The organism is Streptomyces sp. NPDC050549, from assembly GCF_040655035.1.
Taxonomy (GTDB): domain Bacteria; phylum Actinomycetota; class Actinomycetes; order Streptomycetales; family Streptomycetaceae; genus Streptomyces.
Genome location: NZ_JBFAJD010000003.1, coordinates 341,332 through 382,295, shown reverse-complemented (window position 1 = coordinate 382,295; position 40,964 = coordinate 341,332). Strand labels below are relative to the sequence as shown.

Genomic DNA, 40,964 nt, shown 5'->3' with positions numbered 1-40,964 from the left:
CGGCTCCTGCAAACGGTGGTGGCGGTCGCGGCCGAGAAGAACTCCACGCTCGTGCTCCCGTTCCCGGTGGAGCTGCTGCGCTTCCTGGAACGGGCCGCCCCGGCCGCGCCCGTGGCACCCGTCGCCCCTGTGGCACCGCAACCGGTGCAGGAGCAACTCCTGCCCGCCGAGTCCCACTCGGATCAGGAACCCGACGGGTCGATTTCCGGACAGGACTAGTCCTCGCCGGTTGAAGGACGTTGCTCGCACGCGGTGTTTGCAGTGCGAACGGCCTGGGATGACCGTGAACATTCAAAACGAGGGGGCGTGTGACCGCGTTGCCTGCGCGACCTGAAGTCGACCTTGTGCGCTCCCTGTGAGATTCGGAAGAGTAGGCGCTCGTCAACCTACCTTTCGGCCTGTCGGGTGCTCATGACCCGCCGGGCCGACCCCCCCACAGGAGGACACGAGTTGAAGCACCGACGCATACCCCGGCGACGGGCGGTCGTGGCGGGCGCGGGCACAGCCGCGCTGGTCGTCGCGGGAGTCACCTTGCAGAGTGCGAACGCCAGCGAGACATCGAAGCCGGCCGCACTCCGCACCCTCTCGGCCCCGGCGGCCGGAAAGCTCGCCTCGACGCTCGGCAAAGACCTCGGCGCCGACGCGGCCGGCACGTTCTACGACGCGAAGACCAAGAGTCTCGTGGTCAACGTGCTCGACCAGGCAGCCGCCGACACCGTCGAGGCGGCCGGCGCCAAGGCGAGAATCGTCGAGCACTCCCTCGCCGAACTGACGAGCGCCCGTACGACCCTCAAGCAGGACGCCACCATCCCCGGCACCTCATGGGCGACCGACCCCACCACCAACAAGGTCGTCGTCACCGCCGACCGCACGGTCTCCGACACCGAGTGGGCCAAGCTCACCAAGGTCGTCGACGGACTCGGCAGCAAGGCCGAACTCCAGCGCACCAAGGGGGAGTTCAAACCGTTCATCGCGGGCGGCGACGCCATCTCCGGCTCAGGCGGCCGCTGTTCCCTCGGCTTCAACGTGGTCAAGGGCGGCGCGCCCTACTTCATCACCGCCGGGCACTGCACCGAGGCGATCTCCACCTGGTCCGACTCCAGCGGCAACGTGATCGGCCAGAACGAGCAGTCCAGCTTCCCGGACAACGACTTCGGTCTGGTCAAGTACACCTCCGGCGTCGCCCACCCGAGCGCGGTCGACCTCTACAACGGCTCCTCGCGGGCCGTCACCCACGCCGCCGACGCAACCGTCGGCGAGAAGGTGACCCGCAGCGGCTCGACGACCCAGGTGCACACCGGCACGGTCACCGGCCTGGACGCCACCGTGAACTACGGCAACGGCGACATCGTCAACGGCCTCATCCAGACCGACGTCTGCGCCGAGCCCGGCGACAGCGGTGGCTCTCTCTTCGACGGCGACGCGGCGATCGGCCTCACCTCGGGCGGCAGCGGCGACTGCACCTCGGGCGGCGAGACCTTCTTCCAGCCGGTCACCGAGGCCCTGTCGACCTTCGGCGCACAGATCGGCTGACCTGCACGTACGGCGCTGTGAAGTCCCGTCCCCGCGCGCGAGGGGGCGGGACTTCGGTCCGTACGGCCGGCTCAGCGCTGGGGCCAGTACCACAGTGGTTCGTCCAGCGGGCCCTCACGGCCCGCCACCGTCGTCTGCCCGAACTCCTTCACCAGCTCTATGGAGTTGACGTCGAGGCGGTGACGTATCGCGCCCTTCTGGAGGGCGTCCGCGAGCGGTCTGGCGTGGGTGACCACGACGATCTGGGTGTCCTTGGTGGCGGTGAGGATCAGATCGGCGAGCGGCGGGATCAGGTCCGGGTGGAGGCTCGTCTCCGGCTCGTTCAGCACGAGCAGCGACGGGGGCCGGGGCGTCAACAACGCCGCCGCCCACAGGAGGTAGCGCAGGGTGCCGTCCGACAGTTCGGCGGCGGTGAGCGGGCGCAGCAGTCCGTGCTGGCGCAGGGCGAGCCGGAAGCGTCCGCCGAGATCGGCGATGTGGACCTGGCTGCCGGGGAAGGCCGCGTCCACGGCCGCGTCCAGCGCCGCGCCGTCACCGACCTCGCGGATCGTCTGCAGGGCGGCGGCCAGATCGGAGCCGTCACCGCTGAGCACGGGTGTCCGGGTGCCGATGCGGTCGGCCCGGGCCGGCGCGTGCGCGTCGGTGCGGACATGGTCGTAGAACCGCCAGGACCTGATGAACTCCCGCACCGCCAGCCCATCGGGGGCGTGCTGCGGGTCGGCCAGCTCGCCGAGCATGCTGTCGTACGGGCGCAGGGTGCCGTGGGCCCGGGACCAGCCGCCGCCCGCGCCGCGCAGTCTGACGGCGGCTCCCGCGCGGTCGGAGAGGACCGAGGCCGGGCGCAGCACGGGGCCGCTCCAGATGCACTCGCGCTTGATCTCCGGGTCGAGGTTGAACATCGAGGGGCCGCTGCCCGCACCGGGAGCGGGGCTCGGATGCCCGAAGTCGACCGCGTACCCGAACTCGTCGCCCGCGAAGCCCAGTTGCAGACTGACCGGGCCCGAGCGGACCGTGCCCTGCACGGGATGCCGTCCCTCGCGCACCGCGCGGCTGATCTTCTCCGGCCCCGCCCACAGCACCGACGGCAGTCCGCCCTCCTGCGCGAGCGCGGCGACGGCGCCGCCGCGCGCGGACTCGGCGAGCAGGCACAGCGCGCGGTAGAGGCTCGACTTGCCCGTGCCGTTCGCCCCCGTGATCACGTTCAGCGTGGTCAGCGGGACGATCAGACGGCGCAGGGAGCGGTAGTTCTCGACGGCGAGTGTGCTGATCATTCGTCCAGGGTTGCAGACGGGTCTGACAACGCCGGTCGGCCCAGCAGCCGCTCGTGCTTGTGCCGCAGCGTCGCCGCCAGCAGGGTGATCACGATCCCGGCGAGCGCCCACGCCGACAGCACCAGCAGCGGGCCGGTCACGGCGTTGCCCTTGAAGTAGGCGATCGAGCGCGCCACCCAGGTCCCGGCGCCCGGCGGCAGCGCGGGCCCGATCGCGTTCCAGAACGGCGGCAGCAGCGGCAGCGGGAAGGCGCCGCCCGCGCTCGGGTTGCCGGCGATCACCACCAGCAGGATCGCCAGACCGATGCCCACGACCCCGAAGACCCCCTGCAGGGCGAGGGTCGCCGCCCCGACGGCGAAGGTGATCAGCGCGCCGAGCCCCCAGAGCGCCGGCACACTCCCCGGCAGTGCGCCCAGGACCGGCCCGACGATCACCGCGCCGCCGAGCCCGCCGACGATCGCGACCAGCGCCATCACGATCAGCCGGATCGCCGCGCGGCGCGGGTTGGCGGGCCGGGCGCCGGTGCTGATCGCCAGGATCGAGGCGCACAGATAGCCGCCGACACACCAGCCGACGACCAGGTAGAAGGACGACAGCCCGTCGAAGTCCTGGGACGAGGCCGGGGCCACGTCCACCACTCTGACCGTGCGCTGCTCGGCCTTCTCCAGGGTGGTGGTGATCGTCTCCAGGGTGGTGGCGAGGACCGTACCGCCGCCGGTCGCGACCAGGAGCGTGTCCTTGATGCCGCGTGAGTCGATGACGAGAGCGCCGTCGATGTCCCGGTCCAGGATCTGCCTCCGCGCGGTCGCCGCGTCGGACACCACGCGCGGGTCCAGCGGCGAGCCGGGCAGCTGCTTCAGCCGGGTCACCGTCTGCTCGGCCGTGACCCCGGGCGCGACAACCCCGAAAGCCACATCCCTGGGCTTCGGGTTGTGGAGCGCGCCCACATAGGAGGCGATGAAGAGCAGCTGAAGGGCGACCACACCGATGACGAGGAGGGCGGCCCGCAGGCTGACCGCGTCCTTCACCTCACCGAGGAAGGACGTACGGGACGTACCGGCACCGGGGGGCTCTGTCATGTCCCCACGGTCTCGGTGGCCGGGTACTCACGCAGGCGGGGAGGGGCCGAATGGATGTCGTACGGATGTTCGGAAGTGATTTTCCCCAACTGCCCGGCCCGGGTGGGGAGCTGACGGAGCGATGTCTGTTTCGGACACCGTGGACCCCGTCGCAGGTCTCCTCAAAGAATCGTTTGCATGTTCGAATGTGGTCGCTGACCGGGGCTGATGGGGTTAAGGTAATCGAACGGACGTACGATGAATATATCGGACGGATGGCCGAAAAGGGGTGGAGTGATGGAGGTGCGGCATGGCGGGCTTCGCCCATCTGCACGTCGCGTCCGGTTACTCCGCCCGCTACGGCGCCGCCCATCCCGAGCAGCTCGCCGGCCGGGCGGCCGAGCGGGGCGCGACGGCGCTCGCGCTCACCGACCGGGACACGGTCACTGGTGCCGTCCGCTTCGCGCGGGCGTGCGCGAAGGAGGGGGTCCGGCCGGTCTTCGGTGTCGACCTTGCGGTGGAGGCGCTGGCGCCCCCGCCGCCCGCGCAGCGCCCGCGCACCCCCGCCCGTGGCGGCGCGCATGTGATCGAGCCGCCGCTGCGGTTCGTGCTGCTCGCCCAGGACCGGGCGGGATGGGCCCGGCTGTGCCGCATCACCTCGGCCGCCCACGCCGGCACCGCGTCCGGCGCGGCGCCGGTGGTGGTGCCGTGGGAGGCGCTGCGCGAGTACGGCGGCCCAGGGCTGACCGTGCTGCTCGGGCCGCTCTCGGAGCCGGTGCGGGCGCTGTCGGTGGGCCGGGAGGACGTCGCGATGAAGCTGCTGGCGCCCTGGTGGGAGATCTTCGGGAGGGGAGTGCGGTTGGAGGCCGTAGCGCAGAAACGTTTCGGCACAGGTCCGGGCTCCCTCCGCCTGGCCGCCCGCACCCTGGCGCTGGCCGACCGTACCCGCACCACCGCCGTGCTCTCCAACGCCGTCCGCTACGCCGACCCCGGCCAGCACCGCCTTGCCGATGTCCTGGATGCCGCACGGCTCCTGCGACCGATCGACCGGCGGCACCTGGACAGCGGGCAGCGCTGGCTCAAGGATGAAGGGCGGATGGCGGGCATCGCGCAGATGACCGCCGAATGCGCTGGAGCGGACGCCGGTCGGGCACGCCGCCTGCTGGCGGACACCGCTGCCACGGCAGCCGCGTGCACTGTCGATCCCGTGGCGGATCTCGGCCTGGGTACGCCGCACCTTCCCGAACCGGAAGTCCTCGGCGCCGAGCCAGGGGCGAGCGGTGCGGCCCGGCTGCTGCGCACACGATGCGAGGACGGCATGGCCCGACGCGGCCTGGACCGCGACCGGGTTGCGCAGGATCGACTTGACGAAGAGCTCGCTGTGATCTCTGAGTTGGCCTACGACTCTTATTTTCTCGCCGTGGGACAGGTTGTGGCCGACATTCGCGAGAAGGGAGTCCGGGTCGCAGCGCGAGGCTCGGGCGCGGGATCCATGGTCTGTCACGCGCTGGGTATCGCCACGGCCAATCCGCTCGACCATCGTCTGCTGTTCGAGCGCTTCCTGAGCGTGCGCCGGGCCTCGCTGCCCGACATCGACATCGATGTGGAGTCCGCCCGCCGGCTGGAGTGCTACGACGCGATCTTCGAGCGGTTCGGCAAGGAACGGGTCGCGGTCACCGCGATGCCCGAGACCTACCGGGCGCGCAGGGCGCTGCGGGACACCGGTCTTGCGCTGGGGATCGCTCCGGCCGAGGTCGACCGGATCGCCAAGAGCTTCCCGCACCTGCGGGCCTCGGACATCACTGGCGCGCTCGCCGAGCTGCCCGAACTGCGGCAGCTGGCAGGCGAGATGGACCGGTACGGACCGCTGTGGGAGCTGGCCGAAGGGCTCGACTCGCTGGTCCACGGCATGGCCATGCATCCCTGTGGCGTGGTCATCAGCGACGCGGCCCTCCTCGACCGGCTACCAGTGCAACCCACCCCGCAGGGCGACTACCCCATGGCGATGGCGGCGAAGGAGGAGATCGAGGCGCTGGGCAACATCAAACTCGACGTCCTGGGCGTGCGGATGCAGTCCGCGATGGCCCACGCCATCACCGAAATCGAACGCACCACGGGTCGCCGTATCGAGCTGGACGATCCACGACAGGTGCCGCTCGACGACGTCTTCGCGTTCAAGCTCATCCAGGAGAGCCGGACCCTGGGCCTGTTCCAGCTGGAGTCACCCGGCCAGCAGGACCTCCTGTCCCGGCTCCAGCCCCGCGACCCGCAGGACGTCATCGCCGACATCAGCCTCTTCCGCCCCGGACCGGTCGCCGGCGGCATGCCCGAGCGGTACATCGCCGCACGCAACGGCGGCACACCGTCGTACGCCCACCCGGACCTGGAACCGGTCCTCGCCGACACCTACGGCGTGACCATCTGGCACGAGCAGATCATCGAGACCCTGTCGGTGATGACCGGCTGCGACTACGCGATGGCGGAGATCGCCCGGCGGGCACTGGGCGACAAGAACCGGCTGCCGAAGATCAGGGACTGGTTCCACGGCCTGGCACGCGCGCGTGGCTACAGCCAGGCCGTACGGGACGAGGTCTGGAAGACCATCGAGGCCTTCGGCGCGTACGGCTTCTGCCGCGCCCATGCGGTCGCCTTCGCCGTACCGGCCCTGCAGAGCGCCTGGCTCAAGGCGCACTATCCGGCGTTCCTGCTGGCCGGCCTGCTCGAACACGACCCTGGTATGTGGCCCAAGCGGGTTCTGGTCGCCGACGCTCGCCGGGGCGGCGTACCGGTCCTGCCCGTCGACATCAACCGCTCCCAGGTGAAGCACACCGTGGAGAAGACCGACGGAGAGCAGTGGGGCGTACGGCTCGCGCTGTCCGAAGTCCGTGGCATCAGCGAGGAGGAGTGCGCCCGGATCGAGGAGGGGCAGCCGTACGGATCCCTCTCCGACTTCTGGCAGCGGGCCCGTCCCAGCAGACCGGTCGCCGAACGCCTCGCCGAGATCGGCGCCCTGGGTTGCCTGCACGACGGCCGTCTCACGCGCCGCGACCTGCTGCTCCAGATCACCGAACTCCACCGGGCCTCCCGCACCCGGACCGCGCACGAGGGTCAACTGCCCATCGACACGGGCGCAGTTGGAGGAGTGGAGCCGAGCGGGCTGCCGGAGATGACCGGCCGTGAAGCACTCAGCGCCGAGCTGAGCACCCTTGGCATCGACGTCTCCAGGCATCTGATGGAGCACCACCACCGTCTGCTGCGCGAGATCGGCGCGACCGACGCGGCCCATCTGGCCGGACTGCGTGCCGGACAGCAGGTGTTGGTCGCCGGGGTCCGCGCTTCCACCCAGACCCCGCCGATCGCCAGCGGCAAGCGGATCATCTTCGTCACCCTGGAGGACGGCTCCGGCCTGGTCGACCTGGCCTTCTTCGAGGACTCCCACCCGGCCTGTGCGCACACCGTCTTCCACAGCGGGCTGCTGCTGGTGCGCGGCACGGTCCAGGTGCGCGGCACCCGTCGTACCGTCGTCGGCTCCATGGCCTGGGACCTGGACGAGATCGCCGCCGCCCGCCGCGACCACGGTCCCGAAGCCGCACTCGCCCTCCTCGGCGAGAGCCGCCCGCACCCGACCCCCGCCCAGCCGCGGCGGACTCTGGCCAACGGCACCACCGGCGCCCGCCTGCACCCCTACGCCGACCTCCAGCCAGCTGGCACCCGCTCCGCCGACCTGAAGAAGTTCGGCCACCGAAGCCCGGGGAGTGCGGGATGACCGCGCGGCAGCGGCACATCGCCCACCTTCACCTGCACGCCTCGCTGACCCAGACTCAGTACGACGATGTAATCGAACTGCTGTCCGGAATCACGCCTCACGTCCAGTCCATCCCGCCCAACGCCCTTCAGGTGGACCTGACTTCGGCGCTCCGGTACTTCGACATGTCCGCCTACGACGCGGTCCAGACGGTGAAGATGAGGCTGAAGGCCCACTACGGCATCGACAGCAGTGCCGGGCTCGCGGGCAACCGCATGCTGGCGGCCATGGCGGCCGACGCGTCCGCGCCCGGAGACACCACCTGGATTCGCGACGGGCAGGCCGCCACCTGGCTGTACCCCCGCCCGGTCACCGCCCTGCCGGGGATCGGGCGCGCAACAGCGGAAACGCTCAACAAGTACGGGCTGCACACCATCGGTCAGATCGCCGACATACCTGCGGCAACCCTGCAACGTCTCCTCGGAGTCGGTTCGGCCCGGCTGCTGGCCGAGCGCGCCCGTGGTCAGGATCCTCGCCCGGTGAGCCCTTCGGAACCGGCAGCGCACCTGGTCGCCGATCTCATGCTGGAGCGGGACTGCCTCGATCCGGCACAGCATCACCGAGCGGTCCTGGGACTTGCCGACCGGATCGGTCAACACCTGCGTGGTGAAAGCCAGGTCGCCGGCCGACTCACGCTCACCCTGCGGTATGCCGACCACGGCTCCACCACACGTACGCGCGCGCTGCCGGAACCCACCGACCACTCACCAGTTCTTGCCGCGACTTCCCTGGGCCTGCTGGCCTCCCTGGGGCTGCAGCGGGCACGAGTCCGGGCCTTCGCCATCCGCGCCGACCGCTTGACGCCGGCCCAAAGCGCCTGTCGTCAGCTCTCTCTGGATTCTGGTGATACCCGTGCCCGCGCAGCCGAAGTCGCTGCGGATCGCGCCCGCCGACGCTTTGGGCCGGAGGCTGTACGTCCGGCAGCTCTGGCGGACTGACCGGCTTGGACGGCACTGCACACCGCCGACGCCGACTCGGCCACCGCCGCACGCCGCTACGACGGACAACTGCCGTCACGTCCTTCCTCGGCGACAGCGAAGCCCCGTCCGTCGGGGCCACGTTGACATCTTGATCATCGGGCGTGTGCCCCGGTGCGGGAGGGCACGTGCTACGCGCTGTGCTCGTTGTCGCTGACGGCGGTGTTGTCCTTGTCCAGCGTGGCGGCCCAGCTGGCCAGCAGCCGGAGGCTGTCGTGGGTCGGGGTGCCGGGTTCGGCGTTGAGGGCGGTGAGGGTGAGGCCGGGTTCGGTGGGGATGGGCATCGCCTCGAAGGGGAGGGCGAGTTCACCGACCGCCGGGTGGCGGAAGTACTTGACGCCGGTCTGGTGCAGCCGGACGTCGTGGGCGGCCCACAGGGTGCGGAACTTCTCGCTGCGGGTGGAGAGTTCGCCGACGAGGTCGGTCAAGTCCCGGTTGTACGGGTCGCGTCCGGCCTCGGTGCGCAGGAGAGCCACCGCGCCGGCGGCCTGGAGTTCCAGTTGGGGGAGGAAGCCGGCGGCGCCGGGATTGAGGAACTCGTAGCGGGCGAGGTTCACGGGCCGGGCGGGGTCGGCGAAGACCGGGTCGTAGAGGGCGCGGCCGAGGCGGTTGGTGGCGAGGATGTCGAGGCGGCCGTTGCGGATGAAGGCTGGGGCCTCGGTCATCGCGTCGAGCAGGTGCTGGAGGCTCGGGCGGATGGGCTGCGGGGCGCGGCGGCGGGCTGGCCGGCTGGTGTTCGCCGTACGGGCGAGGTCGTCCAGGTGGGCGTGCTCGGCTTCGTCGAGCTGGAGGGCACGGGCGAGTGAGTCGATGACGGTTTCGGAGACGCCGGAGAGGTTGCCGCGCTCAAGGCGGGCGTAGTACTTGGCGCTGACGCCGGCGAGCAGTGCGACTTCCTCCCTGCGCAGCCCCTTGACGCGCCGGTTGCCGGTGTAGGCGGGCAGCCCCGCCTGCTGGGGTGTGATCTTGGCACGGCGGCTGGTCAGGAACTCGCGTACCTCGCTCCGGTTGTCCATGGTTTCGAGGCTACGTCGGCTGTTCCTGCCGTGTCTCCGGCCGAAGGGTGTACTGGCAGTACACGTATCAACGAGTCCTTCCACGCGTGTGTGACCTGCAGTTTCATCGGTGGTGGCGCAGGATGCACCGCGCGGGAAAGGACATGGACGATGACGGAGAAGAAGGCCCAGCCGGGTCCGCGCGAGCTGTTCGGGCAGGAGTGGAAGAGCCCGGAGCTGTCCCCGAGGGACCGCAGCCTGGTGACCGTGGCCAGCCTGATCACCAGCGGCAGCAGCGAGCAGCTCACTTTCCACATCCCGCTGGCCAGGCAGAACGGCGTCACCGAAGAGGAAACCATCGGGACGATCACCCACATGGCGTTCTACGCCGGCTGGCCCAGGGCGATGTCCGCCCTGAACGTGACCCGGGAACTGTTCCGCAAGGCCTGATCCCACTCTCATTCGCACGTCCCCCCGCCGAATACGTCGACGCAAGGAGCACGTACCACCATGGAGATCCTCAAGCAGCCCGCGACCATGAAGCTGCCCCCGCACATGTTCGCCGGTGACGTCTGGGCGGACGTGATCCACCGGGGCGAGCGGCCCTCCCGGGCCCGCGCCAACATGGTCCGCTTCGCGCCCGGTGCCCGCACCGCCTGGCACAGCCACGGTCTGGGCCAGAGTCTGCACGTCGTGTCCGGGGTCGCCCTCGTCGGCACCCGGGACGGCGTGATCGTCGAGGCCCACCCGGGCGACACCGTCGGCTGCCCGCCCGGCGAGGAGCATTGGCACGGTGCCACCCCGGACCAGTTCATGGAGCACATCGCCCTGTGGGAGGGCGACGAGGTCGACTGGCTGGAGCACGTCACCGACGCGGAGTACGGCGGCCCGCGCACCAGCACCCGTACCTCGCACTGACCAACTCCCCCCACAGATACAGGAGATACTCGTGCGCGCAACCGTGCTCCACGCCCCGGTGACATCCGGGTGGAGAACCTCCCCGAGCCGAAGATCCTCGCCCCACGGACGCGGTCATCCGCACCGTCGCCGCCTGCGTGTGCGGCTCCGACCTGTGGGACTACCGTGGCATCAACCCGGTCACCCAGCCCACCCCGATCGGGCACGAGTACGTCGGCGTGGTCGAGGAGACCGGCGCAGAAGTGCTGGACATCAAGCCGGGGCAGTTCGTCATCGGCTCCTTCTTCGCCTCCGACAACACCTGCCCGATCTGCCGCGCCGGCTATCAAACCTCCTGTCCGCACCGGGAGTTCGTGGGCGGCTGTCAGGCCGAGCACATCCGTATCGTGCTCGCCGACGGCACCTTCGTCGCCCTCGACGCGCAGCCCGACGAGAAGTTCGTGCCGAGCCTGCTCACCCTCTCCGACGTGACGGGCACCGGCTGGTACGCGGCCGTCGCCGCCGAGGTGAAGCCCGGCTCCATGGTGGTCGTGGTCGGCGACGGCGCGGTCGGCCTGTCCGGCGTCCTCGCCGCCCGGGAACTCGGCGCCGAGCGGATCATCGCGATGAGCCGCCACGCCTCCCGGCAGCAGCTCGCGACCGAGTTCGGCGCCACCGACATCGTCGCCGAGCGCGGCGAGGCGGGTGTCGGCCGTATCAAGGAGCTCACCGGCGGCATCGGCGCCGACTCCGTCCTGGAGTGCGTCGGCACCCAGGAATCGATGCGGCAGGCCGTCCAGTCCACCCGCCCCGGCGGCAACGGCGGCTTCGTCGGCGTCCCGCACGACGCGGCCATCGACGGCGAGGAGCTGTTCTACTCCCACGTCGCCCTGCGCGGCGGCCCCGCCCCGGTACGCCGCTTCCTGCCCGATCTGATCGACCGCGTCCTCGACGGCCGTATCGAGCCCGGCAAGGTCTTCGACCTGACCCTGCCGCTGGGCGAGGCCGCCGAGGGCTACCGGGCCATGGACGAGCGCCGCGCCGTCAAGACGCTGCTGCGCCCCTGATCTCGCCGACCCATGATTGGAACCACCTCTCATGCCCCCCACCTACGACTTCCATGACCAGGTGGCCCTCGTCACCGGCGCGGCCTCCGGCATGGGCCTCGCCACCATCCGCGCCTTCGCCGAGGCGGGTGCCGCCGTCGTCCTGGCCGACATCGACGAGAAGGCCGTAGAACACGCCGCCGAGGAACTGACGGCGGCCCGTCACCGGGCGATCGGCGTCGTCTGCGACGTCACGGACGAGGCGCAGGCCGCCGCGATGGTCGAGCGGGCGGTTGAGACGTACGGCCGCCTCGACATGGCGTTCAACAACGCCGGCATCCAGGTCCCGCCCAGCGACGCTGCCGACGAGACGGCCGAGGACTTCGACCGCGTCAACGCCGTTGATCTGCGCGGTGTTTGGGCCGCCCAGAAGCACGAACTGCGTCAGATGCGGCAGCAGGACAGCGGCGGCGCCATCGTCAACTGCTCCTCGCTGGGCGGCCTCGTGGGCCTGCCGGAGCGTGCCGCCTACCACACGTCCAAGCACGGCGTGATCGGCCTGACCAGGAGTGCCGCGGTCGAGTACGCGCCCAAGGGCATCCGCATCAACGCGGTGTGCCCCGGTGTGATCGACACCCCGATGGTCGCCGACATGCTCGAAGGCCAGGCCGAGGCCATGGCCGAGATCATGAAGCAGCAACCGATCGGACGGCTGAGCCGGGCCGACGAGATCGCCGCGGCCGTCCTGTGGCTGTGCAGCCCCGCCGCGAGCTTCGTCGTGGGCGTCGCCCTGCCCGTCGACGGCGGATACACCACCGGCTGACCGGTAGCCGTTCCGTGCGGCCGAGGCCACGACGGCACGGACACAGCGTTCTCCCGTCCGCCGTGTGGGCTTCGGAGCCCTCCTCACGAGCCGCACGGCCCCCTTGCCCGGTCTCCGCGCGAGCCTGCTCATCGCTGCCGTGATCGTCATGGCCACTGCGACCGCGAACGCTCTCGCCGAACGGCGCGGTGCCACCGACCGCTGCCACATCACCTCCTACCGCACACGGAAAGCCCATGACGAGCACCTGGGACCAGGCGCAACTGCGTGCCCTCGCAGCCGCCGACGACCTGCACATCTCGCCGTATCGCGAGGACGGCCGCACCCCCGGCACACCGACCTGGATCTGGTCCGTCGTCGCGGGCGGCGACCTCTATGTTCGCCCCTACAACGGCCCCAACTCCCGCTGGTACCAGGCGGTGTTGTCCCAGAAGGCCGGCCGTATCCGCATCGCGGGCACCGAACACGAGGTCGCCTTCGCGCCGGCTGTCGACACCGTCCTCGACGCGGTCGACGACGCCTACCGCACCAAGTACGCCGCCAGCCCCTACCTGGAGCCGATGCTGCGCAGCGGCCCCCGCTCGTCCACCGTCCGCATCACCCCTGCCGCACAGGCGTAAGGAGCGTCACCATGGAGTACACCCGTCTCGGCACCACCGGCCTGAAGGTGAGCCGCCTCGCTCTCGGCTGCATGAGCTACGGCGACCCGACCGTGCCCCGAGCCCATCCCTGGGCGCTGACCGAGGACAGGGCCGCGCCGTTCTTCCGGCAGGCCGTCGAGCTGGGCATCACCTTCTGGGACACCGCGAACGTCTACCAGGCGGGCACCTCCGAGGAGTTCGTCGGCCGGGTGATCCGCGAGTACTCCCGGCGTGAGGACATCGTCCTGGCCACGAAGGTCCGGGGCCCGATGCACGACGGTCCGGGCGGTGAAGGCCTCTCCCGCAAGGCGATCCTGGAACAGGTCGACGCCTCCCTGACCCGGCTGGGCACGGACTACATCGACCTTTACCAGATCCACCGCTTCGACGACGACGTCCCGGTCGAGGAGACGATGGAGGCCCTGCACGACGTCGTCGAGGCGGGCAAGGTCCGCTACCTCGGTGCCTCGTCGATGTACGGCCGGCAGTTCGCCAAGCTCCAGCACGCGGCCGACCTTGGCGGCTGGATCCGCTTCGTGTCCATACAGAACCAGTACAACCTCCTGCGCCGCCAGGACGAGCCCGAACTCATGGCCATGTGCGGGGACATGGGCGTGGGCCTGGTCCCGTACCCCGAACGGCAAGGGTCGCCTCGCCCGCCCCGTCGGCGAACAGAGCACCCGCTCCACCACCGACCACGTCGTCCAGGCCTTCGACAGCGAGTACGACGAGCCCGTCATCAACGCCGTGCAGCAACTCGCCGAAACCCGGGGCGTCCCCATGGCGCAGATCGCCCTCGCCTGGGTGCTGCGCAACCCGCTCGTCTCCGCGCCCATCGTCGGCGCCACCAAGCCCCACCACCTCCAACAGGCCGCAGAAGCAATTGAATTGAAGTTCTCGGACGAGGAAGCGGCAGCGCTCCAGGCGCCGTACACGAACGCCGGGCCTTCCTGGTTCTGACCACGGACACCCGCTGCGGAACGGCTCAGAGAGCCATGCAGTACCGCACCCTCGGCAACTCCGGCCTGGCCGTCTCCAAGCTGGCGCTCGGCACGATGAACTTCGGCACCGAGAACACCTAGGAGGAGTCCTTCGCACTGCTCGACGCCTTCATCGAGGCCGACGGCAACATGATCGACACCTCCGACGTCTACGGCGGCGGCCTCTCCGAGCAGATCATCGGCCGCCGGCTCGCCGCCCGCCCCCGCGAGATGACCGACCGCGTCGTGCTCACGACCAAGGGCCGCTTCACCACCGGTCCCGACGTCAACGACCCCGGCCTGTCCCGACGCCACCTCCGCCGTGCGCTGAACGCCTCCCTGGGCCGCCTCGGCGTGGAGACCGTGGACCTTTACCAGATGCACGGCTGGGACGCCCACACCCCGGTCGAGGAAACCCTCTCCTTCCTCGACGACGCCGTCCGCGCCGGAAAGATCCAGTACTCGGGGCTGTCCAACTTCACCGGCCGACAGCTCCAGTTGACCGTCTCGACGGCCAAGGCGATGGGCGTCCATGTCCCGCTCACGCTCCAGCAGCAGTACAGCCTGCTGTCCCGGGAGAGCGAGTTCGAGATGGTGCCCGCCGCCCTGCACAACGGCATCGGGTTGCTGCCCTGGTCGCCGCTGGCCGGCGGCTTCCTCACCGGGAAGTACCCGCGCGGTGCCACCCCGGCCCCGGACACCCGCGCCGGTTCCGCGAACGAGCTCTACCAGTGGGTTTCCGCCGAGTACGCGGCCAGCGACCGCAACTGGGCCGTCATCGACGAGCTCGTCCGCATCGCGCGGGAGAGCGGAGCAACTCCCGCTCATGCAGCACTGAGTTGGATCGCCGACCGCCCCGGCGTGGTCGCCCCGATCTTCGGCGCCCAAACCCTGAAGCAGCTCCACGACGGCCTCGGCGCGGTCGCCCTCACCCTCGACGACGAGGCCACCGCAGCCCTCGACAAGGTCAGCACCCCCACCCCGGGCGGCTACCCCTACGGCGACTTCGGCACCAGCCGGCGCGATCGCCGGCTCCAGGGCGGGGCGCAGGCCCTCGGCGCCCTGATCGGCAACGGCTCCGAGCACCCCACCGGACGGCTGTGGATCAGAGGGCCGCACCCCGAGGGACACGACCGGCCGCCCGGCTCCGAGAGAGCCGGGCGGCGTTTCACGTACCCGGGTGGCCTCGCTGAAGTCATTACGGCCCGGCGGCACCGTCGTGATCGCCGGAGTACGAGCGGCACCAACCCGCCCGCCGACCTCGGCCGCATCTTCCACCAGCAGGGCATCCTCGGCTCCACAAGGGCTTCCAGCTCTCCGAGGAACTCGGCACCCGGTTGCACGCCCTGGGGCAAGGTCTGCGGCGGGCTGACCCTCGCCGTCCGCCGCGTTGACCAGGGGGCGTTGGCGGCGTAACTCTCCTTGTTCCATTGGTCAGTTGGCCCACGGCGGAACGATGTGCGTCCCGTCGGCCAGCTCCGCCTCCAGTCCGATGGACGTGGTGACCCAGGTGATCACGGCGCGGTCGGTGGGGTTCTCGGCGCCGAAGGTCGCGCCGGGGTTGATGATCAGCGTGTCGCCCGCGCCGACCCGCTCGGTGCGGCCGTCGAGCGTGACGACCATTTCGCCTTCGAGGATGTGCAGGATCTCCTCGCGGTTGACGGTGTGCAGGGGCGCCTTGGTGCCGGCCGGGATCTCGCCGCGCCACGCGCACAACTCCTTGCTGCCGGTGCGGGGATGGGCGTACGAGACGAAGCGGGCGCCGTGGATCTCGTGGGTGACGGCTTCGGTCGAGCGGATGACGGGCATGGTGGCCCTCTCTCAAGATGGTCAAGCTGCTTGACTATATGGCTCCATGGTCAAGCTGCTTGACCGGTTCGTCAAGGGTGTTTCAATGCCTCCGTGCAGAACTCCGAGGCCATCGCCCTGTCCGCCGCCGTGCTCGCCGTCGCCGGGGAGCTCACGCAGCGCATCCACGAGGGCGTCGTCGCCCGCGGTTTCGAGGGGGTGCGGCCCGCGCACGGGTTCGCCTTCGTCCGTCTCGCTCCGGACGGCGCGACGGTCACCGATCTCGCCGCTCATCTCGGAGTGACCAAGCAGGCGGCGAGTCAGCTCGTCGACGAGCTGGTGCGCAGGGGGTACGTCGAGCGGCGCCCGCATCCCGCCGACGCGCGCGCCCGGCTGATCGTGCTCACCGAGCTGGGCTGGGCCTGTACGCGTGCGGCGGAGGAGGCCGCCGCCGACGCCGTGCGGCCGTGGGTCGAACTGCTGGGGGAGAGTGAAGTGCGCGTGTTGTGTGACCGTTTGCTGCGTATTGCACCCTACGGTCCCATCAGGCCCACCTGGTGACTGGTTATCACTGAGAGTTTTTACTGACGCGTAACTTCACACTTCACCTACTCGCTCGTAACTTGACGAGTGAACAGCATTCTTGTGATCCGGATCACAGGGCGTAAGGCCGTCGCAACTCCCTTGAGCCGCAAGGAGATCACACGATGCTGCCCTGGAAACGAGTGCTCAGACCCCTGACCGCGCTGCTCCTGACCGCCGCGGTCGCCGCCCTCCCCACCGCCGCCCACGCGTCGAGCACTCCGAGCACCGGCTGGAACGACTACACGTGTAAGCCCTCCGCCGCCCACCCCGACCCGGTCGTCCTCGTACACGGCACCTTCGCCAACAGCACCGACAACTGGCTGGTTCTGGCGCCGTACCTGGAGGCCCGCGGCTACTGCGTCTTCTCCCTCGACTACGGCCAGCTCTCCGGCGTCCCGCTCATCCACGGCCTCGGCCCCATCGACAAGTCGGCAGAACAACTCCAGGCCTACGTCGACAAGGTGCTCGCCGCGACCGGCGCCGCCAAGGCCGACCTCGTCGGTCACTCCCAGGGCGGCATGATGCCCCGCTACTACCTCAAGTTCCTCGGCGGAGCCGCCAAGGTGGACACCTTCGTCGGCATCGCGCCCGACAACCACGGCACCACCCTGGACGGCCTCACCAAACTCCTGCCGTACTTCCCCGGCGCCGAGGACGTGATCTCCGCGACCACCCCCGCCCTCGCCGACCAGATCGCCGGCTCGGCCTTCCTCGCCAAGCTGAACGCGGGCGGCGACACCGTCCCCGGTGTCCACTACACGGTCATCGCCACCCGGTACGACGAGGTGGTCACGCCGTACAGCAGCCAGTTCCTGAGCGGATCCGACGTGCACAACGTGCTGATCCAGAACCTGTGTTCAGTCGATCTCTCCGAGCACGCCCTGCTCGGGCTGTCGGACCGGATCGCCTTCCACGAGGTCGCCAACGCCCTCGATCCGGCGCATGCCACCACCACCAACTGCCTGTCGGCACTGAGCTGATCGCACATCGCGGGGTCTGCCCGACCTGAGCCGCCGGACAGACCCCGCCCCCTGTACGGCCGTACTAACGGCCGCGCCGTCCACCGCCGTTGGCCGCGCGGCGGCGGACCGAGGCGAACAGGACCGCGGCGCCGAGCGCCAGGGAGGCCGCACCACCGATGACGAGATACGGCGAGCTGTCGTTGCTGCCGGTCGCCGCGAGTTTCTGCGAACTGCCCGCGGGCTGGGGCTCGTTGACCTGGGTCGTGGCGGCGGCCGGCTCCGCCGAGGTGCTCGCGTCCGCGTCCCCGTGACCGTGGTGCTCGACGGTCGACCTGTCGGCACCTGCCGCGATCTGCTCGTCGGACGGGGCGGAGGCGGACGGCGCGGGAGTGGCCCGGGCGGGAGCGGCCGGGGTGGGCGTCGGTGTCGAACTGCTCGCCGCACCACCGCTGTCGGCCCCCGCACCGCTCCCGCCGAAGCTGACGTCCGAGCAGGAGTAGAACGCCTCCGGGCTGTCCGAGCGCTGCCAGATCGCGTACAGGAGCTGTCTGCCGGAGCGCTGCGGGAGAGTGCCGGAGAAGGTGTAGAAACCGCCCGAGGCGACCGGGTCGGTGGCCGTCGCGACCGGGTGCTCCAGGTCCAGGTCCGCCCAGGCCGGCGGCTGCGAAGGGTCGTAGCCGGACTTGGTGAGGTACACCTTGAAGGTGCCCTTGTGCGGTGCGGTCACGCGGTACTTGAAGGTGTACGAGCCGCTGCTCACGCTCGTCGCCGGCCAGTCCGCGCGGGCCAGGTCGAGGCCCTTGAACTCCTCGTTGTTCGCGCTGCACAGCTTGCCGTCCGGGATCAGTGCCTGGTGCCGCCCGTTCGCGTCGCCGATGCGGATGCCGTTCCAGTCGTAGAGCGCCTGGGTGCCACCGGCCGCGACCGCCGCCCTGCACGCGGCCGACTTCGGGTTCTCCGGGCCCTCCGCGTAGCACTGCGCGACCCGGCTGACCGGATCCCCCATCGAACCGTGGGCCGCCGCGGGCGCCGCGGCGAGCGCGGTCAGTACGAGGGGAGCCACGCCGAGGACGGCGACAGCGGCGGCCTTGCGGCGTGCGAGCATGGCGGAACTCCAACTCCTCGAACGGTTCGCGGCGCGGGGGACGGATCCCGTGGGGTGATCAGAAGCTAGCCCCTGGAAACCGCTGAATCGCCTGCTGCAGACGGGGGAGGGAGATCCTTATGGTCGTGTTAAGGCAGGGCTAACCGAGGGCTCAGGGAGGGGTGGGTGTCGTGAGGGTGGAGATGTGTCGCAGATGAGCAGACCGCAGTCCGAGTTCCATCGCCCCGAGACACCCTGGCGGCGGCGGGCCGGGGCGCCCGCCGGAGTGTGGCAGCAGGAGCTGGCCGTGGATCCGGTCTCCGGGGACTCCACCGTGCTCCAGCGGTACGAGCCGGGGACCGACACCAGCGCCCAGGGTGCCGTCCGGCACGACTACTTCGAGGAGGTGTACATCCTCGAGGGCGACCTCACCGACCTGCGCCTCGGCGAGACCTTCACCGCGGGCATGTACGCGTACCGCCATCCGGACATGGAGCACGGGCCGTGGACGAGCGCGGAGGGTGTCCGGATGCTCGTGATCAGTACGCACACGGTCGGGCCCCGCCCATGAGCACCGGCGTTCGCGCGGCCGTCCCCGTCGACGTACCGGCCGTGAAGGCCGTGACCGACATGGCGTACCACCGCTACATCGCGCGCATCGGTGTGGTGCCGCAGCCCATGGAGGCGGACCACATGGCGAATGTGGTCGCCGGGCGCGTCTTCGTGACGGGGAACCCCGTGATCGGGCTGGTGGTGATCGAGGAGCGCGCCGATCACCTGTTCCTCGACAGCATCGCCGTCCACCCCGACGCGCACGGCACGGGAGTGGGACGGCGGCTGCTGGAGTTCGTGGACGCACGCGCGCGTGCCCTGGGTCTGCCCGAGGTCAGGCTCTACACGAACGCGCTGATGTGGGAGAACCAGGAGATCTACCCCAGGTTCGGCTACGAGGTCGTCGAGCGGCGCACGGACGGGCCCTACGACCGCATCCACTACCGCAAGCCGCTGGACTGACCGGGCTCAGCCGTCCGGCCACCAGGTGCGGGCGATGTCCTTTCGGACCTCGGGGCGCTCGACAGGGCGCTCGTCGGCCTCCTCCCGCACCCGACGGGCGTCCGACTTCTTCAGGGGCTTCTGCACGGTTACGCGGCGCATGGCTGCCTCCTTGTGTCCACCCGGGTTCGTGTTCTCACGAGGTGGACCGTTCCCGGGAGGGTGACTCATCGACGCGGGTCTGTCTGTGGTGGCTGTCACGATGGGACTGTCAGTGGCGGGTGTCACTCTTGGCCCATGAGCGAACTTGAAGCGAACGTGAACTGGGACGCGGAGGCGCCGACCTTCGACGAAGAGCCTGATCACGGCCTGCGCGACCCGGAGGTCCGGCGGGCCTGGGCGGACCGGCTGCGCGGCTGGCTGCCCGCCGGCGCGGCCGACGTCCTCGACCTCGGCTGCGGCACCGGCAGCCTCTCGCTCCTCGCGGCCGAGCAGGGACACCGTGTCACGGGCGTCGACCTGTCCCCGGCGATGGTGGACCTCGCCCGCGCGAAGCTGGCCGGCCGTGACGCGGTGTTCCTGCTCGGTGACGCGGCGATGCCGCCGGTGGGTGAGCAGCGCTACGACGTCGTCCTCGTCCGGCACGTGCTGTGGGCGCTGCCCGACCCCGCCCGGGTCCTGCGGCACTGGCGCGGGCTGCTGCGCCCCGGCGGGCGGCTGGTGCTGATCGAGGGCCGCTGGGGGACGGTGAGCCCGGCCGGCATATCCGCCGACCGCCTCACCGAACTCCTGGCACCCGTCGCCGCTCAGGTGCGCGTGGAGCGGCTGTCGGACGACCCGCTGCTGTGGGGGAAGCCGGTGGCCGACGAGCGGTACGCGGTGGTCGCCATGGACTGAGCGGACCTCACCGCAGCAGCGCGCCGAACCCGCCCGCACGGGCCAGCCCCTCCAACTCGTCGAGCGCTGCCACGGCCGCCGCCGCGGCCGCGGGGTCCGTGGCGGCCAGCCCGCTCTCCTCGAACTCGTCCTCGTCCAGCCGACGCACGTCCGTGCCGTCGGCGGACACCCACAGGTCCAGATCGAGGTCTTCTACGACGAGTTCGGCGCCGGAGCGCGTCGCGGGGCGGGTGATGTCGCAGTACCAGCCCTTCAACTCCCTGGTGCCGTCCCGGACTTCCTTCACCGCGAACCAGCGGTCCCGCCAGTAGTACTCGGTGAACACGTCGCCGCGCTCGAAGCGCACGAAACCGAAGTCGCGGACGCCGTCACCCGCCCACGGGGCACGGACGGCGAGGCGGACGCCGTCGTCGAAGAGCAGCTCGGCCGGGTAACGGATCTTCGTACGGCCGGCTTTGACCAGGACGACGTCCAACTGGCTCGCGGTATCAGGTGAGTTCACGGACATGGCGCACCTCCGTGGCGCAGATCTCGTAGCCGAACCATTTGTTGATCGCGAGCATAGGCCCGTTGTCGGCGTCGTTGCCCGTGAACGCCTCCGTGCAGCCGGCGGCGCGGGCGCGGTGCAGGGAGTCGTTCTTGGCGAGCTTGGCGAGGCCCCGGCCGCGGTGTGCGCGGGCGGTGCCGGTCATGGCCGAGCCGTAGCGGGTGGCACCGTCCGTGCGGGCGGCGCTGAAGGCCACCGGGCGTCCCTCGACGAGGGCGACGGAGGTCAACTCGGCACTGAAGAGAGGGTGTCGCCAGGTCTCGTCCAGCCAGGCCCCGAAGTCCGTGAGCTCGGCGTCGATGTCGCCGGGTTCGTCCAGCGTCACCTCCGTGTCCAGCTCGAACAGGGGGCGCGGGTCCGCGGAGAAGTCCGAGCCCGGGCGGACCTCGACCCCGGACGGTGGGGCCTGGAGCGGGGGCAGCGCGCCGTGCGCCAGGTTTAGCCGGAGGAGATGCGCGGCACGGCTCGCGGTGTAGCCGGACCGCTCGGCGAAGGCGCGGTTGCCCGGCTCGTCCAGGACCCAGGAGTAGAGCCTGGTCGCGCCGTGGGCGACGAGGTGTTCCTCGGCCGCGCGGACCAGCAGCGAGCCCGCGCCCAGGCGCGTCCGCTCCGGGTCCACGAACACGTTGAGCATGCCCTGGCCGGGTTCCGTGCTGTCGTGGGCGATGTCGATCTGGGCGGTGCCGATGATCTCGCCGTCCTCCTCCGCGAGCAGTTTGCGCGAGTGGGCGTTCCGGTGGGCATGGGCGAGGTCGTAGGCGATGGACCCCGGGGTGGACAGCATGAAGGGGAAGGCCCGGTCGCGGACCCGGACGTAGCCCTCCAGGTCTGCTCGGACGTCGGGACGCAGGTCGCGCACGCTCACTGTCATGTCGCCGCACGCTACGGCGGAGCCGTGCCGGAGTGCCTCTCATTTTCCGGCCGGTGCGGGACAATCGGGCCGTGACCTTGAAGATCCACATCGATGACAGTGCGGCGCCCTACGAGCAGATCCGCGCCCAGATCTCGGAGCAGGCCCGGTCCGGGGCGCTGCCGGTCGGCCACCGGCTGCCCACGGTGCGCGGACTGGCCGAGTCGCTGGGCCTCGCCGCCAACACCGTCGCCAAGGCCTACCGGGCCCTGGAGACGGACGGCGTGATCGAGACGCGGGGCCGCAACGGAACGCTGATCGCTGCCGCGGGTTCGGCGGCGGAGCGGGAGGCGGCGTCGGCCGCGCAGGCCTACGCGGAGAAGGTTCGGCGGCTGGGGCTTACCCGGGAGGATGCGGCGGCGGCCGTGCGGGATGCCCTGCGGGCGGTCTACGAGGCTTAGGGCAAACGGAGTTGCCCCGGCTCGGAGCCGCTACAGATACAACCCCGCGTCCGCCCCCTCGCGTTGGTCGGGTACCGAGGTCGGCTGGGTGCCCCGGCGCAGTGCGTACAGCTCCGCGAGGGTCGCGCCCTCGCGGCCGATGCCCCCCTCCGTCCCGAGCCAGGCGATCGCCTCGCGGCGGGTGAGCGCGCCGACCTCGATACGGGCCAGGCAGCGGCCGGGGCGGACGACGGCGGGGTGCAGGCGCTCCAAGTCCTCGTTGGTGGTGACGCCGACCAGGACGTTCCTGCCCTGGCCGAGCAGACCGTCCGTGAGGTTCAGGAGGCGGGAGAGGGCCTGGCCCGCCGTGTGCTTGGCCTCGCCGCGGATGAGCTCGTCGCAGTCCTCCAGGAGAAGGAGCCGCCAACGCCCTTTCCCCGTCGTGTCGTCCTCGCCGATCGCGATGTCCATCAGATAGCCGACGTCACTGAACAGCCGCTCCGGGTCCAGCACGCAGTCCACCTGGCACCAGTCCCGCCAGGAACGCGCCAGCGTGCGCAGCGCCGAGGTCTTGCCGGTGCCCGGCGGCCCGTGCAGCAACAGCAGCCGGCCCGCGATGTCCTCCGGGGTCGTCTTCATCAGGCGGTCCATCGCGTCCGCCACCGGGCCCGTGTAGTTCGGGCGCACCTCGTCCCACGTACCCGCCGAGATCTGCCGGGTCGTGCGGTGCGGGCCGCGCCTGGGGGAGACGTACCAGAACCCCATCGTCACGTTCTCCGGCTGCGGTTCGGGCTCGTCCGCCGCGCCGTCGGTCGCCTGGCCGAGGACCTTCTCGGCGAGCTCCTCGCTGGTCGCCGTGACCGTCACGTCGGCGCCCCGGTTCCAGCGGGAGATCAGCAGGGTCCAGCCCTCGCCCTCCGCGAGCGTCGCGCTGCGGTCGTCGTCGCGGGCGGCGCGCAGCACGCGGGCGCCCGGCGGGAGCAGGGTCGCCCCGGACCGTACGCGGTCGATGTTCGCCGCGTGCGAGTACGGCTGCTCGCCCGTCGCGAAGCGGCCGAGGAACAGCGCGTCGACGACATCGGACGGGGAGTCGGAGTCGTCGACGTTGAGCCGGATCGGCAGTGCGTCGTGCGGGTTAGCGGACATGGGGCCATGATCCGGCACGCGGACGCCGTGTGCACCCGCTTTCCGCAGTGCGCCCCCGAGTGTCGGCTGCGTCCGGTGCATCCGATGTGTCCGCTCCGTGTCGGCCGTGCGTCCCCCCGCTCCTGTTACAAGCCTGTGCATGTGGAGCCCTGCCCCACCGTGGGGCACCGACGTTACTGTTGCCCTTGATGGGACGTCATGGGTGGAATTCGGGGGCACGACGGTGGCGGCTCACCGCGCTGCTCGGCGTGGGTGTGGCCGCACTTGCTCTGATCGTGACCCTGATCAACACGCTTCCCGGCGGCGGAAGCACCGCGGGCACCTCGCGCGACGGCGACAAGGTGCACGGCACCCCGGCGACCCCGCCCGACGAGGACCGGCCCGAGGTCGGCTGGGGCTTCACCCACACCCAGTACAGCGCCGACGAGGGCAGCGACACCGCGACCGAGCGCGTCGAGGGGCTGCTCGCGAAGTCCCAACTCCCGCAGGACCAGGCCATCATGGGCTGGGGCGCCGACAACCCCGAGCCGGTGAAGGGGCGTTACGACTTCGGGGCCCTGGACCGCCGTATCGACTTCGTCCGCAGGTCGGGCGGCACCCCGGTGATCACGCTGTGCTGCTCGCCGGACTGGATGAAGGGCGGCAAGTCGGGTGTCGACAACACCGACTGGAGCCAGTCCGCGCTGGAGACGGCCCCGCAGCCGGACCACTACGCGGACTTCGCCGCGCTCGCCGCGACCGTCGCCAAGCGGTACCCGGACGTCACCCACTTCATTGTGTGGAACGAGTTCAAGGGCTTCTGGAACAACGCCAAGCAGCGCTGGGACTACGAGGGTTACACCAAGCTCTACAACCTGGTCTACAAGGCGCTGAAGAAGGTCAACCCGAAGATCATGGTCGGCGGTCCGTACCTCGTGATGGACAGCGTCGACCCGCGCGACCCGGACGCCTCCGGCACCTTCAAGGGCAGCTGGGGCGCGATGGACCAGCGGATCATCGACGCCTTCGACTACTGGAACAAGAACAAGGCCGGCGCCGACTTCGTGGTCGTCGACGGCTCCAGCTACACCAACGACGACGAGATGCTGCCCAACGAGTTCGGGGCCACCGACAAACTCACCGCGGTGAGCGAGTGGGTACGGCAGCAGACACACGACCTGCCGCTGTGGTGGGCCGAGTACTACGTCGAGCCCGCCGACGGCAACGACGACCGTAAGGGCTGGTCCGAGACCCACCGCGTCGCCGTCCAGGCCGCCGGCATGATCGCCATGGCCAAGGGCGGCGCCACCTCCGGCTTCTACTGGAACCCGGAGGACGAGAAGGGCGCGAACTGCGCGGGCTGCCTGTGGACCCCGACCGACAGCTCCGACGGCGGGAAGCTGTTGCCGATGTACGGCCTGGTCTCCCGCTTCGACACGGCCTTCGGGCCCGGTACGAAGTTCGAGACCGTGTCGGTGGCCGCGGACGACGTACCCAATGTGAAGGTCCTCGCCACCGACAAGACGGTTCTGGTCGTGAACACCCTGGACCGGCAGATCAGCGCGAAGGTCGACGGCAAGCGGTTCGACATGGCGGCCTACGAGGTCAAGTGGCTCACGCGATGAGCCACTCGACCTCGTAGGACCCCGCTACTTCATCGTCAGGAACCGCTGCACCAGCGAAGCCAGCAGCACCGCCAGCAGGGGCAGCGAGAACCAGAAACTGCTCTGCAGCCACCGCAGTTGACGCACACTCGGCCGCACCGCGACCCGGACGATCTCGCGGGCCGTCAGCATCAGGATCAGCGCGAGGGCGGCGAGCGCACCCACCACCGACCACGGGGTCCAGGTGATCTGCGGTCCGATCGGCCCGGGATCGGGCTTGGGGACCGCGCCGGCCGGCTGCTTGCGCAGCGCGTACACGGTCACGTCGTCGTTGACGAGGACCTTCTTCAACTCCTGCCGGTTGTCCAGGTTCTGGATGAGCCGGGACTCCCAGGTCGCCGAGTAGCCCGCGTCCAGTTGCAGCGAGACGACCTGGCTCTTGTTGAGCATCAGATACGAGTTCGGGCCCGCGTCCTTGAGCGCCTTGACCAGGCCGGACACCAGCACCGGGTCCGAAGGGGCCAGCGTGGGAACGTAGTTGACCCGCTCCATGTCCTTCGCGCCCCACGGTATCGCCGGCGTCACGTCGTTGACCGTGTCGTTGCTCAGCCACAGCAGCCGTACGGTCGGCTTGTCGTGGGCGTACACGTAGTTCATGGCGGCGACCTCGCCGGGCCGCACCCGCTCGAAGCCCTCGTTGCCCCAACGGGCCACCAGGAAGCCGCCCATGAGCACCAGGCCGGCCATCAGCGCGGCCAGCGGGGCGAGGCTCATCCGGTCCTTCTCGCGCTCCTTGGCGGTGACGCCGGTGCGCGGGAAGAGGGCGAGACCCGCGAGCAGGGCCGCGCCCGGCACCGCGAACATGAAGACGCGCAGCGCCATCTCGCCGCCGTAGGACTGCATGCCGAAGCCCAGGAACGGGACGAAGGCGAGGACGAGGAGGGAGCGTTCGCGGTACTTGTGGTCGCGGCGGCGCCACCAGCCCCAGCAGGCGAAGGCCATGACGCCGCCGGCCAGCAGGACGCGGGTGTAGAGGACCAGCTTGTGGGTCGAGCTGCCGCCCTGGATACGGCCGGAGACGGAGGTCGAGACATTGCTGCCGACGCCGCCGACGCCGCCGAAGAGATCGTTGAAGTGTCCGGACCAGTACGGCTCGGCCATGAAACCGATCCACACCGCGACCAGCACCGCGAACACGATGGGCAGACCGCGCAGTTCGGAACGGCCGATCAGGACGAGGACCGTGAGCACGCCCAGCATCACGAACGGCGTGAGCTGGTGGGCGGGGACGCTCGCCGCGAACAGACCGATCAACACCAGGAGCAGCACGGCCTGTTGACGCCGGTCGGTCGGTTCGACCTCGGCCTCGCCGGGGCGCGTCTTCGTCCACAGGACTCCGGGCGCCCGGAACCAGACCAGGAGGATCGCCACGAAGGCCAGGTAGAGGAGGAAGGTGAATCCCTGCGGGGAGAAGTAGTCCTGGCCGACCCAGCCGCTGAGCACGAAGATCCAGATGCCGGTCCACTTCGCCCGCCAGCTCGCCCGCAGCGAGCGCACCAGCAGGAACATCGGTGCCAGGTAGGCGAGTTGGATGGTGGTGGGCCACCAGCGGATGACCTCGGTCCAGTCGGTGATCCCGCAGGCCTTGCCGATGAACGCCGCCGCCGCGAAGAATCCCGGCCAGCTCCAGCGCGCGTCCAGGTCGGGTACGGCCGAACCGGTGCGGTCGATGTAGTCGATGAACCCGAGGTGCTGCCAGGCCGTCGGGAAGCGCGGCTCGGGCTCGATCACCGCGGGCAGCGCGTGCAGCGAGACCACCGTCGCGAGCAGCGTGATCAACAGCAGCACCTTGTGCTCGCGGCCCAGCCACAGCAGCGAGGCGAACACCGTGATCAGCAGTGCGGCGCCGACCAGCGTGGGCAGCGGCAGCACCGAGATCAGGCCGAGTCCGCCCATGCGGTCGAGGTCGGACTCGCCGAGCCGCAGCGCGGGCACCCAGTACAGGAGCAGCGCGGCGAGCAGCAGACAGCCGAGGACGAGACCGGGGCGGGTGGGCACCAGGCGCTCGCGCAACGGCAACGGGCGCGCGGGCGGCGGCACTTCGGCTTCCCGGGACTCCGTCTGCCGGGATTCCGTCTCCCGGGCTTCCGCCGCCACGAGTGCCGCCTCCGGGACAACCACCCGGTCGGAGCCGTTGGCGGGTTCGAAGGGGGCGTCCACCTCCGGTTCCGCGACCGGGCTCACCGAGGACTCCGAGCCGGGTTCGCGCTCCTCCACCGGCAGTCCCACGACCTCGGACCGCTTGATGCCGAGCGCCCAGGTCGGCCGCTGCTCCCCGGACACGATGGGCGTGCCGGCGGGCGGGGTACCGGGACCCGGACGTACGTCGGGCCGGCGTTCCAGGTGGTCGAAGTCCACGTGGATGCCGAGCGCCAGGGTGTCGGAGTCGAGCGCCCAGGCCGGCCCGCGACGGCGCTGCGCGGCCGGGACCTCACGGGCCCCCAGGTCGGCGAGGTCGCCGTCCGGCGCCGCGTCCTCGGGCAGTTCCGCGGCCGGCGCCGCCCTGAGGGTCCTGAAGAGTTTGGGCGCGGCGATCGTCACGATCACCGCGAGGCTGGAGATCTCGGCCACGCCCGCGCCGGTCAGGCCCATGCGGGGGAGCAGCAGCAGCGTCAGACCGAGCACCAGGACGCACAACAGGCCCTGCAGCCAGGCGAGTCCACTGGTGCGGCTCTGCGCGCGCAGCACCGCGAAGTACGTCTCCATGACGACCCGCAGCAGCGCGCCCACCGCGAACCAGCGCAGCAGCGGGGTCGCCGCGTCCGCGTAGCCCGCGCCGAACACGCCCAGGATCCACGGCGCCCCGATGAACAGCAGCCCGCAGATCGGCAGCATGATCCGGGCCATCCGCTTCAGCGCGGCCCGGGTGTTGGCGGCGATGCGCGCCGGATCGTGCGAGCCCTCGACGGTCAGCGAGGCGCCCATGTTGATGGCGAGCAGGTTGACCGTGCCGCCTATCGTCGTGGTGATGTAGAAGTACGCGTTGTCCTCGGAGCTGACCTGCGAGGCGATGATCACCGGCACGAGATAGACCACGGCGAGCGAGAACAGCGAGCCGGTGTAGTCCCCGGCGAGGAACCGCCCGATCTCCCTCAGCGTGGGCGGCTTCGTGTGCTCCTCGGTCGCCTTGATGTGCCGGGGCACCAGCCGCCGGAACACCAGCCAGCCGAGCGGCACCACGGAGAACGCGATCGCGGCGACCCAGGACACGAAGACACCGCTCGTGGCGAGCGCCGACGCCAGCCCGACGAGGAGCGCCAACTTCACTGCCGAGAACACGGTGTTGCCCACCGGCACCCAGGGCGCGCTGCGCAGCCCGGTCAGCACCCCGTCCTGGAGCGTGAGCACGTTCCACGCAACGACCGCCACGACGAAGCCGAGTGCGTTGATCGGCCCGTGCAGGAAGCGGTACGAGGGTCCCCACTCGTTCAGGGTCAGCAGGAAGATCCCGGCCCCGATCGCGACGACGATCGAACTGCCCGCGTACGTACGGAAGATGAGGCGTCCGGTGGCACGTCCCGCGACCGGGATGAAGCGGGCCAGGGCGCCCGTCAGGGTCACCGCGGTGAGTCCGGCGAGCAGTTTCATCGCGGCGATCGCCGCCGAACCCTGCCCGACCGCGGTGGGCGAGTAGTAGTGGGCCGCGATCAGCCAGTAGCCGAGGCCGAGCACCGCGGAGATCCCGGTGTTGAGCATCAGGGCGTAGGCGTTGCGGAACAGCGGGCTGCCGCCGGGGGACTTGCGCCTCCCCGGCAGGCGCAGACGGCGCCCCGACTGCGGGGGCGCCTCGGTCTCGGGCACTGCGTCCTGGGTGGTGGTCGTCGTGTCAGACACGGGAACGGCTGGCCTTCCGGCGGACCTGTCGAGCTCTGCGGACCATGGCGTACCCCTGGGTGAGGGCCCGGTCCCTGGCGAAGTCGCGGGCGATCGCACGGCCCTCGACGAGCCGCTCGAACTCCTCGACACCCGTACTGCGGCGCACGGTCACCCGCCGCAGGGCGTACGGCCCCTGCCGGCGGCGGGCGAGGTCGTTGCCGACGGCGAGCGCCTGCGCGAACCCGGTCTCCCGCACCGCGACGCGCACCCGGCGGCTGGAGTAGCCGTACGGATAGGCGAAGGAGACGGGTACCGCGCCGAGTTCGTCGGCGATGATCTCCTTGCAGCGCACCAGCTCCGCGCGCAGGGTCTCGTCGTCGAGCTGGTCGAGCTGCGGGTGGGTGTGGCTGTGGCCGCCGATCTCGACGTCGGCGCCCGCGAGTTCGCGCACCTGGCCCCAGTCGAGCATGGTGTCGAGGCCGCCCCCGGTGTCGTGGGCGCCCCGGATCCAGCCAGTGGAGACGAACAGCGTGGACGCGAAGCCGTGTTGGGCGAGAGCGGGCATCGCGTGCCGGTGCACGCCCTCGTAGCCGTCGTCGAAGGTGATCAGGACCGGACGCTCCGGCAGCGGCTTGCCCGAACGCCAACTGGCGGCCAGATCGGCGGTGTTGATCGGGGTGAAGTGCAGATCGCCCAGCAGCGCCAGCTGTTCGGCGAACGCCTCCGGCGCGACGGACAGGGCGCGGGTGGCGTCGTTCGGGGCGGCGGCGACGGAGTGGTACATGAGGATCGGCACCGGTGTGTCACTCATGGGTGTCCCCCCGATCGATCCCGACGACCTCGAACGTGGCCCCGCCCCGCCGCGCCCTGACGCTCCCGACGACATACCCGCCCGCCGCCGTGAACACCCCGGCGACGATCGCGCCCGCCCGGCCCGCGCCGCCCGGACGGGCGAACACGGCGTCGCGCAGCCCGCGCGCCACCCCGGCCGGCAGGACCCGGGTGGTGTAGCGGCGCTCCGACTCAAGCCCCTTGCCGGCGCCGACACTTCGGGCCACCAGCGCCTTGGACAGACCCTCGGCGTACGTGCGTGTACGGAAGTATCCGAAGTGCTCGCGCGCCTCGGGCACCCGGTGGTGGATCACCGCCCGGTCGTCGATCAGCAGCACCGCGTCCGGTCTGGCCCGCGTGAGCCGGATGCACAACTCCGTCTCCTCGCAGCCCAGCGGACGCTTGTCGCCGTCGCGCCCGATGCCGGTCGCGAAACCTCCGGCCGCGTCGAACGCCGTACGCCGGAACGAGGCATTGCCGCCGAGGACGTTGCGCACCCGGACCCGGCCCTGCGGCAGGCCCTTGTACGTGCAGCCCACCACCCAGTCGAACTCCTCGGGGAACCAGGCCGGTCGGCGCCCCGACGCCCAGATCGGCATCGTACGGCCGCCGACGGCCATCACCTTCGGATCGGTGTACGCCTCGGCGAAGTGCCGCAGCCACTCCCGTTCGGCCACGGCGTCGTCGTCGAGGAAGGCAATGACCTCGCCGCGCGAGACGGCGATGCCGGTGTTGCGGCCGGCGGACAGACCGCGGGAGCCCGCGTTCGCCAGCACGCGGACCTCGCCCGTTTCCTCGAAGTCCTTGTACTCCCTGGTGAGTCGGTCCAGGAGAGCCGGGTTGTGGTCGACGACCAGCAACGTCTCCAGCGCGGGCCGCGACTGCGCCCGCACCGAGGAGACCGCCGCGAGGATGTCCTCCCAGCGGTCCTCGGTGTAGACGCAGATCACGACGGAGATGTCGGGACTGCTCAAGACACCTCTCCCCGGACCGAGGTGGGCTGCGCGTCGAGGCCGTCGATCATCGTGGAGTGCGAACGGCTGCGCAGCGCACGGCGGTTGGAGCGCTCCTTGAGGATCACCTTGAGCACCCGGATCCCGTCCCGCACGGCGCGCAGATTGCTCGTGCCGTGGATGCGGAGGTACTCGTGGCTGGGGATCTCCTGGACCTTGAGGCCGGCCTTGACCACCCGGATGTTGATCAGGGTCTCGATCTCGAAGCCGGTGCAGTCGAGGTCGATCTTGTCGAGGCAGTGCCGCCAGAACGCGTTGTATCCGTAGCAGAGATCGGTGTAGCGGGCGCCGAACTTGTGGTTGACGATGGTGCACAGCGCCCAGTTGCCGAGCCTGCGGATGAACGTCATGTCGTCCGTGCCGCCGCCGTTGGCGAAGCGGGAGCCCTTGGCGAAGTCCGCGCCCGAGACGAGGGCGGAGACATAGCTGACGATCTCGTTTCCGTCGGCGGAGCCGTCCGCGTCGACCATCACGATGATGTCGCCGCTGCAGGCCGCGAACCCGGTGATCAGGGCATCCCCCTTGCCCTTGCCCTGCTGTTCGACGACCTTGACCCCGGGCCACAGCTCGCGGGCAACTTCTACGGTGTTGTCGGTGGAATTTCCGTCCACAAGAACCACTTCGTGTATCCACGCGGGCAGTGTCTTGAAGACGTAGGGGAGATTCTCCGCCTCATTCATGGCGGGAATCACCACGCTCACCGGCGGTGTAATCGCCAGGTGAGAAGAGATCGGCCTGTATTCGACCGACATTAATGGATCTTGGCCCGATGTCGCTGGGCGCAGAACAGAACTCACGAGTCTGGTCCCTCTCGTCCGGCGGACCGCCCGCCCCTGGGCGGCCCGGCTCTGTGCTCCGGTTCGAAAGGGGGGTTCTCACAGGCGCCACGGACAAATGAATCTCCGTGCACGCGCGGTGAGCTGGCAAAGCTGGTCGACCCCCGGAAAGGCGTGAAAGCCGGCCGCGCGGCACGACTCGGTCACAAGTACGGTCACCGAGCACGGCACCCCCCTACCGCGCCCCGCGCCGGTTCATCGCGGTCCCTGAGCCCTCCCCTAGAGCCGCTCGATGATGGACCGGTGCGGGTGAGATATACGACGGTATTGATGATTGAACCTGTATGGCAAGGCCTGGAACGAGGCCTCACGTTTTTGTTGGTTTGACCGTCACACTACTTTGTCAGCCGTTGTACGGCTGTGCATACGCTGCATGAGCACCGATAGCGCTATCAGGCCACTGATCACCGCTACCGCGATGATTCCCCCGTTGATCGACCACCGGTGCACGGCCAGCATTCCCTGGGCGACCAGCATGTCGACGACGACCGCGCCCGCCACCGAGGCGAGGACGCGGCCGTAGGGATCAAGTCCGCGCAGCACCGCGGCAATTGCCGAGGCCGGCGCGGAGAAGAGGAAGAACAGCGCGAACGCTCCGCGCAGCGGTGAGCCCGAGTCGGTGAGCGCGAGCACCGCGCCGACCGCCCCGATGGTCACGGCCGCACCGGCGAACAGCGCCGCCAGGTCCCTCCCCGGTCCTGGTCGCGCCTGCTCGGTGTCGGCGGTGGATGTTCTCTTGATACCTAAGGTCTGCATTGGCGACTTTGCCCCCCAGCGCGCCGGATGCCGGGTTTCAATGTGGCGCAGCCCGACCGGGCACGTCAAGGTGCGGAAGACGCCTGCACCGGTTCTCGCGCATCCCCGAATGAATGTTCCCCGGAGGCGCCTGCTGCCTCCGGGGAACATTCATTCAGGTGGGGCGGGTGAGCTTTACGGGACGATCTTCAGCAGCTTGTTCGGTGACCCGGTGCCCGCGCTGGTCACGACGTTCGACGTGGCGCCGTTCACCAGGGCCGTGGCGACCTGGGCCGGAGTGGACGAGGTGTGGCCCGCGAGATAGACGGCTGCCGCGCCCGCCACGTGCGGGGACGCCATCGAGGTGCCCGACAGGGTGGCGGTGGCGGTGTCGCTGGTGTTGTAGCCCGCCAGGATGGAGGAGCCGGGCGCGAAGATGTCCAGCACCGAACCGTAGTTGGAGTAACTGGCCTTGGCGTCCGCACTGGTCGTGGCCCCGACGGTGATCGCCGCGGCCACCCGGGCGGGGGAGTACGAGGAGGCGTTGGCGGCGCTGTTGCCCGCCGCGACAGCGTAAGTCACGCCGCTGGATATGGAGTTGGCGACCGCCGTGTCGAGCGCGGTGGAGGCGGAGCCGCCGAGCGACATGTTGGCGACCGCCGGGGTGGTGTGGTTCGAGGTGACCCAGTCGATGCCCGCGATCACACCGGCCGTCGTACCCGAGCCGCTGTTGTCGAGCACCCGGACCGCCACGATGTTCGCCTTCTTGGCGACGCCGTACGTCGAGCCCGCGATCGTCGTGGCCACATGAGTGCCGTGGCCGTTGCCGTCGGAGGCGGTGGTGTCGCCGTCGACCGCGTCGTAGCCGTAGGAGGCGCGGCCACTGATCTGGGTGTGGGTGATCCGGACGCCGGTGTCGACGACGTAGACGGTCACGCCGCTGCCCGCGCTGTCCGGGTAGGTGTACGTCCCCGAGAGCGGCAGCGCGGCCTGGTCGATGCGGTCCAGGCCCCAGGGCGCGCTGGACTGGGTGGTGTCGGTCAGGTGGACGCGCTGGTTCTGCTCCACCGCGGCGACGGCCGGGTCGGCGGCGAGTCTCTTGGCCTCGGTCGCGGACAGGCTTGCCGTGTAGCCGTTCAGCACCGTGCCGAACGTCTTCGTGACCGTGCCGCCGTACTCCTTGACCAGCCCCTTGCCCGCGGCCGAGGACGCCTTCAGACCGGCGCCCTTCTTGAGGGTGACGATGTAGCTGCCGTCGACGGCTGTGGGGGAGCCGGCGGCCAGTACCGTGCCCGTGGCCGGGGCGGCCTGGGCGGGGAGTGCGGTGAGCCCGCCGACGAGAGCGGCGGTGGCGGCGCCGGTCATCGCGGCGAGCCGGAGCTTCTTGCTACGCAGGAGTGCCATTGCGAGGGAGTCCTCCTCCAGGCGGCGCGCCCGGGTCGGCGCGCGAATGTGGGGGTGCGCGCGTCGTCGTGCGCACAGCCGTGGAGCGTTGCGTTCCGCACCAAGGCTGAGTAAAGCGTGGGTCATGTACCGGTGTGGTTCAAGGGAGTTGACGGCCTGTCACACAGCTGTCATGGGCACGCAATCAATGACCCGGACGGCCTCTCTATTGGCATGGACACTTCCCGGCAATGCGCCTGGTTGGTACGACAGTTGTGGCAGAGATCCTGCTAAGGGAGGTTCCATGAGACGTTCCCGATTTATGGCATACGTGACCTCGCTCCTCCTCGCCGCCGGACTCGCCCTCACCGGGGCGATGACGGCGCAGGCGTCCCAACTCGCCGCCACCGGCGGCTATGTGGCCCTCGGCGACTCCTACTCCTCGGGCGTCGGCGCGGGCAGCTACGTCGGCTCCAGCGGCTCCTGCGACCGCAGCACCAAGGCCTACCCCTACCTCTGGGCAGCCGCCCACTCACCCTCGACGTTCGACTTCACCGCTTGCTCCGGCGCCCGAACGGGTGATGTTCTGGCGAGTCAACTCGGCCCGCTCACCTCGGCCACGTCCCTCGTCTCGATCTCCATCGGCGGCAACGACGCCGGCTTCACCGACGTCATGACGACCTGCGTCCTGCAGTCCGACAGCGCCTGCCTGACCCGGATCGCCACCGCGAAGGCGTACGTCGACTCGACGCTCCCCGCCCAACTCGACAAGGTCTACTCGGCGATCAGCGCCAAGGCCCCCGCCGCGCACGTGGTCGTGCTCGGCTACCCGCGCTTCTACAGGCTCGGCACCACCTGCCTCGGCCTCTCCGCGACCAAGCGCACCGCCATCAACGGCGCCGCCGACTACCTCGACGCCGCCCTCGCCAAGCGCGCCGCCGACCACGGCTTCACCTTCGGCGACGTACGCACCACGTTCACCGGCCACGAGATCTGCTCCGGCAGCTCCTGGCTGCACAGCCTCAACCTGCTGAGCATCACCGAGTCGTACCACCCGACCGCGGCCGGCCAGTCCGGCGGCTACCTTCCGGTGTTCACCGGCGCGGTCTGACGCCTCACCCGCCAGAAGGTGATGCCGAGTCCGACGCGGAGGCCCCGTCCGACGGGGTCTCCGTCAGACAGGTCACCGAGAACGGCACCGAGTTGGACGTCGTCTTCACCGGGGTGCGGACCTCGACACTGATCTCGTTCCTGAACGTCCCGCTGTTCGAGTACGTCGTCAGGAACACCCGGTCCTGCTTCGTCTTCCCGCCGCCCGCCGGGAACGAGAGCGTCTTCCAGCCGGGGTCCGAGACCGAACCGCTCTTCAGCACCCACCGGTACGACACCTCCGCGGGCAGCTTCCCCACCGTGAAACTCGCCGTGAAGGTCGGCGCGTCCGTGTTCGACGGCGGACAGCTCCCCGAATAGTCGGTGTTGGCGCCCGCCACGGAGACCTGCACCGACTGCGGCGCCGACGAGGACTTGCTGGCGCTCGGGCTGGGCGTCTGGCTGCCGGCCGTGGTGCTGGTGCTCGCACTCGGCGAAGTCCCGTCCGAAGGCTGGCTCTTGGGGGTGCTGGTTCCCTTGCCCGCGTTGGTGTCGTTCCCGTTGCCCCGGTTCAGCAGCGCGTACGTCAGTCCACCGATCGCCAGGGCCAGCGCGATCACACCCGCGATGATCACGGCGGCCGCCCGCCGGTTGCGGTGCGGTTCGTCCGCGGCCGTCGGCGTCGAGTAGGAGGCGGGCGGCGGCCCGAAGCCCTGTGCCGGCTGCGGCGGGGTCCGCGAGTCCTGCTGGGAGAACGAGTCCTGCGGGTACCCCGCCATCGTCGGTGTGTACGGCGTCGTGGGCGCGGTACCGCCGCTAGGTGTACCGCCCGCGGCGACGAGCCGGAGATCCTGCTCCGCCTGTTCGGCCGACAGCCGCTGGGCCGGGTCCTTGCGCAGCAGCCCCTCGATGACCGGGGTGAGCGGTCCCGCCAGCCGCGGTGTCGGCAACTCCTCGTCGACGATCGCGCGCAGCGTGCTCAACGGGGTGTTCTGGCGGAACGGCGAACTGCCCTCGACCGCCGCGTACAACAGCACACCCAGCGCCCACAGATCGGACTCGGGCCCGGGGGTTCGGCCCAACGCCCGCTCCGGAGCGAGGAATTCGGGCGAGCCGATGACCTCGCCGGTCATGGTGAGCGCCGAACTGCCCTCGACCATCGCGATACCGAAGTCCGTCAGCACCACCCGGCCGTCGTTCGACATCAGCACATTGGCCGGTTTCACATCGCGGTGCAGCACCCCGGCGTCGTGCGCGGCCCGCAGCGCGGCGAGCACCTCGGCACCGATGTGCGCGGCTCGCTGCGGCGTCAACGGGCCCTCGGCGTCCAGGAGATCGGCCAGGGACACGCCCCGCACCAGCTCCATGACGATCCAGGGGCGGCCGTCCTCCATCGCGACGTCGTACACCGTCACCACATTGCGGTTGGCGACCCGCGCCGCCGCCCACGCCTCGCGCTCCAGCCGTGCGTACATCCGCTCCACGTCGTCGGAGGCCAGTCCGGCAGGCGCGCGCACCTCCTTGACGGCGACCTCGCGTTGCAGCACCTCGTCGCGGGCCCGCCACACCGTTCCCATGCCGCCCTCGCCGAGAGGGGACAGGAGCCGGTAGCGGCCCGCGATCACACGTTCAGTGCCCGGTTCTTCGGGCATGGGCGCTCCCCATTCGCATCCGGGCCAATTCTCCACAAACGTAGCTCAGCCGAGTGCGGATGCCGCCCCCTTGAGCACCAAACCGATCCCGAGGGCCACGACGACGAACGCCGAAGCCAACGGCAGGGTACGGCGGACCAGGACTGCCATGGGGCTGGTGGTCCAGCGGGGGCGCCGGTCCAGCACTCGGTTCATCCCTGTACCCAGCTTGACGACGGCGAATCCGGCGGCGGTGAGGGTGAGGGCGAGCCCGACGCCGTAGGCAACGACCAGGAGCAGCCCGAACCAGGCCTGACCGAGTGCGGCGGCCCCCACGAGGACGACGACGGCGGACGGGCTGGGCACCAGCCCGCCGGCGAAGCCGAGCAGGATCGTGCCGCGCAGGGTGGGAGCGGTGGAGTGGGTGTGCGTGAAGCCGCCGTGCGTGTGTTCCACGGCGTGGTCGTGGTCGTGCGTGTGGCCGTGCTCGTGGTCGTGCTCGTGCTCATGGGGGTGGGGGTGGTCATGCCCGTGGTCATGTCCGTGGTCGTGACCGTGGGCATGGTCGTCGTGGCTGTGGGGGTGCGGGTGGGCCTCGGTGAGCGTGTGCGTGGCACCGGCCTCGGTGTGCGCGGACGCGAGGACCAGGGAGCGCTTGGGGGACTTGGCGGTCTCGTGACTGTGATCGTGACCGTGGGGGTGCGGGTGGGGATGGGGGTGCGAAGGGGCCTGCGGGCGTGGGCGGTTGCGCCAGGCGCGGCGGAGGAGGTTGCCGCCGGCGAAGAGGACCAGGACGCCGCTCGCGATGCCGAGCCAGGCGATCACCGAGGGTGTCGCGGCGGACCCGGCCGTGACCAGGAGGCCCAGGGCAATCACGCCGAGGGTGTGGGTGACCGTGACCGAGGCGGCGAGGGGGAGCACGTCCTTGAGACGGGCGCGACCGCCCCGGGCCGCCGCCGTGGCCGCCATCAGGGTCTTGCCGTGACCGGGGGCGAGCGCGTGCATCGCGCCCAGGGCGATCGCGATGAGCAGGGAGAGTGCCGCGAAGCCGACGCTGAGGTGGTGCCGGGCGACCAGGTTGTTCAGCGCCTCCGTCCAACGGTCCGCGCCACGCGGGAGGATGGAGGAAGCGGTCGCATCCGACTGGGACTGGTCGTCGTCGGTGAGGGCCGGGCCACCGGGACGCGCGCGCAGCGACGCCTTCGTGATGTCGGCCGGCGAGGAGAGCAGGTCCTTGGGATAGCTGGTCAGTTCGTGCGACACCGACTTCTTCGGTACGTCCGTCCCGGTGAGCGTCATCCGGTCGGCGCGTGCGGTGATCTCCCGCCAGCCGGGCCCGGTGGTCAGACCCGCGCTGTGGAAGCCCAGGGCGACCGTGCTGCCCTTGGGCAGCGGTGCCGTAGAACTGCACTCCACCCGGAGTGTGTTGAGCCCGGCCTGCCCGGGCCGCAGCCGTGCGGTACTGGTGCCGGGCGTGAGCGCGACCGTACGGCCGTCGACTGTGACCTTGCTGCCCTCGGCGGCCTTGTCGCACCGCTCCCGGGCCCACTCGGTCATGCCGAGCCGCTTGATGTCCGGCTTGGCCTGGGTCGCCGGGATCTCCGCGAGGTCCTCGATGTGCGTGACGCGCAGGACGCCCGGGGCTACGACGAGACCGTCGTACCGGTTGACCGTGAAGTTGCCCAGCGGGTGCGCGCTCGCGGCTGCCGTGGGGACGAGCAGGAGCGCGCCGACGGCCGTGAGGACGGCCGCAGTGGACGCCAACAGGCGGCGGACGGGCTTCACTTGGTCGCCTCCAGCGCCTTGCGGGCCTTGCTCGCGCCCAGCGGCGAGAATCCCGGGTTCAGCTTCAGGGCCTTGGTCAGGTGGGCGCGGCCGTCCGCCGTGTGGCCGGTGGCGAGCTCGATCATGCCGAGGTGGTAGATGAACGAGGCGTTGTGGTAGCCGGTGGCCGTGGCCTGGCGGGCGTAGGGGAGGGCGTCCTTGTCGTGGCCGTTGACGTGCAGGGCCCAGGCCAGGGCGTCCGCCGTGTGCACGGTGTGCCGGCGGGCCCACTCGGCGCGGGCGGCCTTCAGGGCCGACTTGATGTCGCCGTGGTCGGCGGCGGCGAGTGCGGTGTCGAGGTCGGCGTTGACGCCGTTGGCACGGGCCAGGGCGATCCAGGCGTCGACGAGGGCGTACTGGTCGTCGGCCTTCGCCTTGTCGCCCGCCGCACCCCGGCTCTCGTACAACTCACCCAGTTCCACAAGGGGTTGGGGGAGCGGGTAGCGGGAGACGACCAGTTCCAGGCCCTTGATGGCGTCGGCGCGGTCGCCCAGGGCGGCCTGGGCGCGGGCGCGGCCCTCCAGGGCGGGGAGGTAGTTCTCGTCGGCGGCGAGGGCGCGGCCGTAGTAGTCCAGGGCGGTCTTGTAGTCGCCCTGGTTCCAGGCGAGTTGGCCGAGCATGGCGGCCACGTACGAGATGTCGCCGGGGGAGGTGGCGGCGGTGAGCGCCTGCTCCAGCACGGTGCGGGCCGCCTTGACGTCGCCGCGCAGCTCGTGGACGTAGGCGTAGCGGGTGAACACCGGGACGCCGGGCTTTCGGGCGTCGGCCAGGTCGGCGGCCTTCGACGCCTCGTCGTAGCGGCCGAGTTCGACGAGCGCGTCGATACGCGAGCACAGCGCGCGCTCGCTGTACGGGTTCTCCTTGAGGACCTGGTCCGCGTAGGTGAGGGCCTCCGCGAACTCGTGCCGGGCGGCTGCGAGCGCGGCCCGTCCTTCCAGGGCGTTCTCGTTGTTCGGCGAGATCTTCAGCGAGCGCGTGAAGGCTGCCTGTGCCTGCGGGTAGCGGGAGGGGTCGCCCTTGGTCCTGGCCTGCTCGACATAGGCCAGTCCGAGGGTCGCCCACCCGTCGAAGTCCTTCGGCTGGCCCCGGAGATGGGCCTGCAGCGCGGCGATGCTCGCGTCCAGGCTCCCGCTGGCCAGCAGGTCCGGCGACACGGCGCTGGAGACGTTCGTGACGCCGGTGGCACCGCTGTCCTTCGCCGCGCCGATCGCGATCGCCCCGGCGGTCATCGCCACGGCCAACAGGGCGGCACAACCGGCGAGTTGGACGACCCGCCAGCGACGGCCCGCGGCGCCCAACCGGCGTACGGCGGCGACGCGTTCATCGGCGACCGCGTCGTCCGACGTGCCGGGGTGCGGGGCGTGAGCACCGTGGTCGTGGTCGTGGTCGTGCGCGTGGGGGTGGGGGTGATCGTGGGAGTGAGGGTGGGGGTGGTCGTGCCCAGGCGATGGGGCTGCGGTTTCGGTCGGTCCTGTTTCGGGCTCGGGCTCGGTCTCGGCCTCGGGCTCGATCTCGTGGTCGGCGTCGGCCTCGGCGTCGGCGTCGGGTTCGGTCGTGGTCTCGGAGTCGGCCTCGACCGTGGAGTCGGCCTGGGCTTCGGAACGGACCTCGGCTGCCTGGGAGTCGGCTTCACGCTCAGGGCCGGTCCCGGCCTCGGCGTCGGTCTCGCCCTCCGCCCACACGCGTTCCCACTCGCGTTCCCGCTCCGCCGCCACCGGCGTCTCGCCGGGCTCGCCCTCCGTCGGCTTGTTGTCGTGCTCGCGCGGGGCCATGCCGTTCCTCCATCGCCTGGGGTGGTTCAACTGCCGTATTGCTGAGAGGTGTTGTCACGCGGGGGTGGCGCGGCCCGCACCGTGGGGGAAGAAGCTGTGCGGGCCGCGCCAGTCGGTGGGGATCTAGTACGGCCGGTAGCTCATCCGGCGGCGCCACCACGCCACGCCCGCGCCGATCAGCAGAACTCCGGCGACGCCCGAGGCCGCCGACGCGACGATCAGCATCATGTTGTTGCTGCTGGAGGACGAGCCCGCCGGCTGAAGCGCGTCGCCCAGCTGGTTCTTGACGTCACTGCCGCTGCTCGTGCCCTTGGCGAGCGGACCGCGCGAACCCGAGGTCGGCTCGGCGACGTAGGGGAAGTACTTCTCGAAGCCCTTGTCGTTCTTGTCGACCGCGTCGCCCAAGTCGTTCTTGGAACCGACGAGTTCACCCTCCATGACCTGGAGCGCCTCGTCGATCACGTCGTCGGTGAGCCGACGCCCGTTCGGGAAGCCCGCGTTGTCGCCGTCCAGGACACCGAGCCGCTTGGGGTGCGCGGTCGGCGGGATCGACGTGTTGAGGCGCAGCATCTCCGACGGCTTCGTGTACGGCTGCAGGGTGTTGAGGTCCTTGACGCCCGTGAGGAACACGCTGACGAGGTCGTTGCGCGGCTCCTTCGGCGCCTTGATCTTGTAGATCGACTCGATCAGCTTCGGCAGTTCCGGGTTGGTCACGTTCTTCAGGAACTGCGCGTCGTCCTTGGGCTCGGACGCGTTGAACTTGTCCTTGTCCTTCTGCGGGTTGACGACCTCGTTGACCAGCGGGTTGCCCAGGCGCGAGACCTGTGTGTAGTAGCCCTTGGCGTTCTTGCGCTGGGTCGTCGAGTAGATGCCGACGGTCGGGTGGTTCTTCGACTGCCGGATCAGGTCGTTCGGCACCTGGAGGGCGATCGTGTTGACGTTGTAGCCCTTGAGCGTGTCGTTGCCGACCTCGCTGAGGTTGCCGCCGTACAGCAGGTCGAAGACGCGCAGGTCGGCGAAGAACGGGTCGTCGGCCTGGCCCGCGAAGGTCGCGCCGCCGTTCGCCGTCTTGT

At 70.3% G+C, this 40,964-nt stretch carries 34 protein-coding genes and 4 pseudogenes (1 of these 38 running past the window's edge); 19 read left to right on the top strand and 19 right to left on the bottom strand.

Annotated features, from left to right (window positions below):
• Both AB0I51_RS07860 and AB0I51_RS07855 read left to right on the top strand, forming a co-directional pair.
• Positions 1-219: pseudogene (locus tag AB0I51_RS07860) on the top strand (slipin family protein); the annotation flags it as partial.
• A 231-nt stretch (positions 220-450) separates the two neighbouring features.
• Positions 451-1,533: a S1 family peptidase gene (locus AB0I51_RS07855; protein ID WP_362972515.1), complete on the top strand. Its 1,083-nt coding sequence runs from the start codon at positions 451-453 to the stop codon at positions 1,531-1,533.
• Between the two features lie 71 nt (positions 1,534-1,604).
• Here the strand turns inward: AB0I51_RS07855 and AB0I51_RS07850 are convergent, their stop codons facing one another.
• Complete coding sequence (locus AB0I51_RS07850) at positions 1,605-2,804, bottom strand: AAA family ATPase (protein WP_362972513.1); 1,200 nt, start codon at positions 2,802-2,804, stop codon at positions 1,605-1,607.
• Positions 2,801-3,883 carry a DUF3533 domain-containing protein gene (locus AB0I51_RS07845; RefSeq protein ID WP_362972511.1) on the bottom strand — a complete coding sequence of 361 codons (1,083 nt, stop codon included), beginning with the start codon at positions 3,881-3,883 and terminating at the stop codon, positions 2,801-2,803. Before AB0I51_RS07845 ends, AB0I51_RS07850 begins: the two co-directional genes overlap by 4 nt.
• Before the next feature lie 289 nt (positions 3,884-4,172).
• Here AB0I51_RS07845 and dnaE point away from each other — a divergent pair, with 289 nt between their 5' ends.
• Together dnaE and AB0I51_RS07835 are read left to right on the top strand one after the other, a co-directional pair.
• On the top strand, positions 4,173-7,628 hold the full coding sequence (gene dnaE, locus AB0I51_RS07840) for a DNA polymerase III subunit alpha (RefSeq protein WP_362972509.1): 3,456 nt from the start codon (positions 4,173-4,175) through the stop codon (positions 7,626-7,628).
• Positions 7,625-8,605: an ImpB/MucB/SamB family protein gene (locus AB0I51_RS07835; protein WP_362972507.1), complete on the top strand. Its 981-nt coding sequence runs from the start codon at positions 7,625-7,627 to the stop codon at positions 8,603-8,605. The genes dnaE and AB0I51_RS07835 overlap by 4 nt, the downstream gene beginning before the upstream one ends.
• Before the next feature lie 170 nt (positions 8,606-8,775).
• On the opposite strand, the gene AB0I51_RS07830 is transcribed toward AB0I51_RS07835, so the two are convergent.
• Positions 8,776-9,660, bottom strand: coding sequence for a helix-turn-helix transcriptional regulator (locus tag AB0I51_RS07830; RefSeq protein WP_362972505.1), 885 nt, complete (start codon positions 9,658-9,660; stop codon positions 8,776-8,778).
• Positions 9,661-9,810: 150 nt separating this feature from the next.
• On the opposite strand from AB0I51_RS07830, the gene AB0I51_RS07825 reads away from it, so the two are divergent.
• From AB0I51_RS07825 to AB0I51_RS07795, 7 genes and pseudogenes are all read left to right on the top strand, one after another.
• Entirely contained in the window at positions 9,811-10,089 is a 279-nt protein-coding gene (locus AB0I51_RS07825; RefSeq protein WP_362972503.1) for a carboxymuconolactone decarboxylase family protein, read from the top strand.
• A gap of 60 nt (positions 10,090-10,149) precedes the next feature.
• Positions 10,150-10,557, top strand: coding sequence for a cupin domain-containing protein (locus AB0I51_RS07820; RefSeq protein ID WP_362972501.1), 408 nt, complete (start codon positions 10,150-10,152; stop codon positions 10,555-10,557).
• 31 nt (positions 10,558-10,588) lie between these two features.
• A pseudogene (locus AB0I51_RS07815) lies at positions 10,589-11,603 on the top strand (zinc-dependent alcohol dehydrogenase family protein).
• Between the two features lie 31 nt (positions 11,604-11,634).
• Positions 11,635-12,405 (top strand): glucose 1-dehydrogenase, encoded by a 771-nt coding sequence (locus AB0I51_RS07810; protein ID WP_362972499.1) that lies wholly within the window; start codon positions 11,635-11,637, stop codon positions 12,403-12,405.
• 236 nt (positions 12,406-12,641) lie between these two features.
• Positions 12,642-13,025, top strand: coding sequence for a DUF2255 family protein (locus AB0I51_RS07805; protein ID WP_362972497.1), 384 nt, complete (start codon positions 12,642-12,644; stop codon positions 13,023-13,025).
• Positions 13,026-13,036: 11 nt separating this feature from the next.
• Positions 13,037-14,006, top strand: a pseudogene (locus AB0I51_RS07800) (aldo/keto reductase).
• A 134-nt stretch (positions 14,007-14,140) separates the two neighbouring features.
• Positions 14,141-15,442, top strand: a pseudogene (locus AB0I51_RS07795) (aldo/keto reductase); the annotation flags it as partial.
• An 18-nt stretch (positions 15,443-15,460) separates the two neighbouring features.
• Here AB0I51_RS07795 and AB0I51_RS07790 read toward each other — a convergent pair.
• Positions 15,461-15,835: a cupin domain-containing protein gene (locus AB0I51_RS07790; RefSeq protein WP_362972495.1), complete on the bottom strand. Its 375-nt coding sequence runs from the start codon at positions 15,833-15,835 to the stop codon at positions 15,461-15,463.
• Positions 15,836-15,928: 93 nt separating this feature from the next.
• Here AB0I51_RS07790 and AB0I51_RS07785 point away from each other — a divergent pair, with 93 nt between their 5' ends.
• Positions 15,929-16,375: a MarR family winged helix-turn-helix transcriptional regulator gene (locus AB0I51_RS07785; protein WP_362972493.1), complete on the top strand. Its 447-nt coding sequence runs from the start codon at positions 15,929-15,931 to the stop codon at positions 16,373-16,375.
• 146 nt (positions 16,376-16,521) lie between these two features.
• Positions 16,522-17,379: an alpha/beta fold hydrolase gene (locus tag AB0I51_RS07780; protein ID WP_362972491.1), complete on the top strand. Its 858-nt coding sequence runs from the start codon at positions 16,522-16,524 to the stop codon at positions 17,377-17,379.
• 64 nt (positions 17,380-17,443) lie between these two features.
• Here the strand turns inward: AB0I51_RS07780 and AB0I51_RS07775 are convergent, their stop codons facing one another.
• Positions 17,444-18,466, bottom strand: a complete 1,023-nt coding sequence (locus tag AB0I51_RS07775) for a lytic polysaccharide monooxygenase (RefSeq protein ID WP_362972489.1) — start codon at positions 18,464-18,466, stop codon at positions 17,444-17,446.
• A gap of 193 nt (positions 18,467-18,659) precedes the next feature.
• On the opposite strand from AB0I51_RS07775, the gene AB0I51_RS07770 reads away from it, so the two are divergent.
• On the top strand, positions 18,660-19,016 hold the full coding sequence (locus AB0I51_RS07770; RefSeq protein WP_362972487.1) for a cupin domain-containing protein: 357 nt from the start codon (positions 18,660-18,662) through the stop codon (positions 19,014-19,016).
• Entirely contained in the window at positions 19,013-19,459 is a 447-nt protein-coding gene (locus AB0I51_RS07765; protein WP_362972485.1) for a GNAT family N-acetyltransferase, read from the top strand. The genes AB0I51_RS07770 and AB0I51_RS07765 overlap by 4 nt, the downstream gene beginning before the upstream one ends.
• A 6-nt stretch (positions 19,460-19,465) precedes the next feature.
• On the opposite strand, the gene AB0I51_RS07760 is transcribed toward AB0I51_RS07765, so the two are convergent.
• Entirely contained in the window at positions 19,466-19,600 is a 135-nt protein-coding gene (locus tag AB0I51_RS07760) for a hypothetical protein (protein WP_362972483.1), read from the bottom strand.
• Positions 19,601-19,735: 135 nt separating this feature from the next.
• On the opposite strand from AB0I51_RS07760, the gene AB0I51_RS07755 reads away from it, so the two are divergent.
• A complete protein-coding gene (locus AB0I51_RS07755) occupies positions 19,736-20,335 on the top strand; it encodes a class I SAM-dependent methyltransferase (protein WP_362972481.1) in 600 nt (199 codons plus the stop codon).
• Between the two features lie 7 nt (positions 20,336-20,342).
• On the opposite strand, the gene AB0I51_RS07750 is transcribed toward AB0I51_RS07755, so the two are convergent.
• Positions 20,343-20,843, bottom strand: coding sequence for a DUF402 domain-containing protein (locus AB0I51_RS07750; protein ID WP_362972479.1), 501 nt, complete (start codon positions 20,841-20,843; stop codon positions 20,343-20,345).
• Positions 20,824-21,753, bottom strand: coding sequence for a GNAT family N-acetyltransferase (locus AB0I51_RS07745; RefSeq protein WP_362972477.1), 930 nt, complete (start codon positions 21,751-21,753; stop codon positions 20,824-20,826). Before AB0I51_RS07745 ends, AB0I51_RS07750 begins: the two co-directional genes overlap by 20 nt.
• Positions 21,754-21,824: 71 nt before the next feature.
• Here AB0I51_RS07745 and AB0I51_RS07740 point away from each other — a divergent pair, with 71 nt between their 5' ends.
• Complete coding sequence (locus AB0I51_RS07740) at positions 21,825-22,193, top strand: GntR family transcriptional regulator (RefSeq protein WP_362972475.1); 369 nt, start codon at positions 21,825-21,827, stop codon at positions 22,191-22,193.
• Between the two features lie 30 nt (positions 22,194-22,223).
• Here the strand turns inward: AB0I51_RS07740 and AB0I51_RS07735 are convergent, their stop codons facing one another.
• The gene (locus AB0I51_RS07735; RefSeq protein WP_362972473.1) at positions 22,224-23,318 is read right to left on the bottom strand and encodes a DUF5925 domain-containing protein; all 1,095 of its coding nucleotides are present in this window, start codon (positions 23,316-23,318) and stop codon (positions 22,224-22,226) included.
• Between the two features lie 188 nt (positions 23,319-23,506).
• Between AB0I51_RS07735 and AB0I51_RS07730 the strand changes: the two genes are divergently transcribed.
• Complete coding sequence (locus tag AB0I51_RS07730) at positions 23,507-24,922, top strand: xylan 1,4-beta-xylosidase (protein WP_362972471.1); 1,416 nt, start codon at positions 23,507-23,509, stop codon at positions 24,920-24,922.
• A 24-nt stretch (positions 24,923-24,946) separates the two neighbouring features.
• Here the strand turns inward: AB0I51_RS07730 and AB0I51_RS07725 are convergent, their stop codons facing one another.
• From AB0I51_RS07725 to AB0I51_RS07700, 6 genes are all read right to left on the bottom strand, one after another.
• On the bottom strand, positions 24,947-28,795 hold the full coding sequence (locus tag AB0I51_RS07725) for a lipopolysaccharide biosynthesis protein (RefSeq protein WP_362972469.1): 3,849 nt from the start codon (positions 28,793-28,795) through the stop codon (positions 24,947-24,949).
• Positions 28,788-29,588 (bottom strand): polysaccharide deacetylase family protein, encoded by an 801-nt coding sequence (locus tag AB0I51_RS07720; RefSeq protein WP_362972467.1) that lies wholly within the window; start codon positions 29,586-29,588, stop codon positions 28,788-28,790. Before AB0I51_RS07720 ends, AB0I51_RS07725 begins: the two co-directional genes overlap by 8 nt.
• On the bottom strand, positions 29,581-30,582 hold the full coding sequence (locus tag AB0I51_RS07715; protein ID WP_362972465.1) for a glycosyltransferase family 2 protein: 1,002 nt from the start codon (positions 30,580-30,582) through the stop codon (positions 29,581-29,583). The genes AB0I51_RS07720 and AB0I51_RS07715 overlap by 8 nt, the downstream gene beginning before the upstream one ends.
• Entirely contained in the window at positions 30,579-31,418 is an 840-nt protein-coding gene (locus AB0I51_RS07710) for a glycosyltransferase family 2 protein (protein ID WP_362972463.1), read from the bottom strand. The genes AB0I51_RS07715 and AB0I51_RS07710 overlap by 4 nt, the downstream gene beginning before the upstream one ends.
• Positions 31,419-31,787: 369 nt before the next feature.
• Complete coding sequence (locus AB0I51_RS07705) at positions 31,788-32,213, bottom strand: hypothetical protein (protein ID WP_362972461.1); 426 nt, start codon at positions 32,211-32,213, stop codon at positions 31,788-31,790.
• Positions 32,214-32,387: 174 nt separating this feature from the next.
• Positions 32,388-33,596 carry a S8 family peptidase gene (locus AB0I51_RS07700; protein ID WP_362972459.1) on the bottom strand — a complete coding sequence of 403 codons (1,209 nt, stop codon included), beginning with the start codon at positions 33,594-33,596 and terminating at the stop codon, positions 32,388-32,390.
• A 283-nt stretch (positions 33,597-33,879) separates the two neighbouring features.
• Between AB0I51_RS07700 and AB0I51_RS07695 the strand changes: the two genes are divergently transcribed.
• Positions 33,880-34,686: an SGNH/GDSL hydrolase family protein gene (locus AB0I51_RS07695; RefSeq protein WP_362972457.1), complete on the top strand. Its 807-nt coding sequence runs from the start codon at positions 33,880-33,882 to the stop codon at positions 34,684-34,686.
• Positions 34,687-34,690: 4 nt separating this feature from the next.
• On the opposite strand, the gene AB0I51_RS07690 is transcribed toward AB0I51_RS07695, so the two are convergent.
• From AB0I51_RS07690 to AB0I51_RS07675, 4 genes are all read right to left on the bottom strand, one after another.
• Positions 34,691-36,316 (bottom strand): serine/threonine-protein kinase, encoded by a 1,626-nt coding sequence (locus AB0I51_RS07690; RefSeq protein WP_362972455.1) that lies wholly within the window; start codon positions 36,314-36,316, stop codon positions 34,691-34,693.
• A 45-nt stretch (positions 36,317-36,361) separates the two neighbouring features.
• Positions 36,362-38,080 (bottom strand): sulfite exporter TauE/SafE family protein, encoded by a 1,719-nt coding sequence (locus AB0I51_RS07685; protein ID WP_362972453.1) that lies wholly within the window; start codon positions 38,078-38,080, stop codon positions 36,362-36,364.
• Positions 38,077-39,891, bottom strand: a complete 1,815-nt coding sequence (locus AB0I51_RS07680) for a tetratricopeptide repeat protein (protein ID WP_362972451.1) — start codon at positions 39,889-39,891, stop codon at positions 38,077-38,079. The genes AB0I51_RS07685 and AB0I51_RS07680 overlap by 4 nt, the downstream gene beginning before the upstream one ends.
• 123 nt (positions 39,892-40,014) lie before the next feature.
• Positions 40,015-40,964, bottom strand: partial view of a DUF4331 domain-containing protein gene (locus tag AB0I51_RS07675; RefSeq protein ID WP_362972449.1) — the 3' portion only. It continues 592 nt past the right edge of the window; the window shows 950 of its 1,542 coding nt (coding positions 593-1,542); the start codon falls outside the window, past its right edge; its stop codon occupies positions 40,015-40,017.

Excerpts from the sequence above, each read along its gene's own strand:
- AB0I51_RS07690 (WP_362972455.1), bottom strand. The coding sequence starts at position 36,316 with ATGCCCGAAGAACCGGGCACTGAACGTGTGATCGCGGGCCGCTACCGG.
- AB0I51_RS07750 (WP_362972479.1), bottom strand. The coding sequence starts at position 20,843 with ATGTCCGTGAACTCACCTGATACCGCGAGCCAGTTGGACGTCGTCCTG.
- AB0I51_RS07845 (WP_362972511.1), bottom strand. The coding sequence starts at position 3,883 with ATGACAGAGCCCCCCGGTGCCGGTACGTCCCGTACGTCCTTCCTCGGT.
- AB0I51_RS07760 (WP_362972483.1), bottom strand. The coding sequence starts at position 19,600 with ATGCGCCGCGTAACCGTGCAGAAGCCCCTGAAGAAGTCGGACGCCCGT.
- AB0I51_RS07765 (WP_362972485.1), top strand. The coding sequence starts at position 19,013 with ATGAGCACCGGCGTTCGCGCGGCCGTCCCCGTCGACGTACCGGCCGTG.
- AB0I51_RS07825 (WP_362972503.1), top strand. The coding sequence starts at position 9,811 with ATGACGGAGAAGAAGGCCCAGCCGGGTCCGCGCGAGCTGTTCGGGCAG.
- AB0I51_RS07720 (WP_362972467.1), bottom strand. The coding sequence starts at position 29,588 with ATGAGTGACACACCGGTGCCGATCCTCATGTACCACTCCGTCGCCGCC.
- AB0I51_RS07820 (WP_362972501.1), top strand. The coding sequence starts at position 10,150 with ATGGAGATCCTCAAGCAGCCCGCGACCATGAAGCTGCCCCCGCACATG.
- AB0I51_RS07830 (WP_362972505.1), bottom strand. The coding sequence starts at position 9,660 with ATGGACAACCGGAGCGAGGTACGCGAGTTCCTGACCAGCCGCCGTGCC.
- AB0I51_RS07680 (WP_362972451.1), bottom strand. The coding sequence starts at position 39,891 with ATGGCCCCGCGCGAGCACGACAACAAGCCGACGGAGGGCGAGCCCGGC.
- AB0I51_RS07850 (WP_362972513.1), bottom strand. The coding sequence starts at position 2,804 with ATGATCAGCACACTCGCCGTCGAGAACTACCGCTCCCTGCGCCGTCTG.
- dnaE (WP_362972509.1), top strand. The coding sequence starts at position 4,173 with ATGGCGGGCTTCGCCCATCTGCACGTCGCGTCCGGTTACTCCGCCCGC.
- AB0I51_RS07755 (WP_362972481.1), top strand. The coding sequence starts at position 19,736 with ATGAGCGAACTTGAAGCGAACGTGAACTGGGACGCGGAGGCGCCGACC.
- AB0I51_RS07805 (WP_362972497.1), top strand. The coding sequence starts at position 12,642 with ATGACGAGCACCTGGGACCAGGCGCAACTGCGTGCCCTCGCAGCCGCC.
- AB0I51_RS07790 (WP_362972495.1), bottom strand. The coding sequence starts at position 15,835 with ATGCCCGTCATCCGCTCGACCGAAGCCGTCACCCACGAGATCCACGGC.
- AB0I51_RS07735 (WP_362972473.1), bottom strand. The coding sequence starts at position 23,318 with ATGTCCGCTAACCCGCACGACGCACTGCCGATCCGGCTCAACGTCGAC.
- AB0I51_RS07775 (WP_362972489.1), bottom strand. The coding sequence starts at position 18,466 with ATGCTCGCACGCCGCAAGGCCGCCGCTGTCGCCGTCCTCGGCGTGGCT.
- AB0I51_RS07705 (WP_362972461.1), bottom strand. The coding sequence starts at position 32,213 with ATGCAGACCTTAGGTATCAAGAGAACATCCACCGCCGACACCGAGCAG.
- AB0I51_RS07835 (WP_362972507.1), top strand. The coding sequence starts at position 7,625 with ATGACCGCGCGGCAGCGGCACATCGCCCACCTTCACCTGCACGCCTCG.
- AB0I51_RS07695 (WP_362972457.1), top strand. The coding sequence starts at position 33,880 with ATGAGACGTTCCCGATTTATGGCATACGTGACCTCGCTCCTCCTCGCC.
- AB0I51_RS07810 (WP_362972499.1), top strand. The coding sequence starts at position 11,635 with ATGCCCCCCACCTACGACTTCCATGACCAGGTGGCCCTCGTCACCGGC.
- AB0I51_RS07780 (WP_362972491.1), top strand. The coding sequence starts at position 16,522 with ATGCTGCCCTGGAAACGAGTGCTCAGACCCCTGACCGCGCTGCTCCTG.
- AB0I51_RS07730 (WP_362972471.1), top strand. The coding sequence starts at position 23,507 with ATGGGACGTCATGGGTGGAATTCGGGGGCACGACGGTGGCGGCTCACC.
- AB0I51_RS07745 (WP_362972477.1), bottom strand. The coding sequence starts at position 21,753 with ATGACAGTGAGCGTGCGCGACCTGCGTCCCGACGTCCGAGCAGACCTG.
- AB0I51_RS07770 (WP_362972487.1), top strand. The coding sequence starts at position 18,660 with ATGAGCAGACCGCAGTCCGAGTTCCATCGCCCCGAGACACCCTGGCGG.
- AB0I51_RS07700 (WP_362972459.1), bottom strand. The coding sequence starts at position 33,596 with ATGGCACTCCTGCGTAGCAAGAAGCTCCGGCTCGCCGCGATGACCGGC.